General features: G+C 39.6%; 62 protein-coding genes and 1 other RNA gene (2 of these 63 running past the window's edge). 60 read left to right on the top strand and 3 right to left on the bottom strand.

What is annotated here, in order from left to right:
• The 43 genes from ACW0TQ_RS05360 to ACW0TQ_RS05150 all read left to right on the top strand — a co-directional run.
• Positions 1-185 carry the 3' portion of a RecQ family ATP-dependent DNA helicase gene (locus ACW0TQ_RS05360; protein ID WP_042534196.1) on the top strand. It extends 1,354 nt beyond the left edge of the window, so only the last 185 of its 1,539 coding nucleotides appear in the window; its start codon lies off the left edge, out of view; it ends in the stop codon at positions 183-185.
• Position 186: 1 nt separating this feature from the next.
• Positions 187-753: a CPBP family intramembrane glutamic endopeptidase gene (locus ACW0TQ_RS05355; protein ID WP_193062190.1), complete on the top strand. Its 567-nt coding sequence runs from the start codon at positions 187-189 to the stop codon at positions 751-753.
• Positions 754-763: 10 nt separating this feature from the next.
• Positions 764-1,042, top strand: coding sequence for a hypothetical protein (locus ACW0TQ_RS05350; RefSeq protein ID WP_042534193.1), 279 nt, complete (start codon positions 764-766; stop codon positions 1,040-1,042).
• Between the two features lie 268 nt (positions 1,043-1,310).
• Positions 1,311-1,898, top strand: a complete 588-nt coding sequence (locus tag ACW0TQ_RS05345) for a genetic competence negative regulator (RefSeq protein WP_042534191.1) — start codon at positions 1,311-1,313, stop codon at positions 1,896-1,898.
• Positions 1,899-2,050: 152 nt separating this feature from the next.
• Complete coding sequence (locus ACW0TQ_RS05340; RefSeq protein WP_042534190.1) at positions 2,051-3,334, top strand: Glu/Leu/Phe/Val family dehydrogenase; 1,284 nt, start codon at positions 2,051-2,053, stop codon at positions 3,332-3,334.
• A gap of 210 nt (positions 3,335-3,544) precedes the next feature.
• Complete coding sequence (locus ACW0TQ_RS05335; protein ID WP_042534188.1) at positions 3,545-4,519, top strand: YpdA family putative bacillithiol disulfide reductase; 975 nt, start codon at positions 3,545-3,547, stop codon at positions 4,517-4,519.
• 140 nt (positions 4,520-4,659) lie between these two features.
• Positions 4,660-5,625 carry an asparaginase gene (locus tag ACW0TQ_RS05330; RefSeq protein WP_193062188.1) on the top strand — a complete coding sequence of 322 codons (966 nt, stop codon included), beginning with the start codon at positions 4,660-4,662 and terminating at the stop codon, positions 5,623-5,625.
• Positions 5,626-5,659: 34 nt separating this feature from the next.
• Positions 5,660-6,337, top strand: a complete 678-nt coding sequence (gene prsW / locus ACW0TQ_RS05325) for a glutamic-type intramembrane protease PrsW (RefSeq protein WP_042534185.1) — start codon at positions 5,660-5,662, stop codon at positions 6,335-6,337.
• A 426-nt stretch (positions 6,338-6,763) separates the two neighbouring features.
• Positions 6,764-7,522, top strand: a complete 759-nt coding sequence (sleB, locus tag ACW0TQ_RS05320) for a spore cortex-lytic enzyme (protein WP_042536275.1) — start codon at positions 6,764-6,766, stop codon at positions 7,520-7,522.
• A gap of 16 nt (positions 7,523-7,538) precedes the next feature.
• Positions 7,539-8,882, top strand: a complete 1,344-nt coding sequence (gene ypeB, locus ACW0TQ_RS05315; protein ID WP_212928178.1) for a germination protein YpeB — start codon at positions 7,539-7,541, stop codon at positions 8,880-8,882.
• A 257-nt stretch (positions 8,883-9,139) separates the two neighbouring features.
• Positions 9,140-9,826, top strand: coding sequence for a (d)CMP kinase (cmk, locus tag ACW0TQ_RS05310; protein ID WP_042534179.1), 687 nt, complete (start codon positions 9,140-9,142; stop codon positions 9,824-9,826).
• Between the two features lie 143 nt (positions 9,827-9,969).
• On the top strand, positions 9,970-10,449 hold the full coding sequence (locus ACW0TQ_RS05305; RefSeq protein WP_212928223.1) for a lysophospholipid acyltransferase family protein: 480 nt from the start codon (positions 9,970-9,972) through the stop codon (positions 10,447-10,449).
• A 114-nt stretch (positions 10,450-10,563) separates the two neighbouring features.
• Positions 10,564-11,697, top strand: a complete 1,134-nt coding sequence (rpsA, locus tag ACW0TQ_RS05300; RefSeq protein ID WP_212928179.1) for a 30S ribosomal protein S1 — start codon at positions 10,564-10,566, stop codon at positions 11,695-11,697.
• A gap of 211 nt (positions 11,698-11,908) precedes the next feature.
• Positions 11,909-12,805 carry a YIEGIA family protein gene (locus tag ACW0TQ_RS05295; protein ID WP_042534175.1) on the top strand — a complete coding sequence of 299 codons (897 nt, stop codon included), beginning with the start codon at positions 11,909-11,911 and terminating at the stop codon, positions 12,803-12,805.
• Positions 12,806-12,991, top strand: a complete 186-nt coding sequence (locus ACW0TQ_RS05290) for a capping complex subunit for YIEGIA (protein ID WP_042534173.1) — start codon at positions 12,806-12,808, stop codon at positions 12,989-12,991. It begins immediately after the preceding gene.
• 177 nt (positions 12,992-13,168) lie between these two features.
• Positions 13,169-14,479 (top strand): ribosome biogenesis GTPase Der, encoded by a 1,311-nt coding sequence (gene der / locus ACW0TQ_RS05285; RefSeq protein WP_042534171.1) that lies wholly within the window; start codon positions 13,169-13,171, stop codon positions 14,477-14,479.
• 14 nt (positions 14,480-14,493) lie between these two features.
• Complete coding sequence (locus ACW0TQ_RS05280; protein WP_212928180.1) at positions 14,494-15,534, top strand: NAD(P)H-dependent glycerol-3-phosphate dehydrogenase; 1,041 nt, start codon at positions 14,494-14,496, stop codon at positions 15,532-15,534.
• A 57-nt stretch (positions 15,535-15,591) separates the two neighbouring features.
• Positions 15,592-15,852 (top strand): stage VI sporulation protein F, encoded by a 261-nt coding sequence (locus ACW0TQ_RS05275; RefSeq protein WP_042534167.1) that lies wholly within the window; start codon positions 15,592-15,594, stop codon positions 15,850-15,852.
• A 463-nt stretch (positions 15,853-16,315) separates the two neighbouring features.
• Entirely contained in the window at positions 16,316-16,513 is a 198-nt protein-coding gene (locus tag ACW0TQ_RS05270) for a DUF2768 family protein (RefSeq protein WP_042534163.1), read from the top strand.
• 13 nt (positions 16,514-16,526) lie between these two features.
• On the top strand, positions 16,527-17,249 hold the full coding sequence (locus ACW0TQ_RS05265; protein ID WP_084612976.1) for a hypothetical protein: 723 nt from the start codon (positions 16,527-16,529) through the stop codon (positions 17,247-17,249).
• 755 nt (positions 17,250-18,004) lie between these two features.
• The gene (gene spoIVA / locus ACW0TQ_RS05260) at positions 18,005-19,483 is read left to right on the top strand and encodes a stage IV sporulation protein A (RefSeq protein ID WP_042534158.1); all 1,479 of its coding nucleotides are present in this window, start codon (positions 18,005-18,007) and stop codon (positions 19,481-19,483) included.
• A gap of 344 nt (positions 19,484-19,827) precedes the next feature.
• The gene (locus ACW0TQ_RS05255; RefSeq protein WP_040981409.1) at positions 19,828-20,100 is read left to right on the top strand and encodes an HU family DNA-binding protein; all 273 of its coding nucleotides are present in this window, start codon (positions 19,828-19,830) and stop codon (positions 20,098-20,100) included.
• A 175-nt stretch (positions 20,101-20,275) separates the two neighbouring features.
• Positions 20,276-20,497, top strand: a complete 222-nt coding sequence (gene mtrB / locus ACW0TQ_RS05250; RefSeq protein WP_040981406.1) for a trp RNA-binding attenuation protein MtrB — start codon at positions 20,276-20,278, stop codon at positions 20,495-20,497.
• Between the two features lie 397 nt (positions 20,498-20,894).
• On the top strand, positions 20,895-21,662 hold the full coding sequence (locus ACW0TQ_RS05245) for a heptaprenyl diphosphate synthase component 1 (RefSeq protein ID WP_042534156.1): 768 nt from the start codon (positions 20,895-20,897) through the stop codon (positions 21,660-21,662).
• Between the two features lie 18 nt (positions 21,663-21,680).
• On the top strand, positions 21,681-22,388 hold the full coding sequence (gene menG / locus ACW0TQ_RS05240; protein ID WP_212928181.1) for a demethylmenaquinone methyltransferase: 708 nt from the start codon (positions 21,681-21,683) through the stop codon (positions 22,386-22,388).
• Between the two features lie 39 nt (positions 22,389-22,427).
• Positions 22,428-23,399 (top strand): heptaprenyl diphosphate synthase component II, encoded by a 972-nt coding sequence (hepT, locus tag ACW0TQ_RS05235; RefSeq protein WP_042534152.1) that lies wholly within the window; start codon positions 22,428-22,430, stop codon positions 23,397-23,399.
• Between the two features lie 96 nt (positions 23,400-23,495).
• On the top strand, positions 23,496-23,942 hold the full coding sequence (ndk, locus tag ACW0TQ_RS05230; RefSeq protein ID WP_042534150.1) for a nucleoside-diphosphate kinase: 447 nt from the start codon (positions 23,496-23,498) through the stop codon (positions 23,940-23,942).
• Positions 23,943-24,012: 70 nt separating this feature from the next.
• A complete protein-coding gene (locus tag ACW0TQ_RS05225; protein ID WP_042534148.1) occupies positions 24,013-24,786 on the top strand; it encodes a CheR family methyltransferase in 774 nt (257 codons plus the stop codon).
• 188 nt (positions 24,787-24,974) lie between these two features.
• The gene (gene aroC, locus ACW0TQ_RS05220) at positions 24,975-26,144 is read left to right on the top strand and encodes a chorismate synthase (protein WP_455725404.1); all 1,170 of its coding nucleotides are present in this window, start codon (positions 24,975-24,977) and stop codon (positions 26,142-26,144) included.
• The gene (aroB, locus tag ACW0TQ_RS05215) at positions 26,145-27,221 is read left to right on the top strand and encodes a 3-dehydroquinate synthase (RefSeq protein ID WP_256704717.1); all 1,077 of its coding nucleotides are present in this window, start codon (positions 26,145-26,147) and stop codon (positions 27,219-27,221) included.
• Positions 27,218-27,592 (top strand): chorismate mutase, encoded by a 375-nt coding sequence (gene aroH / locus ACW0TQ_RS05210; RefSeq protein ID WP_042534142.1) that lies wholly within the window; start codon positions 27,218-27,220, stop codon positions 27,590-27,592. Before aroB ends, aroH begins: the two co-directional genes overlap by 4 nt.
• A 3-nt stretch (positions 27,593-27,595) precedes the next feature.
• The gene (gene hisC, locus ACW0TQ_RS05205) at positions 27,596-28,690 is read left to right on the top strand and encodes a histidinol-phosphate transaminase (RefSeq protein WP_042534140.1); all 1,095 of its coding nucleotides are present in this window, start codon (positions 27,596-27,598) and stop codon (positions 28,688-28,690) included.
• Positions 28,691-28,703: 13 nt separating this feature from the next.
• Positions 28,704-29,807, top strand: coding sequence for a prephenate dehydrogenase (locus ACW0TQ_RS05200; RefSeq protein WP_042534138.1), 1,104 nt, complete (start codon positions 28,704-28,706; stop codon positions 29,805-29,807).
• 19 nt (positions 29,808-29,826) lie between these two features.
• The gene (aroA, locus tag ACW0TQ_RS05195) at positions 29,827-31,116 is read left to right on the top strand and encodes a 3-phosphoshikimate 1-carboxyvinyltransferase (protein ID WP_193062178.1); all 1,290 of its coding nucleotides are present in this window, start codon (positions 29,827-29,829) and stop codon (positions 31,114-31,116) included.
• Between the two features lie 113 nt (positions 31,117-31,229).
• Positions 31,230-32,489: a tetratricopeptide repeat protein gene (locus ACW0TQ_RS05190; protein WP_042534134.1), complete on the top strand. Its 1,260-nt coding sequence runs from the start codon at positions 31,230-31,232 to the stop codon at positions 32,487-32,489.
• 42 nt (positions 32,490-32,531) lie between these two features.
• Positions 32,532-33,080, top strand: coding sequence for a ReoY family proteolytic degradation factor (locus ACW0TQ_RS05185; RefSeq protein WP_042534132.1), 549 nt, complete (start codon positions 32,532-32,534; stop codon positions 33,078-33,080).
• Positions 33,081-33,637: 557 nt separating this feature from the next.
• Positions 33,638-34,096, top strand: coding sequence for a DUF2487 family protein (locus tag ACW0TQ_RS05180; RefSeq protein WP_042534130.1), 459 nt, complete (start codon positions 33,638-33,640; stop codon positions 34,094-34,096).
• Positions 34,097-34,244: 148 nt separating this feature from the next.
• Positions 34,245-34,757, top strand: coding sequence for a QcrA and Rieske domain-containing protein (locus ACW0TQ_RS05175; RefSeq protein WP_042534127.1), 513 nt, complete (start codon positions 34,245-34,247; stop codon positions 34,755-34,757).
• Positions 34,758-34,763: 6 nt separating this feature from the next.
• A complete protein-coding gene (gene qcrB / locus ACW0TQ_RS05170) occupies positions 34,764-35,438 on the top strand; it encodes a menaquinol-cytochrome c reductase cytochrome b subunit (protein WP_040981375.1) in 675 nt (224 codons plus the stop codon).
• A gap of 15 nt (positions 35,439-35,453) precedes the next feature.
• The gene (locus tag ACW0TQ_RS05165; RefSeq protein WP_042534122.1) at positions 35,454-36,233 is read left to right on the top strand and encodes a menaquinol-cytochrome c reductase cytochrome b/c subunit; all 780 of its coding nucleotides are present in this window, start codon (positions 35,454-35,456) and stop codon (positions 36,231-36,233) included.
• 88 nt (positions 36,234-36,321) lie between these two features.
• Positions 36,322-36,900, top strand: a complete 579-nt coding sequence (lhaT, locus tag ACW0TQ_RS05160; protein WP_042536273.1) for a lipoprotein heptaprenylglyceryl N-acetyltransferase LhaT — start codon at positions 36,322-36,324, stop codon at positions 36,898-36,900.
• A 171-nt stretch (positions 36,901-37,071) separates the two neighbouring features.
• Entirely contained in the window at positions 37,072-37,326 is a 255-nt protein-coding gene (locus ACW0TQ_RS05155) for a sporulation protein YpjB (RefSeq protein ID WP_042534119.1), read from the top strand.
• Between the two features lie 55 nt (positions 37,327-37,381).
• Entirely contained in the window at positions 37,382-38,056 is a 675-nt protein-coding gene (locus ACW0TQ_RS05150; RefSeq protein WP_042534117.1) for a zinc metallopeptidase, read from the top strand.
• A gap of 549 nt (positions 38,057-38,605) precedes the next feature.
• Here the strand turns inward: ACW0TQ_RS05150 and ACW0TQ_RS05145 are convergent.
• Positions 38,606-39,472 carry a YitT family protein gene (locus ACW0TQ_RS05145; protein ID WP_042534115.1) on the bottom strand — a complete coding sequence of 289 codons (867 nt, stop codon included), beginning with the start codon at positions 39,470-39,472 and terminating at the stop codon, positions 38,606-38,608.
• A 223-nt stretch (positions 39,473-39,695) separates the two neighbouring features.
• Here ACW0TQ_RS05145 and ACW0TQ_RS05140 point away from each other — a divergent pair, with 223 nt between their 5' ends.
• The 11 genes from ACW0TQ_RS05140 (at position 39,696) to nth (ending at position 50,967) form a co-directional block, all read left to right on the top strand.
• On the top strand, positions 39,696-40,049 hold the full coding sequence (locus ACW0TQ_RS05140) for a nucleotide pyrophosphohydrolase (protein WP_042534113.1): 354 nt from the start codon (positions 39,696-39,698) through the stop codon (positions 40,047-40,049).
• Positions 40,039-40,836 (top strand): 4-hydroxy-tetrahydrodipicolinate reductase, encoded by a 798-nt coding sequence (gene dapB / locus ACW0TQ_RS05135; RefSeq protein WP_193062176.1) that lies wholly within the window; start codon positions 40,039-40,041, stop codon positions 40,834-40,836. Before ACW0TQ_RS05140 ends, dapB begins: the two co-directional genes overlap by 11 nt.
• Before the next feature lie 33 nt (positions 40,837-40,869).
• Positions 40,870-41,271 carry a methylglyoxal synthase gene (locus tag ACW0TQ_RS05130; protein WP_042534109.1) on the top strand — a complete coding sequence of 134 codons (402 nt, stop codon included), beginning with the start codon at positions 40,870-40,872 and terminating at the stop codon, positions 41,269-41,271.
• 15 nt (positions 41,272-41,286) lie between these two features.
• Entirely contained in the window at positions 41,287-42,423 is a 1,137-nt protein-coding gene (gene bshA / locus ACW0TQ_RS05125; protein ID WP_455725403.1) for an N-acetyl-alpha-D-glucosaminyl L-malate synthase BshA, read from the top strand.
• 4 nt (positions 42,424-42,427) lie between these two features.
• Positions 42,428-43,615: a CCA tRNA nucleotidyltransferase gene (locus ACW0TQ_RS05120; RefSeq protein WP_042534106.1), complete on the top strand. Its 1,188-nt coding sequence runs from the start codon at positions 42,428-42,430 to the stop codon at positions 43,613-43,615.
• Entirely contained in the window at positions 43,591-44,571 is a 981-nt protein-coding gene (locus ACW0TQ_RS05115) for a biotin--[acetyl-CoA-carboxylase] ligase (protein ID WP_256704714.1), read from the top strand. Before ACW0TQ_RS05120 ends, ACW0TQ_RS05115 begins: the two co-directional genes overlap by 25 nt.
• Before the next feature lie 31 nt (positions 44,572-44,602).
• Positions 44,603-47,407 (top strand): ATP-dependent DNA helicase DinG, encoded by a 2,805-nt coding sequence (dinG, locus tag ACW0TQ_RS05110; RefSeq protein ID WP_455725402.1) that lies wholly within the window; start codon positions 44,603-44,605, stop codon positions 47,405-47,407.
• A 141-nt stretch (positions 47,408-47,548) separates the two neighbouring features.
• The gene (locus ACW0TQ_RS05105) at positions 47,549-48,064 is read left to right on the top strand and encodes a hypothetical protein (RefSeq protein ID WP_042534101.1); all 516 of its coding nucleotides are present in this window, start codon (positions 47,549-47,551) and stop codon (positions 48,062-48,064) included.
• A 98-nt stretch (positions 48,065-48,162) separates the two neighbouring features.
• Positions 48,163-49,455, top strand: coding sequence for an asparagine--tRNA ligase (gene asnS, locus ACW0TQ_RS05100; RefSeq protein ID WP_042534100.1), 1,293 nt, complete (start codon positions 48,163-48,165; stop codon positions 49,453-49,455).
• Between the two features lie 161 nt (positions 49,456-49,616).
• Positions 49,617-50,309, top strand: a complete 693-nt coding sequence (locus tag ACW0TQ_RS05095) for a DnaD domain protein (protein WP_455725401.1) — start codon at positions 49,617-49,619, stop codon at positions 50,307-50,309.
• Between the two features lie 4 nt (positions 50,310-50,313).
• Positions 50,314-50,967 (top strand): endonuclease III, encoded by a 654-nt coding sequence (nth, locus tag ACW0TQ_RS05090; protein WP_042534096.1) that lies wholly within the window; start codon positions 50,314-50,316, stop codon positions 50,965-50,967.
• Between the two features lie 62 nt (positions 50,968-51,029).
• Here nth and ACW0TQ_RS05085 read toward each other — a convergent pair whose 3' ends face one another.
• On the bottom strand, positions 51,030-53,987 hold the full coding sequence (locus tag ACW0TQ_RS05085) for a transglycosylase domain-containing protein (protein ID WP_455725400.1): 2,958 nt from the start codon (positions 53,985-53,987) through the stop codon (positions 51,030-51,032).
• Positions 53,988-54,004: 17 nt separating this feature from the next.
• The gene (recU, locus tag ACW0TQ_RS05080; protein WP_193062172.1) at positions 54,005-54,583 is read right to left on the bottom strand and encodes a Holliday junction resolvase RecU; all 579 of its coding nucleotides are present in this window, start codon (positions 54,581-54,583) and stop codon (positions 54,005-54,007) included.
• Positions 54,584-55,298: 715 nt separating this feature from the next.
• Here recU and ACW0TQ_RS05075 point away from each other — a divergent pair.
• From ACW0TQ_RS05075 to ACW0TQ_RS05050, 6 genes are all read left to right on the top strand, one after another.
• Positions 55,299-55,514, top strand: coding sequence for a hypothetical protein (locus ACW0TQ_RS05075; protein WP_042534092.1), 216 nt, complete (start codon positions 55,299-55,301; stop codon positions 55,512-55,514).
• Between the two features lie 117 nt (positions 55,515-55,631).
• The gene (locus ACW0TQ_RS05070) at positions 55,632-55,994 is read left to right on the top strand and encodes a DUF1798 family protein (RefSeq protein ID WP_042534091.1); all 363 of its coding nucleotides are present in this window, start codon (positions 55,632-55,634) and stop codon (positions 55,992-55,994) included.
• A gap of 34 nt (positions 55,995-56,028) precedes the next feature.
• Positions 56,029-56,421: a cytidine deaminase gene (locus ACW0TQ_RS05065; RefSeq protein ID WP_042534089.1), complete on the top strand. Its 393-nt coding sequence runs from the start codon at positions 56,029-56,031 to the stop codon at positions 56,419-56,421.
• Between the two features lie 212 nt (positions 56,422-56,633).
• Entirely contained in the window at positions 56,634-56,948 is a 315-nt protein-coding gene (gpsB, locus tag ACW0TQ_RS05060) for a cell division regulator GpsB (protein ID WP_042534087.1), read from the top strand.
• A 57-nt stretch (positions 56,949-57,005) separates the two neighbouring features.
• Positions 57,006-57,391: RNase P RNA component class B (gene rnpB / locus ACW0TQ_RS05055), an RNA gene on the top strand.
• A 121-nt stretch (positions 57,392-57,512) separates the two neighbouring features.
• Positions 57,513-57,671, top strand: partial view of a THUMP domain-containing class I SAM-dependent RNA methyltransferase gene (locus ACW0TQ_RS05050; protein WP_193062171.1) — the 5' portion only. It continues 972 nt past the right edge of the window; only the first 159 of its 1,131 coding nucleotides appear in the window; it begins with the start codon at positions 57,513-57,515; its stop codon lies beyond the right edge, outside the window.

Below are 57,671 nucleotides of genomic sequence, written 5' to 3'. Positions count from 1 at the left end.
TGCGGAAAACACTTTACCATCCTTTTCAAAATGGATTTGAGAAGCCGTCTGATCAATGCTGCAGCAATTGCGGATTTGATTGGAGTAAGTGGATGCCTTCATCGTCTTTCAAAACTGCAGAAGCCTCTTATCCTGTGAACTGGCGTAAAAAACTTCAGCGAATTTTACATTTGGAAGAGGTATAAGATGAAACAATATGACCTGTTAAAGCAAATGTCCGTCAAAGAGCGAAGGATTCAATTATTTTTTTCACAAGGTTTATTATTCCTGATAGCGATAATTATGAGTTTTTTCCTTTTTGATTCCTTTTTCGATTGGATGCATCTTTTCAAATGGGATACAAAAGAAATTTTCATCTTTGGTTTTTTATCTGCTGTTATAATTGTTTTAATTGAAATTGCTATCGTGTATACAATGCCAAAAAAGTGGTGGGATGATGGCGGAATCAATGAACTTATATTTAAAAATCAGCCGATTGGTTTTATTTTTATATTTACGCTGACGGTGGCCATTTGCGAGGAACTTCTATTTAGAGGTGTTGTCCAGACAACTTTTGGGTATGTATTTGCAAGTATTCTTTTTGCTGCTGTTCACATACGATATATTAAGAAGCCTGTTCTATTTTCCGCTGTATTAGCCTTAAGTTTTTATATCGGCTGGGTTTATGAACATACAGCTAATTTAATTGTACCTATTGTCATGCATTTTTTTATTGACTTTCTACTTGGTTTAGTTATACGGTTAAACAAATGAGGTGATGGCATTGAGTTCCAAACAAAATGATCAGGCAGAAGCATTAAGACAAGCTATTCAAGATATAACAGAACATAAACCGGAAGAAACCAGACAAGCAGGCTCAGATGAGGAAGAACAATTGGAACAGGCATCTGTTGAAATAGATATATTGAATCTTCCTCCAAGAAATGAAGTACATAAAGGCAACCATAAAATGCGCTGGAAACTGAATCTTCCATTACTGCGTTTTATTTTCATGGTTGTGGTTCTTCTGGCACTTGCCGGTGTCTTTCTTTGGTTTACTTAAATTAAGACAAGCATCATATCATTCAATAATCACATAAAATGTTATAATAAATGTACAAGCATAGGAAGAATATATATAATGAAACTTCATTCACCAGAAGTTTTTGCTTATCTCTGTGATAAACAGGTTTATATAATAAATAAACGCTATGCTCATTTATAACCCATTTTCAAAACGATACAAGCAGGTTATGTTCATCATTTGAAAATAGTGCATATATTAATATAAATACTTGTTGCAAAAGTGAAGAAGATAAGGGGGATGCAGTATGCGGATCGAACGAATTTCAACAGACCAGTTTAAAATTTTTCTCACGTTCGATGATCTAATAGAAAGAGGATTTACCCGTGAGGACTTGTGGCATGATGCATCTAATGTTCGTACGCTGTTTAGTGATATGATGTACGAAGCAAGCAGTGAACTGGGAATGGAGTTTGAAGGAATGTTACTTGTACAGGTGCATCTCATGCAAGCTCAGGGAATGCATATTTTTGTTACCCATCAATACGACGATGCCGATATTGAAATAGATGATGAATATATTGAAATGAAAGTGACACTTGATGAAAGCAAAGAGCTTATATTTTCATTTGATGACTTTGAAGATGTAATTGCTGTGGCCGGTTATTTACCGAATATGCATATCAAAGAATCGAATGTGTATTTTATGGAGAACCGTTATTTTATGATGCTGGATCCTTATGTGCAAACAGCCCGGCATAAGGAAAATATTATAGGACTGATGTCAGAATTTGCTCATCCAAGTATCTTAACTTCCCATCGTTTACAGGAATACGGCAAGATTATTTTTGAAAGCGACGCAATAGCTAAAATCAATCATTATTTTGCTTCCTAAAAGGATGGACAAATGGGGAAGCAGAAAGCCCCTTGTTTGATTAAAAACTTCTCATCCAGCCGGTCACCTCTTTCATTGCATATTTTGTATGAAAGTGTATACTAAACCATGAGTGAGTAAAACATTGATATAATGGTAGGGGGTAAATATTAATGGCAGGCGATAAAGCAGGAGATGCTTCCCAAGCTAAAAAACAAGAAAATACGGATGTGTTAAATTCAACGTTATCTATTGTGGAAACCGCATTAAATAAACTTGGTTACCCTGAAGAAGTTTTTGATTTATTAAAAGAACCTTTGCGTATGCTTACTGTTCGTATTCCAGTCCGTATGGACGATGGTAAGGTGAAAGTCTTTACCGGTTATAGAGCCCAGCATAATGATGCGATTGGTCCGACAAAAGGCGGCATTCGTTTCCATCCGGATGTTACGGAAACAGAAGTGAAAGCACTTTCGATATGGATGAGTTTAAAAGCCGGGATTGTAGATTTGCCTTATGGCGGAGCAAAAGGCGGTATCATTTGTGACCCGAGGGAAATGTCTTTTAGAGAACTGGAAGCTTTAAGCCGCGGGTATGTTCGGGCGGTAAGTCAGATTGTCGGTCCGACAAAAGATATTCCGGCTCCAGATGTATTTACAAATTCACAAATCATGGCATGGATGATGGATGAATATAGTAAAATCGATAAATTGAATAATCCTGGTTTTATTACCGGAAAACCAATTGTTCTCGGCGGGTCTCACGGCAGAGAATCGGCAACAGCTAAAGGGGTAACGATTGCTTTAAATGAAGCGGCGAAAAAGAAAGGCATCGATATCAAGGGAGCCCGGGTCGTTATTCAGGGATTTGGGAACGCAGGAAGCTTTCTATCAAAATTTCTGCATGATGCCGGAGCAAAAGTTGTCGCAATCTCAGATGCTTATGGGGCATTACATGACCCGAATGGTTTAGATATTGATTATCTGCTGGATCGCCGTGACAGTTTTGGAACCGTAACTAAACTATTTGATAAAACGATTACAAACAAAGAATTATTTGAGCTGGACTGTGATATTATTGTTCCGGCAGCGGTACAAAACCAAATTACAAGAGATAATGCACATAATATTAAAGCCTCAATTATTGTAGAAGCAGCCAATGGCCCGACGACAATGGAAGCAACGAAGATCCTTACCGACAGGGATGTCCTTATCGTTCCGGATGTTCTGGCATCAGCCGGGGGAGTTACAGTATCCTACTTTGAATGGGTACAGAATAACCAGGGCTTTTACTGGACAGAGGAAGAAATCGACAGACGATTACATGAAATCATGATTAATTCTTTTAACAATATATATCATATGGCAAAAACAAGAAAAATTGATATGCGGCTGGCAGCTTATATGATAGGTGTAAGGAAAATGGCTGAAGCTTCCCGTTTTAGAGGCTGGGTTTAATTCATAAGGAAATAAATAAAAAACTCTTCCATGATAAGAGTTTTTTATTTGTGTAGAAGAAAAGCTTTTGTATTGCGATGCAGTCTGCTTCGTTGTACGATAGTAAATGAAAAATTTTTACGTGATAATATAGAATAAATCAGCGATTGGTTCTCTGATTAATAGCGGATGAATCGTTTTTCTAAGTGATGGATGAAGGAAGGATAAGAAATGCTAGACGAAAAAATTATTATTATTGGAGCTGGACCATGCGGAATGGCGTGTGCTTTAGAGCTTCAGCAAAAAGGCGAAAACCCTTTATTAATTGAAAAAGGAAATGTTGTTCAGACAATCAGCAACTTCCCGACTCACCAAACGTTTTTTAGCTCAAGTGACCGTTTAGAAATTGGCGGTGTCCCATTTATCTCTGAAAATAAAAAGCCGGTGCGCAATCAGGCAATGGTCTATTATCGGGAAGTTGCCGAACGAAATGAACTGCGTATAAATGCGTTTGAAACATTAGTGTCTATTGAAAAAGATGAAGAGCATTTTTGCTTAAAAACTGTTAAAAATAATGGAAGTGAGAATGAATATCGTGCGGAAAAAGTAATTATGGCTACTGGATATTATAACCAGCCTAACTACTTAGATGTCCCAGGAGAATCATTGCCTAAAGTAACCCATTATTTTAAAGAGGCACATGAATTTTTTAATCAAAAAGTTGCTGTTATCGGCGGTAAAAACTCTTCTGTAGATGCAACGCTGGAACTGCATAAAGCCGGGGCAGATGTCACCGTCATTTATCGTGGAGATATCTATTCGGAAAGTATTAAGCCATGGATTTTGCCAGAGTTTGAATCACTTGCCAGAAATGGGAAAGTGGATATGGTTTTCGGCGCATCTGTAACAGAAATAACCGATACGCATTTAACTTATGAAAAAGAGGGGCAGGAAGTAACGATCGAGAATGACTTTGTCTTTGCTATGACAGGCTATCGTCCGGATTATAGCTTGTTAAAGCAAGCTGGTGTGGAGATTAATCTGGAGAATGGCAAGCCTGTTCATGATGAGAACACGATGGAAACAAATGTGAAAAATTTATATATTGCCGGCGTAGTAGCTGCAGGATATGATAATAACAAAGTATTTATTGAAAATGGACGTTTCCATGGAGAGCAAATTGCTGCATCTATCTGCTCCAGATAATGACATGCTTTGGAACAGATAAAGCGGGAGGCCTGTTCTTCCTCTCGCTGCCGCATGCAGCTTGAACTTTATTTCAGTAAAAATTATTGTGATATACTAATAGATGATGCAGATAACTAACCAATAAAGAAGGTAATAACATGAAAAAAGTGTTGATGATTGCAACAGGAGGCACCATTGCAAGTGATAAAAACGAGGAGAGCGGTAAACTGGCTTCTGGTGTATTAACTGGAGAAGATATTATTGAAAAATGTGATGTTCCCTCCGATATTCAGGTGAAGGTGGATTCTTTCTTTCAAAAAGCTAGTATGCATTTAAACTTTTCTGATTTAATAAAAATCAAAGAAAAGTTAGACGAGTACTTAAATGAAGAAGCTTTCGACGGGATTGTAATCACACAGGGAACAGATACACTGGAAGAAGCTTCTTATTTTATGCACCTTATTTCAAACTACCATATTCCAATTGTATACACCGGATCGCAGCGTTCACCTAAAGAGGTGGGGACAGATTCCTTTATAAATATTAAAAATGCAATTTTGGCAGCCTGCAGTGAAGATTTAAAGGATGTCGGTGTGACGGTTGTATTCAATGAGCGTATTTTCCATTCCCGTTATGTCCGAAAAGAGCATGCTTCGAATATCCAAGGTTTTAATGCTTTTGGCTACGGCTATTTAGGAATTATTGATAACAACACGGTTCGAGTATTCCAAAAGCCGACGTACCGGGAGCATTTAGAGTTAAAAAAAGAGCTCCCGACGGTAGATATTATTAAAGTATATATGGAAACTGACGGAAAATATATCCAAGCAGCGATAGACAATGAAGTAGATGGACTGGTTCTGGAAGGTGTCGGCAGAGGACAAGTATCTCAGGCTATGATGCCTGCGATTAAAGAATGTATCCGAAAAGGGATAAAAGTAGTAATTACGACCTCTGCTGTGGAAGGAGAAGTTTATCCTACCTATGATTATGAAGGAAGTACCTATGATCTTATGGAGAATGGAGTACTTTTGGGAAGAGATTATGATAGTAAAAAAGCAAGAATTAAACTTCTTGTGGGAATGGCAAGTAACGCGGAACTGGAACATTTATTTGATATATAATTGTTTACCGACTAAAGAAGAGGAGTAAGAATCAATGATAGCTGCTCTATCTGCTGGTATAGCCCCTGCTGTAGCTTTTATGACGTTTATTTATTTGCGTGACCGTATCACAGAGCCGCTTTGGCTGATAGTACGTATGTTTATCGCCGGCGCATTGATTGTGTTGCCGATTATGTTTATTCAGTATGGTATTCATGCGGAGCTGGACAATATCCCGATTGTTGCAGAAGCTTTTCTATTTAGTGCGTTTCTGGAAGAGTTCTTCAAATGGTTTATGTTCATGTTCTTAATTTATCAGCATGATGAATTTGATAACCATTACGATGGAATTGTGTATGCCAGTGCAATCAGTTTAGGATTTGCTTCCTTGGAAAATGTATTTTATTTATTATCAAATGGAGTTGAATTTGCATGGATGCGTGCACTGTATCCTGTTTCTTCACACGCTCTGTTTGGAATTATTATGGGATATTATTTAGGAAAAGCAAAAATGAAACCAAAAAACAAACACAAATACTTGACGATTGCCTTTGTACTTCCATTTCTGCTGCATGGAATATATAACTACATATTACTCGGATTAAATCAATTTATTATTATCCTGTCGATATTTTTAGCTGGTGTATGGTTTTTTGCGATTTATCGTTTAAAGCATGCCAGAATGTATGATATCCGTTTCCTCCCAGACAAAATGTATAAAAGTAATAGATAAGAAGCTGACGAAATAGTTGTTCGTCAGCTTTTTTTGTGGCAAAAAGACGATTAAAACCGGCATGAAACAGGACAGAAAATGTATCCGCGAGAAAGCAATTAATTCGATTTTCATTGTTTATGAATAAAAAGAGGAATTGCACAAAAAATAGACGTAGATAAAACGAAACTTCATTCAGCTTAAGATTATCTGCTGGATGTTAGTTGAGTGGTTCAGGGAGTTAGCGCCTGTTATCTCCAACCTCAATAAATATATTTTCACTCTCTATTTCGAGGCAGGAGTTTTACGGGCGGTTCTCCGTGAGAAAATTTCTCATTTGCCAATCTTTTGCCGGCTATCCCTTTAAATATTAGAAGCAGCTGGTATGAAAAGAAAGGTTTATAGGAAGAAAATGGAGGCATCAATATGAAAAGACATCGCAAGCCTATGATTTTTAGCTTTACCCTTTTTATATTTCTATCTGCATTTATTTTTGCAAAACCAGAACAGACAAGTGCATTTAGTGATCAAGTGATTCAACAAGGAGCAGTTGGAGATGACGTTATTGAATTACAAGCCAGATTAAAACATATCGGTTTTTATAATGGCAAAATAGACGGTGTTTTTGGCTGGGGAACTTACTGGGCTTTAAGAAATTTTCAATATGAATTTGGAATGGAAATCGATGGGCTGGCCGGGCAGGCAGCAAAGGATAAGCTGACGCAGGCGACAGAATTCGATAAAGAGAAGGTGAAGCAAGAAATGTATGGGACTGGCTCTGCTCCATCCGGAGGGAATAATGGAGGAGAAGAAAGTACCCCTACCAGCTCGGTAAATGTCCCGCAAGGATATTCTAATAATGATATCCAGCTAATGGCAAACGCAGTATATGGAGAAGCAAGGGGAGAGCCTTATGAAGGCCAAGTGGCAGTTGCAGCAGTTATCCTCAATCGGGTAAACAGTGAGCTGTTTCCTGATACAGTATCCGGAGTTATCTTTGAACCGAGAGCATTTACAGCAGTGGCGGATGGACAAATATGGCTGGAGCCGAATGATCAGGCCCGAGAAGCAGTGCTGGATGCGATTAATGGTTGGGACCCCTCTGGTAATGCACTCTATTATTTCAATCCAGATACCGCAACTTCAGGATGGATTTGGACCAGACCACAGATTAAGACAATTGGAAAACATATATTCTGCAGTTAGAAAGGTGTGAAATGAAATGTATCGTTGGATTACCATCACATTGTTAACCGTAGCTCTTATTTCTGTTTCCATTTGGGGCTACCAGACAAATAAACAAAAAAATGATTTATACGTTCAAGCAGAAAATGAATATCAAAGATCCTTCCATGAACTCACCTACAATATGGATGTGTTAAACGACCAGATTGGGACCTCACTGGCAATGAATTCGCCAGATAAATTATCACCGCAGTTTGTCGATATTTGGCGAATCAGTTCCAATGCACATGCCAATACCGGGCACTTGCCAATGGGATTGTTGCCAATTCATAAAACAGAGCAATTTCTCTCAGAGTTAGGAGATTTCACTTATCAGACGGCTGTTCGTGACTTGGATAACGACCCATTAACAGAGGAAGAAACAGCGCAGCTGGAAGAATTCTATCAACAATCTGGAGAAATACGGGATGAACTCAGGGAAGCGCAGCATCACTCCTTAAGTGATGGTTCAAAATGGATGGATGTAGAACAAGCATTATTAAATACAAATGACGAAAAAGATAATGATATGGTCAATAGCTTCCAAGCGGTAGAAGACTCTTTTGATACCTCTACGGAGGAAACGCCTGAAAACAGTACAACCAGTACAGAAACGGAAGAACATTCTTATAAAAATATAACAGGTGACGATCTTTCAGAAGAAGAAGCCATGAAGGAAGCCGAAAAGATATTTGGCAAGGAAGATGGGACTGATTGGACGGTTACAAAATCTGGGGACGGGGCATTAACGCCAATGTATAGTGTCTCCTATGATGAAAATGGGGAAAGAGGCTACGCAGATTTGACTGTGCAGGGCGGCCATCCGCTTAACTTATTAGTTTCAAGAGAAATAGGCGGCAAGCAATTAAGCTTGAATGAAGGGTTTGAAATAGCAACGGATTACCTTTCAGAGCTGGGATTTGATGAAATGGAGCTTTTCCAGAGCAGTGAATATGATCAAGTCGGTATATATTCTTTTGTCTATGAAGATGATGGAGTTCGAGTTTTTTCGGATGCTGTCGAAGTGAAGGTAGCTTTAGATAATGGAGATATTACCGGTCTGACGGCAAATAATTACTTTAAAAATCATACAGAACGGGATATACCAGAACCGGCTATTTCAGAAGAAGAAGCACGTGATGCAGTAAATCAGGGCGTGAAAATTCAAGAAAATCATCTAGCGATTATTGATGATAATCAGGGTGAAGAGATTCTCACCTATGAATTTTTAGGAACCAGAGATGACGCGACGTATCGCATATTTATTAATGCTGAGACAGGGGAAGAAGAAAAAATTGAGAAAATGACAGATGCGGAAATTAATTACAATTCTGTAATATAAGTAAAAACATTCTTATATAGTAACTGCCTTCGAGAATTTATTTTATACATTTTCGAAGGCAATTTTCTTTGTTATTCTTACAAATAAGAAGTCTTATGGAGCGTCTGACTTTAGAATCCTGAAAGCAGAGATATAGAAATGTTCAAGAAAAATTGCAGGTGTTCTCGACTGTTTAATAAATTGGGAATATGTTATGATAGAGTAGTGTAGAACTCGCTTGGCAATTGTCAGGCTTTTTAATGGCAGGAGTGAAGAGAATGGAGCTTATTTCAATTGCAATTGACGGTCCGGCAGCAGCTGGAAAGAGTACGGTTGCTAAACAGATTGCAAAAAAGCTGGGTATTATTTATGTGGATACTGGAGCGATGTATAGGGCGCTTACTTATCAGACCCTGCAAGAGAATATTGATCTGGAAGATGAAAAAGCGGTCATGGAAATTTTAAATAAGATTGATATCAGGCTTGCACAGGATAAAGAAGGACAGCGTGTATTTATCAATGAGAAGGATGTCACGGAGGCAGTACGCTATCCGGATGTTACAGCGTCCGTTTCGGTTATTGCGAAGCATCCATTGGTTCGAAAAAAAATGGTGGCTGCTCAGCAAGAGCTTGCACAGGATAATAGTGTTGTCATGGACGGACGCGATATAGGATCGCATGTTTTGCCGGATGCGGATGTGAAAATATTTCTTATCGCTTCTGTAACAGAACGAGCCAAGCGCCGCTTCGAGGAAAACAGGCAAAAAGGCATCCCCGCTGATTTACATACACTGGAAAAAGAAATAGAAAAGCGGGATGAACTCGACTCTACCCGCGAGGCATCCCCGCTGGTCAAAGCGGAAGATGCGGTTGAATTGGATACTACTTCCTTATCCATTGATGATGTGACAAATAAAATTCTCGAGATATGCCAGCCATTTATTGAAAAACTTGGCATTCGCTAACGTGTTGTTTTTCTGGAATACCTTGGACTCTGAAGTGTAAGCTTGTTAACGAATACCTTCGTTGTTAATTGTATGTAACAAGGGAATAACCTTCCCCTGTTACATGCAAAAGTTTAAAAACAGGAGGCGGGCCTCCATGCTTTATTATTTGTTCCAATCATACTTCTAACCTTGACCCGCCTGTGGTAGGAATGACAGCATCTAGAACAATCCATTTTATGGCAAAGGAAGAGCTTTTCAGCGGAAAAATCTTAGGTGGTATCTTAAAGAGGGTCCACGCTTTTCCGGTCAAACGGGGTCTGGCTGACCGGAATGCTTTAAGAGGCGGCCTGAAAATTTTAGAAGAGGGAGGAACGCTCGGCTTGTTTCCAGAGGGGACAAGAAGTAAGGATGGCAAACCGGGAAACGCATTGCCTGGAGTCGGCTTTTTTGCACTCCGATCACAAGCGGAAGTCGTTCCCTGTGTCATTATGAGTGATTATAAATTATTTCGTCGGACGAAGGTTGTTTATGGAAAACCAATGGATGCAGAAGCTTTTCGGAAAAATAAATCTTCTGCAAAAGAAATGTCAGAGGGAATTATGGAAGAAATCAGAAATTTATACGAAATTCATAAAAATTAATTGACTTTACTTGACAAATAAAACTAATTATTAGAAGTTATAGGTAGAACATATGAATAATCTTTTTCTATTCGAATGTGTGAATAGGCGAACTGTAACTAGGAGGCTAAGGATATGAGTGAAGAAAATAAAGACCTTCAAGAATTAGAAGTTGGTGCTACGGTGACGGGAACAGTTGTAAAATTAGAAGAAAAACAAGTTCTTGTTGATATCGGATATAAAACAGAAGGTATTTTACCGATAAGCGAACTTTCCACGCTCCATGTAGAGTCTACAACTGATGTGTTAGCTGAAGGGGAAGAAGTCACTTTAAAAGTAAAGAAAATCGATGATGATGAAGTTGTATTATCAAAAAAAGCTGTAGATGCAGAACAATCCTGGGAAGAGCTTGAAAGAAAATATGAACAGGGTGAGACTTTTGAGACAACAGTGAAGGAAGTTGTTAAAGGCGGACTTGTTGTGGATGTAGGAGTACGCGGCTTTATTCCGGCCTCTTTAGTTGAAACCTATTACGTGGAAGATTTCAGTGATTATTTAGATCGTACGTTAAAGGTGAAAATTACGGATATGGACCGGACCCAAAACCGGGTTATCTTATCCCATCGTGCGATTGTAGAGGAAGAAGAAAAAGACAGAAAAGAAAAAGTTCTGCAATCATTAAACCCTGGTGATGTAATTGAGGGTGTCGTACAACGTATTACCAATTTTGGTGTATTTGTTGATTTAGGAGGAGTTGATGGGCTTGTCCATATCTCCCAATTAGCGCATGAGCATGTTGAAAAAGCTTCAGATGTTGTTTCTGAAGGAGATAAAATCAAAGTAGAAGTTATTTCTGTCGATTTAGACAGTGAACGTATCTCTTTATCTCATAAAAATACGCTCCCTGGACCTTGGGCAGAAGTAAGTGAAAAAATTAAACCTGGTTCCACTGCAGAAGGTGTTGTCAAGAGACTGGTCAGCTTTGGAGCATTTGTTGAACTATTGCCTGGCGTTGAAGGCCTTGTTCATATTTCTCAAATTGCCAACCGTCATATCGGCACACCACAGGAAGTCCTTGAAATTGGACAGCCTGTTACAGTGAAGGTATTAGATGTGAATGAAGAAGAACAGCGCATTTCTTTAAGCATCAAAGAATTGGAGCAGGAACAAGAAGAAAAAGAATACAAGCAATATGAAAAATCCGATGATCAGCCCGGCTTTCAGCTTGGTGATGTGATTGGAAATAAATTGGATAAATACAAAAAATAATAACAATGATTATTAGAAAAAGAAGATTGTCTCGAAGTATCAAGGGACAATCTTCTTTTTTTATGCAGTAAAAGACGTTTATGCTTTTTTGTTGCCCAAAAACTGTGCCTATCGATGAACAGTTTTTTTCAGGCAATAAGACCGGGTAAATTTATAAATAATCCGTTTAAAAAATAGCCATACTAACACATAAGAAAAAGAGGTGGTTTGTATGGAAATTGAATATTACGCACAAGCAATTTTATTTGGAGTGGTTGCAGGGACACTGGCCAGATTAATCACATTACGTAGTGATTATAGGCAGTATCCTACCTATCTGCATGGCCGGATTATTCACTTATCATTAGGATTTATAGCTGCGTCACTTGGTGCATTGGCTATTCCTGCTTTATTGGAAATGGAATTTACTGCTGTAACCTTCTTAACGGTAGCCGCAACTCAATTTAGAGATGTCCGGAATATGGAGCGAAATACGTTAACAGAATTGGATCAATTCGAACTGGTCTCCAGAGGCAGCACGTACATTGAAGGAATTGCTATTTCTTTTGAAGGAAGAAATTATCTTGTTATGTTTGCAGCCTTTTTAACAACGTTTGCTTATATAAATTGGGGGTGGTTTCCTTCCACCGTTGTTGGTGTATTAACCATCGTTGCAGCGCTTAGCTTTATGAGCGGGTCTTCGTTAAGAGACATTGTCGAAATCGAAGAATCAGATATCTCCTTTGACGGGGCCGGCTTGTATGTTGATAATATTTATATTATGAATATCGGGATAGAAGAAAGACAGGAAGAGATTTTAAAATATGGAATGGGGTTTATCCTCACACCAAAAAATATAAATGTTATCACTACGATCAGCAACCTGGGTCAGCGGCAGGCCATATTACATGATGTTTCTGCTACTTTAGGAATTTATAAAGATTCGGGAACCCCTGCTTTAGCCCCTTTGATAAAACGTGATCTTGATGACGGTAGGCTGGGTGTTTTTATTTTACCGCTTGTCCGGGATGCAGATCTGGCTAAAAAAGTAATCGGCTCGGTTCCTGTATTAGAAAATGCGATTAAAATGCCTTCAGAAGCTACATTTTTAAAAGGGGGTAAAAAGTAAATGATTGTCGAAAAAGCGATTTTAGCTGTCATCACTACTAAAGAAGAGCAAGTTGGAGGAGGAGCTCCTATCTTTATCTGTGCCTCGAATGAGGAGCTTCAGTTATTTTCAACCAATCTGGAAGCGATTATGGACGGCATTGCACATCGTTTGAGTGATGAGGTCTATATTATTGTAAAACACTAAAAGTAAGAGGCTGCTTTAAATAAAATCATTTTGAACAAGCGTTAATATATTTCGTTGTGGAACTTTCCTACTTTTGCTAGAATAAAGACTGAGATGCAGTGAGATTGTGTATTACTGGGTCGTATAACCTGCTGATATTTTAGAAGGAATTTTGAAAAAAGAGAGGATGTTCCTTACGTGAGGAAATCTGTAGTAGCAATTGTTGGTAGACCAAATGTTGGTAAATCAACGATATTTAATCGATTAGTTGGAGAAAGAATTTCTATCGTGGAAGATACACCTGGTGTAACCCGCGATCGTATTTATTCGGAAGCAGAATGGTTAAATCAAACATTTAACATAATAGATACTGGCGGTATTGAAATGGTCGATGAGCCATTATTAAATCAAATGAGACAGCAGGCTGAAATTGCCATTGATGAAGCAGATGTTATTATTTTTATGCTTAACGGCAGAGAAGGTATTACTGCGGCCGATGAAGAGGTTGCAAAGCTTTTATTCAAATCCAATAAGCCGGTTGTTTTAGCCGTGAATAAGATGGACAACCCCGAAATGCGTGAAATGGTGTATGAGTTTTATGCCTTGGGATTTGGACAGCCGTTTCCTATTTCCGGAACACATGGCCTCGGGCTGGGAGATATGCTGGATGAAGTAGTGGCTCATTTTCCGGAAAATGAGGAAACAGAAAAAGAGGATGATACGATTTACTTCAGTTTAATCGGTCGACCAAATGTAGGAAAGTCCTCCCTGGTAAATGCTTTACTAAATGAAAATCGCGTGATTGTAAGTGAAATAGAAGGCACAACCAGAGATGCTATCGATACGAAATTACGTAAAGATGATCAAGATTTTGTGATTATTGATACAGCTGGAATGCGTAAACGCGGTAAGGTTTATGAAAGCACAGAGAAATACAGCGTTTTAAGGGCGCTGCGGGCGATTGAACGCTCTGATGTGGTCTTGGTATTAATAGACGCAGAAACGGGCATCAGAGAGCAGGATAAGAAGATTGCGGGTTATGCACACGAGGCAGGCCGGGCAATTGTTATCGTTGTAAATAAGTGGGATACGGTGGACAGTGACGAAAAAGCAATGAAGGATTTTGAAACAAAAATTCGGGCGCATTTTCAGTATTTAGATTATGCACCAATTGTATTTTTGTCTGCAAAAACAAAAAAACGGCTTCATACGCTGATCCCAATGGTTCAATTAGCAAGCGAAAATCATTCGAAGCGTGTTCAGACAAATGTTCTCAATGACGTGATTATGGATGCCATTGCAATGAATCCGACGCCAACATTGAAGGGGAGAAGGCTGAAAGTGTTATATGCGACACAGGTAGCTGTGAAACCGCCTAGCTTTGTCGTGTTTGTGAATGACCCGGAACTCATGCATTTTTCTTATGAACGATTTTTAGAGAATAAAATTAGAGATGCTTTTGATTTTGCAGGAACTCCGATAAAAATATTTGCACGACGGAGACAGTAAAGGGGAGAGATACGATGCGTAAGGTTGCAGTACTTGGAGCAGGCAGCTGGGGAACAGCACTTGCAATAGTTTTAGCTGATAATGGGCATGAGGTGCGATTGTGGGCACATCGACAGGAGCATGTAGACGAAATCAACCAAACTCACCGGAATAATAAATACCTGGACGTTGATATTCCCGACGCTATAACTGCATTTCATGACATGAAGGAAGCTGTAAAAGATGCAGATGCAGTTGTTATCGTTGTTCCGACAAAAGCAATTCGTGAGGTTTGTCAGCAGTTAAAAGATGACATTCATTCAAGCACACAGATTATCCATGCGACAAAAGGGATTGAGCCCGGTTCGTTGAAACGTGTATCTGAAATGATTTCGGAGGAGATACCTGATTTCCCTTATGAGAACATTGTGGTGTTATCCGGACCGAGTCATGCAGAAGAGGTAGCATTGCGTCATCCAACGACAGTATCTGTATCAGCAGTCAATCTGGACAGGGCACGTCAAGCGCAAGATTTATTCAACAGTGAAAATTTACGTGTTTATACAAGCGATGATATTTTGGGGATCGAAGTCGGAGGAGCTCTCAAAAATATTATTGCATTAGGAGCCGGTATTTCAGATGGTCTCGGCTATGGAGATAATGCAAAAGCAGCTTTGATTACACGCGGTTTAGCCGAAATTGCCCGCCTCGGTACATCCCTGGGAGCTAATCCATTAAGCTTCCTTGGTCTGTCAGGTGTAGGAGATTTGATTGTTACCTGTACAAGTGTCCACAGCAGAAACTGGAGAGCTGGAAACCTGTTAGGTAAGGGGATGAATCTCGACCAGGTTTTAGAAGAAATGGGCATGGTGGTAGAAGGTGTCCGGACAGTGCAGGCAGCACACCAATTTGCGAAAGAGCAGGGTGTTGAGATGCCGATTACCCAAGGAATCTTCCAAGTGCTTTTTGAGGATAAAAAACCAAAGGACGTTGTAGACGAATTAATGAGCCGGAATAAGCGTCAGGAAATGGATGATATAAGCAATCTTTTAAAAGAACGTTATTCGGATAAGTAACACATAACTTTCCTTCTTGCATATACTGTGACGAATGAACTGCAAGGAGGAAATCATGTGAATAATTTTCAAAAAGGTATGTTTGATAAGATACAAAAGAACACAAACATTCGTCCTGAGGAAGTCTATAAAGTAGCTGATTCGGTAAAGCATGCAAATTTTTCGGATGAAAAAACCGTTCGAAATCTTGTGAAACAGCTTTCACAGATGGCAGGTAAACCCCTTTCAAAAGAAAAAGAAGACAAAATTGTACAATCCATTGTCAAAAATAAAATGCCTGGGGATGTCAATTCGTTAAATAATTTATTTAAGAAATAGGTTTTTATCACAGTATAACTGGCTGTGAAATTCCCGTGTCACGAAAATGAGAGAACTCGAAAATTCTATGCGGGAATTGGCGCCCAAGATAACATTTTACGATGGGGCGAGTAACCGCGGTCCCAGCCTTTGTTCTTTATTCAGCGGGGATAAAAAAATCTCCGCTGAATAAAGTTTCACTTTATAGGCAGTTGAGTATACAGATTTTCAAAATACTGCATAAGATAAATCGCACCAGCATTCAAGGAATAGAGTTGCTGAGGATATTATTTAGTCAACCTGTGGTGAAGATACCCCCTTTGCCGCAGGTTTTTATATGAAGAAAAGACAATTTCAACTGAATGCGAAAGAAAGCGTTTAAAATGTTCAATGTTTCGTCAGTTATCTTAGAGTACATCGCCCAGAAGTTATGTTATAATAGCATCTGGTAAAATGTATTTTGATTGAAATAGAGGTGAACGCTTTGTCAGTATCCATGTTAATGATGTATATATCCTTTGTCGGGATGTTTTTATTAATCTTAGCTACAGGCTTGATTGTCTGGAGCAGAACAAAGCTGCGAGGCTGGTTTGGCAGTATTATTACATTTTTAGCTTATATAAGTCTCGTCAGCGGTGCTTTGATTATTTTATATGTTACATTTAGTGGACCAACAAGATAGGAAAAGGAGTTTCATGATGAAATATACATATTTATTGACGATACCCTTTATGTTCTTGCTTTTAAGCGGCTGTATGTATCCTCAAAGCGAGCGGTCGGAAAATCAGATTCCGAATGAAGAACAGTTAGCTGTTGTCCAGCAGGCAGTTGAAACCTATAGAGAAGAGGAAGATGGTTTAGTGCCGATTCAGACGAAAGACAGCGACACACATATCTTTGAAAAGTATTTGATTGATTTTAAGCAGATGCTGGAGAAAGGTTATTTGTCTGAACTGCCTGGAAACTCTTTTGAAGAGGGCGGCGTCTATCAGTATACGATTATTGACCCGGAAGACGATTTGCAAGTCCGCCTTATTGATTTACAAACCACGGAGCAATTGCGAAGCGTCAATGTACGATTAGACGTTTACAGGCAAGAGCACACATATCCAGCTTACGGACAGCAGATCACAGATCAAATATATACGGTGGATTATGAAAAGCTCGGATTAAGTGAACCGCCGACTGCGAAAAGTCCTTATTCGCAGGCTGATTTGCCGATTGTGATGGATTTAGACGGCAAATTATATATTGATTATTCTTATGATTTGAATCAGGCGCTGGAAGAGGATAATCATGGCTATGAAGAGGGCGATGATATCCGTTATCTTTTAGTGGATAATTATCCGTTTGTTCCAGCATATTCCCTGCCTTATACCGTAGAAGATGGACAAGCCGTATTTATGGAAGAAGACTAAATAGAAAAGCCATGCAGTTTCAATAATTGAACTGTATGGCTTTTTTTGAAGAATAAGAATGTTTATAAAAATAGCCGCTCCGGAAAAACACTACGCTTTCCATGGGCTTGCGCTCAGCTTCCTCGAAAAAAAGAAGTTCACTTTTTTTCTGCGGTGTCTTCACACTGGGACTGGGACTGCGATTACTCGTCCCATCGAAGAGCTTTTGCGATTACTTGCCCCCCCGAAGACCATTGCGCTTTCCCATAGGAGTCTCCGTGTTTTTCCACCGCTAGAATCAGCTTCATTTCTTTGAAAGAAAGCAAATAAAACATATTTCTTCAAAGATGGGAGCGGAGGGAAGTCGACTCCTGCGGGAAAAGCAACAGGTGAAGACCCCGCAGGAAGCGGTTTTCTTCCGAGGAGGCTGAACGTTGCCCGCGAAAAGCGACTTCCCGCAGCGGACATCGCTTCGGCGAGGACACCGGTGATTTAAAGACCAACCAATATTCTTGGTTTTCTTTGTCGTCTTCAAACAAAACAGAATAAATAGATTCATGCTGCATATACATGAGATATAAAGTTTGTTTATAAACACCTGTGTTTTATTTGTAGCTTGCTTAGAGGACCTTTTAAAGTCAAATATGACGTCTGATGGACGTGTGATAAAAATGTGTAAAACTTAGTCATAATCTAATAGGACAACGTCATAGACTGTTAGTGTCCAACTATTACGGGTGATGTATATCAAAGTACGGAGATCGGGAGGGGATCTTTTGGAAAAAACAGATATTTTTAAGGATATATCGAAACGTACAAATGGCGACATATATCTTGGAATCGTCGGAGCAGTCCGTACGGGAAAGTCCACCTTTATTAAGAAATTCATGGAGTTGGTTGTACTTCCTAATATTGAAAGTGAAAGTGAAAGAGCAAGAGCACATGATGAATTACCGCAGAGCGCAGCAGGAAAAACCATTATGACAACAGAACCAAAGTTTGTTCCGAATCAGGCTGTTCAAGTAAATGTGGAAGATGGATTAGATGTAAATGTCCGTCTTGTTGATTGTGTTGGATACGCTGTAGAAGGGGCGAAAGGGTTTGAGGACGAAAATGGCCCGCGTATGATTCATACACCGTGGTACGAGGACCCTATCCCGTTTCATGATGCAGCAGAAATAGGAACCCGTAAAGTAATTCAGGAGCATTCTACCATTGGCGTTGTCGTGACAACAGACGGTACTATCGGTGAAATAGATAGAGAAGACTATATTGAAGCTGAGACAAGAGTGATTGAAGAGTTAAAAGAGGTTGGCAAGCCATTTATTATGGTAATCAATTCTACAGAACCGCACAGTCAAAAAACAACTTTGCTTCGGGAAGAGCTGACGGAGCAGCATGATATTCCGGTATTAGCGATGAGCGTAGAAACAATGACAGAACATGATGTCTATAGTGTACTGCGTGAAGCATTATTCGAATTTCCGGTACTTGAGGTAAATGTAAACCTGCCTAGCTGGGTAATGGTTTTAAAAGAAGATCACTGGCTTCGTCAAAATTATCAGGAGGCCATTCAAGATACCGTAAAGGATATAAAACGCTTGCGTGATGTCGACCATATCGTTGGCCATTTCAGAGATTATGAACATATTGAAGGTGCCAATTTAGCAGGGATGGAGATGGGCGAGGGTATTGCCGAAATCGACTTGCATGCCCCTGATCAGTTATATGACCATGTTCTGAAGGAGATTGTCGGGGAGGAGATTCGAGGTAAAGACCATTTATTAGAGCTAATGCAGGATTTTGCCTATGCGAAAAGAGAGTATGATCAAGTTTCAGGTGCTCTGCAAATGGTAAAACAAACCGGCTATGGTATTGCTGCTCCCAGTTTAGAGGATATGCAGCTGGATGAACCGGAAATCATCCGTCAGGGCTCCAGGTTCGGTGTCCGTCTGAAAGCTGTTGCCCCGTCTATTCATATGATTCGGGTCGAAGTAGAATCTGAATTCTCTCCTATTATCGGAACCGAAAAACAAAGTGAAGAGCTGGTCCGTTATCTGATGCAGGATTTTGAAGAAGATCCGCTGTCTATCTGGGAATCAGATATTTTTGGCAGATCGCTCAGTTCGATTGTCAGAGAAGGTATTCAAGCTAAAATCTCGTTAATGCCAGAGAATGCAAGATATAAATTAAAAGATACCCTAGAGAGAATTATTAACGAAGGGTCAGGCGGTTTAATCGCTATTATTTTATAAAAAAACACTTCTCGATAAGCAGCTAAATTGATAGCTGTTTATTTTTTTTATAATTTTTTTGTCAGAACGGCTAAAAAATCTGCAAAACACCGTATAGATTTATGGAAAGGTGACAATGCTTGTTGCATAAGAGTTTAGCCTGTTTCTCTTAAGAAAAAGGAATTTTTATGTAAAATCTCAATAAATTCTAGAGAAATCGATAGTTTTTGTTGAATTTTATTCCAAACTCGTTTATTATAAGCCTTGTCATCACATATTAGGGTGACTTTGATGAAACAGACCATGGGATAGGCAGACTAACTAGCCTATTTGTCTAAAGAACATCCTGGGAGGAGGTGAATGTCATGAATAAAACAGATTTAGTAAATGCTGTGGCTGAGAAGAGCGATCTTTCAAAAAAGGATGCAACAAAAGCTGTGGATGCAGTATTTGATGCAGTCATGGATTCACTGAAGAATGGTGAAAAAGTACAACTAATCGGTTTTGGTAACTTTGAAGTTCGTGAACGTTCTGCACGTAAAGGACGCAATCCACAAACAGGAGAAGAAATCGAAATTCCTGCAAGCAAAGTTCCTGCTTTCAAACCAGGTAAAGCTCTTAAGGATAGTGTAAAATAATATTTTACATATCCGGACAGGAGTGTACAAAAGGGAGGGATACGTTGATAAACGTGTCCCTTTCCTTATTTCTGCATGAGAAAAGCATCAAGGGGCTGAACAGCCTATTAAAGCAAAGATGTTATTTAAATAGATTTATTTTACATAAAGAATTCCATTTAAGGAGGAGTAATGTATGAATGATCAGAACGCAAAAGCAGATTATTTCGTTATTAAAGCATTAGAAGACGGTGTTCATGTTATTGGCCTGACGCGTGGAAGCAATACAAAATTCCATCATTCTGAAAAACTGGACCAAGGCGAAATTATGATTGCTCAATTCACAGAACATACTTCTGCTATTAAAGTTCGCGGTAAAGCACTTATTCAAACAAGTCATGGCGAAATAGAAAATTAATATAATAACATCCCCTTATTAGTATTTTACGAAGTAATCCATAGCCTCGCTCAAAAACAACTCCACCTGAAGAAAGTTAGGAAACAGCTGGAAGGTTATTTGTTTTCCAGTCCATGTGAGATAAAGACTTGTTCATTTCTGTGAGCAGCGGCGATGTTTCGATGCCGAAAAATATTCTGGATATTGTTTCTCTGACAGAAGCAGTTGGAATAGGGGTTTTTATTTTTTTGCACGATAGGACAGGATAAGAAAGGCTGTGGATTCGCTGAAAAACAAGCGAATGCGAGGTTTTCTAAGACCAAGCCTATAATAGAATAAGTTCTTTCGTTTTTATAACATTTAAAATGTGCTATAATAGCTAGAGCAAAGAAAGGCTGAAAGGGTCCGGGTGATAGTGTTGACTACATTTATTACAACAGATAGAGGTTATAGAAAAATACTGGAAAATAAATTATATGATTCTTACATTCATAAGCATATACGTTATCCAGTGATCGATGAAGAAAAGTGGAATTTATTGCTATTTCTTGTTGAACAACATAAATCATTAACTCCTTTGCAGCGTGAAAAGTATATTATTTCAACCATGCTTGTTCAAATCGCCCTGGATACACATGATTTTGTTCCGGTCAAACAACATGCTGATACAGAAAATGAAATGATTGAGAAGCAGCTTCAGGTCCTCTCAGGAGATTACTATAGCGGACTGTATTATTTATTGCTTGCAGAAGCGGGGGAAATTCAGTTTATCCAGATACTCGCGAATGCGATTCGTGAAATAAATGAACTAAAAGTTACTTTATACTATGAAGAACAATTACCGCTTGAAACCTGGTTAAATATCAAAATGAAATTAAATGCATCCGTGCTGGTACATGTTGCTAAATATCTGCATGATCCTGAATTAGAATCGATTATTCAAAACTGGCTGATGTATCGCCGTTTAGATACAGAAGAAGCAGATAACGGATATACTTTACTGCGCAAAGAGTGGGAAGCACGTAATAATAAAGCAACTTCGATTCCGCTGATTGACGGGAAATTGATTCGGGATTTTGAAAAAGCTGTTTACCGTGATGTTTCGGAATTATCCAGCTCTAGTTTATTTATGGAGCAATTTATTTATTCCCGGGAAACGAAAGAAATAAGAACGTCAAGACTTTAAAAGGAAGTGTAATGAATTATGGGTTTTTCATCCAAGGAAGAACGTGTCCATCACGTCTTTGAGAAAATATATGAAAACTACGATTCCATGAACTCGGTAATTTCGTTTAAACAGCATACGCTATGGCGTAAAGATGTTATGAAACGAATGCACGTATCGCCGGGAGACAGTGCATTGGACGTATGCTGCGGTACAGGAGACTGGGCTATTTCCTTAGCGAAAGCTGTCGGAGCTGAAGGAAAGGTCATAGGGCTTGATTTCAGTGAGAACATGCTGTCTATTGCCAGAGAAAAAGGAAAGCAGGAACAGCTGGATGAGATTGAATGGATGCATGGCAATGCGATGGAGCTTCCTTTTGATGACAATCAGTTTGATTACGTAACAATTGGCTTTGGCTTACGAAATGTTCCTGACTATATGGCGGTTTTAAAAGAAATGTACCGGGTGGTTAAGCCGGGAGGAATGGTGGTTTGTCTGGAAACCTCTCAGCCTACACTGATTGGCTACAGGCAGTTATATTATTTTTATTTCCGTTTTATTATGCCGCTTTTTGGAAAAGTATTTGCGAAAAGCTATCAAGAATATTCCTGGCTGCAGGAATCCGCAAAGGATTTTCCAGGGAAGGACAAATTGAAGCAAATGTTCTTTGATGCAGGCTTCAAGCATGTCGATGTCAAAATGTATGCCGGTGGCGGTGCTGCGATGCATATGGGGCATAAATCTTAAAATAAAGAATGAATTTACTAGTAAAATAAGGTGACGTACATGAGACTACCAAAGATTTATGGATTTTTAACAAAAGATATGGACACTATTGAAAAAACATTACAGAAGAGCATTCAGGCTGAACATCCCGTACTTCGAGACGCTTCTACAGCATTATTGAAAGCAGGAGGGAAACGCATTCGTCCTGTTTTTGTTTTGCTTTCATGTCAAATAGGGGATTATGACTTTGAAAAAATACAAAAAGTTGCTGTAACGCTAGAGCTTATTCATATGGCAACGCTTGTTCATGATGACGTGATTGATGAAGCTGAGCTGCGTCGCGGGAAACCGACAACCGCTTCTCAATATGGAAACCGGATTGCAATGTACACAGGCGATTTCATTCTTGCAAGAGCTCTGGAAGAAATAACAAAAATAGATGATCCGAGAATACATACTTTATTATCCAAAACACTTGTTGAAGTATCCATTGGGGAAATTGAACAAATTCAATTTAAATACCAATGGAATCAAAATTTTCGGGACTATCTGCGCCGGATAAAACGGAAAACGGCATTACTGATAGCGTGCAGCTGCAAACTGGGTGCGCTCGTCGGCGGGTTAAGTGAACAGGATGCAAATAAAATGTATCGTTACGGCTATAATGTCGGCATGTCTTATCAAATTATTGACGATATCCTAGATTTTACATCTACTGCAAAAGAACTTGGGAAACCGGCAGGAAATGATTTATTACAGGGTAATATCACGCTCCCTGTTCTATATGCAATGGAGGATCAGGAATTAAGAAATCAATTGGTGACATTGATCAACAGCAATCAGGACATTGATGAAAAAACAATGCAGAAGCTGATTGCCTGCTTAAAAAATACAGATGCTATTCAAAGAAGTTATGCAGTCAGCGACCTTTATCTGCAAAAAGCGTTGAAATCTTTAGATGGCCTGAAATCGTCCAGGGCAAAGAAAAGTTTACAAGATATTGCTACTTTTATTGGAAAAAGGCGTTCCTGATTAAATAAAGATATTGTTATTTGTCTGATAATTTGTTACTATTTTAGAGGCTACATTTTTCATTTATTATAATTACATAGGGGCAGGGTGATTTTAATGGAAAGAACTTTTTTAATGGTAAAACCAGATGGTGTGCAGCGTAACTTAATTGGAGATATTGTTGCACGATTTGAACAAAAGGGGTTTAAATTAGCCGGAGCTAAATTAATGACAATATCTACAGATTTAGCTGAAACACATTATGGCGAGCATAAGGAGCGCCCATTCTTTGGGGAACTGGTTGATTTCATTACTTCCGGACCAGTTTTTGCCATGGTATGGGAAGGCGAAAATGTCGTTGCTTCTGCTCGTACCATGATGGGGAAAACGAATCCATCAGAAGCACTCCCGGGAACAATCCGGGGCGACTACGGCATTAATGTTGGCAAGAATATCATTCATGGTTCGGACTCTTTAGAAAGCGCTTCAAGAGAGATTGACCTCTTTTTTGACGAGAAGGAATTGAATTCTTATAACAAACAACAGGATGCGTGGATTTATTAAACTGAAAGCGTTGTCGAAACCTCCGTTAAATATACGGGGGTTTTTGCGTACAAGCAGAGGAGGTTAACGAATGAAAGATGATTATGATTTAATGAAGCAGAAGGTGCATCAATCACTTAAACTGAATTTGAGCTTATATAAAGAAGCGCAGATGAAACGAAGAATCACGACTTTAAGAGATAAACATGGTTTTAGAAGCTACATAGATTATTTTTCAGCCTGTCAAAAGGATACCAAGTTATTGGAAGAATTCACAGAGAAATTAACTATAAACGTATCGGAATTTTACCGGAATCCAAATCGATGGGATGTTCTGCAAAAAAAGATTATTCCAGAATTAACAAAAAATAAAAGAAAAATTACGATTTGGAGCGCTGCCTGTTCTACTGGGGAAGAGCCATATAGTCTCGCAATGATGCTGGAAGAATACTTTCCGGGTTTACGTTACCAGATTCGTGCTACAGATTTTGATCAGGCTGTTTTAAGCGCAGCAAAACAAGGAAACTATCAAGAGCGTTCTTTAAAAGAACTCCCGGCTGCTCTGAAGAAAAAGTATTTTACATCACAGGGGACCATTTTTCAAGTTGATCCGTCTTTAAGAAAGCATATTCGTTTTGAACGCCATAATCTATTAGAAGATACTTACCCTAGAGATGTAGATCTTATCGTCTGTCGAAATGTATTGATTTATTTTACCGATGAAGCAAAAAATAATATATTCCATCATTTTAATAAAGCATTAACGAAAGGAGGCTGCTTATTCGTCGGCAGTACAGAACAGATATTTAATGCAGAACAGTTTGGTTTTTATTTAGAAGACAGCTTTTTTTATCGGAAACAATAATTTATACTACCCGAAACGGGCTTTTATATGGTATAGTAATTAGAAAACTTTCAACTATTTAAATGGGTAAAGTATATTCGATATTATCTAAAAAATATGACATGTTCATATTGCAAAATGTATGGATAATAACAACGTTTATACGTATCTTATTTTAATAGCTTTATAAAGATAAAGGAGAATGTGTAGTGCGCTACTTAACAGCTGGAGAATCACATGGAAAACAATTAACGACAATTATCGAGGGCCTGCCTTCACAGATGGAATTAAAGGCAGAAGATATTAATGAGAGCCTGCGCAGAAGACAAGGCGGGCATGGCAGAGGCAAGAGAATGCAAATTGAAAAAGATACGGTAGATATTACAAGCGGAGTACGTCACGGATATACATTGGGATCTCCTGTGTCACTGGTGATACATAATGATGATTTTAAGCATTGGACAGATATTATGGGAGCAGATCCGCTGGAGGACGGAGCCAAACTGCGCAGAGTCGTAACAAAACCTCGTCCGGGACATGCAGATTTAAATGGCGGTCTGAAATATGGGCATCGTGATATGCGTAATGTATTAGAACGCTCTTCTGCAAGAGAAACGGGCGCTCGAGTTGCTGCAGGTGCAGTGGCAAAATCACTTTTAGAGCAATTGGGTATCTATGTTACTGGATATGTGAAAGAAATCGCAGGGATTCGGGCAGAAGAAAAAAATGATTTAACAGCGAAAGAACGCGCTGAAATTTCTGGGGATTCTCCTGTAATGGTATTAGATTCTAATGTGGAACAGCCAATGATGGATGCAATAGATGAAGCGAAAAAAGTTGGCGACTCTATCGGCGGTATCTGTGAGGTTTATGTAGAGGGCCTGCCTGCCGGAATCGGTTCTTATGTGCATTATGATCGAAAGCTGGATAGCAAAATTGCAGCGAGTGTTGTCAGCATTAATGCTTTTAAAGGTGTGGAATTTGGAATCGGTTTTGAAGCAGCCCGCTTAAACGGCAGCGAAGTACATGATGAAATCGCATGGAATGAAGAAGATGGATATCATCGGACAACGAATCGTCTTGGCGGTTTGGAAGGCGGAATGAGTACAGGGATGCCAATCATTGTTCGCGGGGTAATGAAGCCTATACCTACATTGATGAAGCGCCCATTACAAAGTGTGGATATTGAATCCAAAGAACCATTTAAAGCAACAGTGGAAAGGTCCGATGCTTGTGCAGTACCGGCAGCTTCTGTGGTGATGGAGCATGTTGTCGCGTTTGAAATTGCAAAAGCCGTCACAGAACAATTTTCAAGTGACCGATTCCCGCAATTAAAACAGGTAATTGATCAGTACAGAGAAGAAATCAGGTGCTTCTAAATGAAACAATTAACAATCCAGTCCAGCCAGCGTAGCTATCCTATTGTGATGGAAGCTGGATTACGGTTTCATGTAAAGAAGTGGTTAAAGAAGGAATACAGCTCTATTTTGGTGATAACAGACGATAAAATAGCTGATAAATATTTACAGGATGTTGTAAGCAGCCTGGAGGGACAACACGTTTATTCTTACATTGTTCCAGCCGGGGAAGCTTCTAAAAACATGGATCAATATTACAAATTGCAGACAAAGGCAATCGAGAGCGGTTTAGATCGTAAATCGCTCATCATTGCTTTGGGCGGCGGTGTTATAGGTGATTTAGGCGGATTTGTTGCTGCAACCTTTATGCGTGGAATCGATTATATTCAAATGCCGACGACTATTTTAGCACATGACAGCAGTGTGGGCGGCAAAGTAGCTATCAATCATGAATCCGGTAAAAATCTGATTGGCTGTTTCTATCCTCCGGCAGCTGTTTTATATGACACAGAAACACTGGCATCTTTACCATACCGTGAAATTCGGAGTGGCTATGCTGAAATTTTAAAAGAAGGATTTATTTCTGATATTCATCTGACAGAAGAATTATTGTCGCTGTCTTTACAGCAGGTTACCACTGCGCAGCTGGAAAATCATTTAGAGGCTGGTATAAAAGTAAAAGCAGCTATCGTAGAAGATGATGAAAGAGAATCTGGTGTCCGGAAATATTTAAACCTCGGTCATACATTGGGACATGCGTTAGAAGCTAGATTGGGGTATGGAACGGTAACTCATGGAGAGGCCGTTGCGAATGGAATGCTATTTGCGCTTCATGTAAGCGAGGATATGTCAGGGGAAGAGCTCCCTTTTCATGAACTGCACCATTGGATGAAAATAAATGAATATCCTGTTATCGACATAGAAGAAAAGCGTATCGCCGAGCTCGTCAAAAGCATGAAGGCAGATAAAAAGTCCGTTTCCGGACATATTCAGATGGTATTACTGAACCAAGTGGGCGAGCCGACTGTCGCAAACTTAGATGATTCCTCTGTGGAGGCTTATATCAGAACATATATAGAGAGGATGAACAAGCTATGACAAGAGGCGTGCGCGGTGCTACAACCGTAGAAAATAACGAAGCAAATGAAATTATTGAACATACCAGGGCACTGGTTCAGGAAATGGCAGAGAAAAATAATATTCAGGCAGAGGACGTTTCCCATGCTTTTATTTCAGTGACAAAGGACGTGAACGCAGCATTCCCTGCGAAAGCCTTACGTGACATTGAGGGATGGAAATATGTCCCAGTTATGTGTATGCAGGAAATCGATGTCCCCGGCAGCCTGCCCAAATGTATTCGAATTATGATGATTGTCAATACCGATAAACAGCAAAAAGAGGTTGAGCATACATTTCAAAGAGAGGCTGTAAAGCTGCGTCCGGATCTTTTAGAAAGAAAGGATAGTTAAGTAATGAGAAGCAAAGAAGTATTAAAACAGCTTAGTCCATATAAACAAGGGAAGCAGACAAAGGATATTCAAGAAGAATTCGGTCTTGATTATATCGTTAAATTGGCTTCTAATGAGAATCCTTATGGATTTTCAGATAAAGTGAAGGAAGTCTTCCAGATAAATGAGCCTGTATTTAATATCTATCCGGACGGCTATACATCTGAACTCCGCTATCTGATCAGCGAAAAATTAAATGTAAGACCGGAATCGCTTATTTTCGGAAGCGGTTCGGAGGAAATTATTCAGATGCTTTGCCGTTCTTATCTTACTGTAGGGGATCAGGTTATTATGGCAACACCGACATTCCCGCAATATAAGCATTATGCTTTAATCGAAGGTGCAGAAATCATAGAGCATCCTGTAAATGAGGATGGAAGTCATCCGCTTGATAAGATGCTTGACTCGGTTCAGGATAATACAAAAATTATCTGGATTTGTACACCGAACAATCCAACAGGCACTGCGCTTTCCAAAGAAGAGCTGGAGGACTTTTTAAATAAATGCCCTTCAGATGTACTTATTGCTTTAGATGAGGCATATGTTGAATTTTTGCAGCCTGAGAAGGATTTAAATGCTCTGAAACTGTTGGATAAATATCCAAACCTGATTGTTTTACGTACATTTTCAAAAGCTTATGGACTGGCAGGACTGCGTATTGGCTATGGAATCGCCGATCCATTGATTGTGGAAACCTTAGATAAGGTCCGTGGTCCGTTTAATACAACGTCTGCAGCACAGCAGGCTGCTGTTATTGCCTTTTCAGACCAGGATTTTATTCAGCATACGTATCAGAAAAATAAAAAAGTATTAAAGCAATTTCAATCCTTTTTAACTTCCATCGGCTGGGATTATTATGAATCAGAAGCGAATTTCTTACTTGTGAAAACACCGGAAAGCGGAATGGATGCTTTTGATTATTTAATCAAGCATGGTTTTATTGTCCGACCTGGAGAATTATTAGGTATTCCAAATACCATTCGTGTTACGATTGGAAAAGAAGAGGATATGAAGGTATTGGAGAACGTACTAAGAGATTATCAAGAACAATTAAATTAGGTAAGGTGAATGTATGAAAAAGCAGCAGGTATTGATAGCTGGACTCGGCCTCATAGGCGGGTCCATTGCTAAAGCGATTAGAAAAGAGTCCGAACATTACATAATCGGTTTTGATGTAAACGAAAATACACTCCATTTTGCTTCGAATCATGGTATCATTGATGAAGCTTTTACCACTTTTGAAGAAGCTGCATTAAAGGCGGATATTATTATTATTTCTGCACCTATTTCAGAGACGATTCAGCTTGTTTCCAGACTGGATGACATTCCTTTCGAAAAAGATGTGATTGTCTCTGATACAGCGTCTGTAAAAGGTTCTGTACTTATTGCTGCAAATGGTTTAAGCAATAAAGCCATCCGTTTTATCGGCGGGCATCCAATGGCGGGCTCCCATAAGAAAGGGATTGAAGCGGCGAAGGAACATTTATTTGAGAATGCCATTTATGTTTTATCCCCTCTTGATAATGCAACTGAGGAGAATGTAGATACATTAAGAGACGTTTTATCTGCAACCAAAAGCAACTTTGTTGTATTGCAATCTGATGAACATGACGAAATGACAGGAGTTATTTCTCACTTTCCGCATCTTATAGCATCATCACTTGTCCATCAGGCGAGAAAATGGGAGAAAAAACACTCCTACCTTCCGAAGCTTGCAGCAGGCGGATTTCGGGATATTACCCGGATTGCCTCCAGTAACCCGGTGATGTGGCAGGATATTTTTTATCACAATCAATCGAAAATGTCTGCCATGCTGGATGATTGGATTGTTGAAATGGAGCAGCTGAAAAAGCTGATTGAAGATAATGAAAAAGAAGAGGTTATTACGTATTTAGACAGCGCCAAAAATTACCGTGATGGATTAAATGAAGGCGGACGCGGTGCAATTCCGGCGTTCTACGATGTTATCGTTGATATTGCAGACCAGCCGGGTGCCATAGCTGAAGTGGCGCTTATTCTGGCAAATGCATCATTAAGTATTAAAAACATTGAAATCCTTGAAGTACGGGAAGGAATTACTGGTGCACTGCGCTTGAGCTTTTACACAAAAGAAGCGCAAGAAGCCGGTCAGAAGATATTAAAACAACGTGGATTTGAAACGATGATCCAATCTTAACGGCAAGGAGGAGAACGTATTGTCGCATGTTCAATTTGAATACACCTCACCAAGATTAGAAGGTGAAGTTATCGTTCCTGGAGATAAGTCGATATCACATCGTTCTATTATTTTCGGGAGTATTTCACATGGAATTACAAAAATATCAAATTTCCTTGACGGGGAGGATTGTCACAGAACGATTGATGCTTTTCGGGAGATGGGAGTACAGATTGAAAAAGAAGGAAGCTCCGTACTCGTTCATGGGAATGGGTTAGAAGGATTAAAAAAGCCTGCTGGAGCATTCGATTTTGGTAATTCAGGAACCACGACCAGATTAATGCTGGGTCTATTATCTGGACTGCCATTTGAAACGAAGATTTTTGGGGATGCTTCTCTTACAAAGCGTCCGATGGATCGTGTGGTTACGCCATTAAGAGAAATGGGTGCTGCAATTCATGGGCAGGAAGATGGAAAATATCTCCCGATTACCGTTCATGGAGGCGCCTTAAAAGGAATTACCTACCGCCTTCCGGTGAAAAGCGCTCAAGTAAAATCAGCTGTTTTATTGGCAGGCTTGGTTGCAGAAGGAGAAACTGTCGTACAAGAAGACACTGAAACAAGAAACCATACAGAAGTTATGCTTCAAGCCTTTGGTGCTGATTTAAAGCAGAAGGAAGAAGGAATTGTCGTTACAAACAAAGGGAAGCTGACAGCTTGTGACGTGGAAGTCCCCGGCGACATTTCCTCAGCTGCTTTCTTTTTAGCTGCCGGAGCAATTGTGCCCGGAAGTACAGTTACGTTAAAGAACGTCGGTTTAAATGCGTCCCGGACGGGCATTTTAGATGTAGTCAAGCAAATGGGGGCAGCTATTACTGTTTCTAATGAGCGCACTACAGGCGGTGAAAAAATTGGTGATTTAACCATTAAATATACTGCCTTAAAAGGGACGACAGTAGAAGGGGAAGTCATCCCCCGCCTGATTGATGAAATTCCAATACTTGCCTTGCTGGCAACACAGGCAGAAGGAAAAACGGTAATCAAGGACGCCGAAGAACTGAAGGTAAAAGAAACAGACCGCATTGAAGCAGTGTGTCAAAATTTAACAACACTGGGAGCAAATATCACACCGACCGAGGACGGAATGATTATTGAAGGACCAACCCGTCTAACAGGCGGCACCATTTCCTCCTATATGGATCACCGGATTGCCATGATGGGTGTTATCGCAGCGCTCGTATCAGAAAGCCCGGTAAAAATGGATGAAAAAGACAGTATCAATATATCGTATCCGACATTTTTTGATGACCTGGAAGCAATTTTGCAATAACATTTTCGTATATTTAAATTCTGGCTACAGTTCTAGTTATTTGAACTGTAGCTATCTTTTTTGTATGATAAATTGGAAGCAAAAGAAACACAAAAAGAGAGGGGTTCTTTTAAATGAACACCATTCAACAAGCAATCGAACTGGCTGAAAAAAATGAAACAGAAAAGGCGTTAGCATTATTAAGTGATTACCAAAAAAACGCAGATGATGATTCTCTGTTTCAAATAGCTGAACTATACCTGCAGTGGGGATTTCTAATTGAATCTAGAACCATCCTCGAACAATTGATTGAAAAATATCCTGAAGAAACGTCGCTGAAGCTTACCTTATCTGATATTTTTATTGAATCCGAAGAAGATGAGCTGGCGATTACGATATTAAATGAAATTCCGGAAGAAGATGAAGGATATGTTCAGGCGTTGATCCAGCTTGCGGATTTATATCAGGCTCAGGGATTATTTGAAGTTTCGGAGCAAAAGCTGTTGGAAGCAAAACATATCGACCCTCAAGAGAGCGTTATTGACTTTGCGCTCGGAGAATTATTCTTTTCTATCGGCGAATACCTAAAGGCTATCAACTACTATGAGCGCGTCTATGCGAAAGCAAAAGAAATAGGGAATGTTGCTATAGAAGACCGGCTTGGAGAAGCATATGCTGCTGCTGGTGAATATGAGAAAGCACTTGAATTTTACAAAGAAGAGGAAGACCCGGAACCGGATAATTTATTTAAATATGGAATCACCGCCCATCAGGCTGATCGTAATGACATCGCTATAAAAGCTTGGGAGCATGTGTTGGAAATCGATCAAGACTATTATGCGGCGTATACCCAGCTTGCCAATGTATATAAGGAACAAGGGACGCTGGAAGAAGCTTATAAAGTTGCGGAACAAGGTTTGGAAAGAGACTCCTATCAAAAAGAACTCTATTTCCTGGCTGGAGATATTGCTCACCAATTAGGGAGAAATGCGGAAAGTGAAGAGTATGTCAGGCAGGCTATCGCTTTAGAGCCGGATTATAAGGAAGCTGTCTTATTTTTGATTGAACTGCTTAAAGCAAGAGAAGCATTTGATGAGATTGTTGAATTAATCCAAAGTATTAAAAACTCTGGTGCAGAGGATGCACTCTATGATTGGGAATTGGCCAAAGCTTATGTTGAAATAGAATCGTTTGGTGATGCATTAAATAGCTACCAGGAAGCATATACTAGTTTACAGCATGACAGCGACTTTTTAAAAGAGTATGGCTATTTCCTGACCGAGGAAGGAAGACTGCAAGAAGCCATTCCAGTCCTGAAAGCATATCTCGGCCAGCAGCCTATTGATGAAGATGTGCGTGAGCATGTGGAACGCTTGGAACAAGATTTATTGTAGGTGACATGTCTAGCTTTTAGAGAGGAGAGAGGGGAGAGCGGAATGCTATCATCTGTAACTGCAAAAGATAAGAAGGACTTCATCCAGTGGTTTTTAAACCATTACCGCTTAAAAAAACGGGAAAGTGTATGGATACTTAATTACTTAGTAAACCATATGGATATTTTAGAACATGTGCATTTTGTTAGAGATGTAAAGTATTGTCCTAGAGGCGTAATGATTTCCAGTCGCTGTTCAGAGAAAATACCATTTCGATTTTACAAAAATCATCTGGTAACAACGGACGCAGAGAAAACTTTTCATGACATCCGGTTAAACAAACAGGAAGCGTTATTTATCCAATTAAATTTTCATCAGGCAAACCAAAGCGCTTATTATGCTGCTGTATTAGAAGAAAACCCATTCTTGCCGGATGATTACTATTTAACAAAAGATGACAAACAGACCACATCTGAATTATTGGATCAGCTCCTGATTAATCAAAAACAGGAACGTTTGCGGGAAGCGATTGATGAGGCTTTAGATTCGGGAAATCATACGAAATTTTTAGAGCTGACAAAAGAGTTAGAGAAACTGCTGAATAAATCATAAAGAGCAAGCTTAAAAACGTATAAATCAAATGATAATGTTTAAAAGCAACCTATATTTTTATGGGTTGTTTTTTTTCGTAACTCAAGTTTCATACATTAAAAAGTAACTTCATTTCCATAGAAACAGGAGTTACGGCGTTCCGTTTTGCTTTCCGACGTCCTGGGGCTGCGATTACTCGTCCCATCGAAAACATTTGTATGTCGGAAAGCGGAGTGGTTGGTTGCAGGAGCTATGGACCATCACCAATTCCAAAAAGGCCGGATATTTAATCAAAAAGTAAGCATGTAATGGAGAACATATTCATCCGGGAATAGCAAGATATATATGCTTATTCTTAGGTGTGAAAATTGAATTTGTAACAAATAGATTAAATATTATTCATCATGGATAGAATAAGAAAGATTGGCAAATAAGCTTGGAATCGCGAAAAAGAGACCGTGTTTGTCATGGCCTGGGCCTGTCTGTCTATCAGTTGTATTTGCTGACAATTTATCCTTTCCTATATGTGTGAAAAATTGTTACAATATAGGCAAGTATTTTGGAAGGGAGGATTGTTTATGAAATGGACAAGGGTTGATTTGCAGAAATATGAACAAGCGAAGGAGTATATTGATACAGTGATTGTACCGTTAGCACCTTTTCAAATTGGTGCTTTAGATGCTACTGCTAAAAATGCAGATCAGTATGAGATTTTAACGCTTTTTGCCAGAGAGCTGGAGAAAGAATTAATGGGCAGAATTATGCTTACTCCGACTTATACATACATCAACTCGGCAGAGAGGTCCGAAGAGGCAGAGCGATTAAATCAGTGGACAGCTCATTTTAACGAACAGCCTTTTAAACAGGTGCTCTATATCAGCTTTGATCCGTCTTGGCGAAAAATAGCCAATGATTTAGAAGGAGAATTTATTTGGCTTCCAACTATTCCTTTAAAAGATGCCGAACCAGCTGCAATAAAAGACATGATAAGAGACCAGACTATGCAAACAGCAGAATTAGTCAAGTCCTTTTGGTAGAGTAAAACAAAATTATCAAAACATTTACAGTTAACCTAGGATATATATTGACCGAACCAATAGTTTACGCTATCATTATTAGTGTCCTAGTAATCTGATTTTATCTTAAAAATGTCCGTGACTATTTGAACACAGAGGGGGGAAAACCATGAGTGATGAAAAACGCGATATATCCCGCAGACAATTTTTAAATTATACGCTTACAGGCGTAGGGGGCTTTATGGCTGCCGGTTTGCTGATATCACCTGTTCGGATGGCAATCGATCCTGTATTGAAGTCCGGTGAAGGCGGAGATTTTGCAAATGTTGGACTAGAAGTTTCTGAAATCACTTCTGATCCACAGCGTGTCGATTGGACTGTCGATCAGGTAGATGGCTGGTATGAATCAGAAGTAAATCAAACAGCCTGGGTATATCGAAATGATGATGACGAAATTGTTGCCTTTTCCCCAGTTTGTAAACATTTAGGTTGTTTTGTTTCTTGGGAAGGAAATGACGACTATCCAGAGGAGTACTTCTGTCCTTGCCACAATGGCCGTTATTACAAGAATGGGGTGAATGTTCCTGGAACACCGCCATTGCAACCGCTTGATGTTTATGAACAGGAAGAAAGGGATGGCATGCTGTTCCTAGGTAATATTAGACCACATGAGGAGGCGTAATAAACAATGTTACAGAAGATTTATGATTGGATCGATGATCGCATTGATATTACGCCAATATGGCGAGATATTGCCGATCACGAGGTTCCAGAGCACGTTAATCCAGCGCATCACTTTTCCGCATTTGTATACTGTTTTGGCGGATTAACATTCTTTGTAGTAGTAATCCAAATTCTTTCCGGTATGTTTTTAACAATGTATTATGTGCCGGATATTGAAAACGCATGGCAATCTGTTTACTACCTGCAGACAGAAGTAGCACATGCTCAAATTGTCCGCGGTATGCATCACTGGGGCGCTAGTGTCGTTGTCGTAATGCTATTATTACATACTTTACGGGTATTTTTCCAAGGGGCATATAAAAAACCTCGTGAGCTTAACTGGATGGTAGGAGTTCTTATCTTCTTTGTTATTCTGGGACTAGGCTTTACAGGCTACCTGCTTCCTTGGGACAACAAAGCGTACTTTGCGACTCAAGTGGGGCTAGAAATCGCGGAACAAGTACCATTTATTGGAGAAGCTCTTAAAACGCTTCTAGCTGGGGATGCTACTATTGTTGGTGCACAAACCCTGACACGTTTCTTTGCAATCCATGTCTTCTTTTTACCGGGAGCATTGTTTGCATTATTAGCAATTCACTTTATCTTAATCCGTAGACAAGGTATTTCCGGACCACTATAAAAAGGAGGGCAACCAATGCATAAGGGTAAAGGTATGAAATTCGTTGGTGATTCTCGGATCACAGCGGAAAGAACATCAAAAGTACCAAAAGATTATTCCGAGTATCCTGGTAGAACAGAAGCTTTTTGGCCCAACTTTTTATTAAAAGAATGGTTGGCCGGAGCAGTTTTCCTTGTAGGGTTTTTATGCTTGGTGTTGGCACACCCATCTCCGCTTGAAGGAATGGCTGATCCGACAGATGCAGCATATATCCCGCTGCCAGACTGGTATTTCTTATTCTTGTATGAATTATTAAAGTATCAATTTGCAAGTGGTAATTGGATTATTCTTGGAATTCTTGTTATTCCGGGAATTGGGTTTGGAGCGCTATTCCTTGCTCCATTCTTGGACAACGGTCCTGGGCGCCGTCCGCGTCACCGTCCAATTGCTGTTGGGATGATGCTTTTAGGACTAGCGTCCGTTATTTGGTTAACGTATACTTCTGCAGCACCAGTTGACTGGGAAGAGCGTGCCGAGCAAAACAAACCAATTCCTCCAGGCGAATCTATTGTTGATGAGAGTCACCCTGGATTTGCAGCGTATGAAACAAGCTGTCTAAGCTGTCATGGCGGAGAATTGGAAGGTGGAGCAGGTCCTGCGTTAGTCGGAGGAAATGAGCACACCAAAGAAGAAATTATGGATATTGCTGTCAATGGTATTGGTTCCATGCCTGCCGATCAGTTCCAAGGAACGGATGAAGAACTGGAACAATTAGCAGATTTTATCATTGAAACCAATGAAGCAGCAGCAGAATAAAGAATAGTCAGAAGCACCTTTGTCCACAATAAGGCAAAGGTGCTTTCTCTATTGATGATAATGACAGAAGGGAGAAATTGAATTGAAAATGCTGTCATACATATTATTAGATAAAAAATTTTTGATCCTGCTTTTCATGATAAATTTCCTGGGGACCATCTATGGTTATTACTGGTATGGATCACAATTAGAAATAACTCCGCCGATATTTATTCCGTTTGTCCCGGACAGTCCGACAGCCAGTCTGTTCTTTACGATTTTCCTGTTGTTTTTTATTTTTGGGAAAAACATACCCTACATCGAGGCATTAGCAATTGTTTCTTTATTTAAATACGGCGTCTGGGCCGTCGTTATGAATTTATTAACCGTGGCAACTGGTGGAAATATTGGCGAAGCAGGCTACATGCTGATTGCATCCCATTTAGGAATGGCTATTCAAGGATTGCTTTATGCACCGTATTACAAAATAAAGCTGCGGCATTTAACACTTGCCGGGATTGTTGTGTTACATAATGATATTATTGATTATGTCTTTGGCCAAATGCCTATTTATTCCGATTTAACAGAGTATATGAATGAAATTGGTTATTTTACATTTTGGTTAAGCGTGGTGTCTGTTCTGCTTGCTTATTACCTGACGGTTCACAAGAAACAACGGCATATATAAGAAGCTTCCTGAAGTTAGAGCCCTCAGAATTTCGGGCAAGATATAGCTATTTCCAAAGTATTTATGTTACTATTTCATCTATTCTTACTAATCAGAAAAACCTGACCGTCATACCAAGTCGCCTCTCATCATAAACTTAGAATATACATCAAAAGATCAGAGGTGATCTCTATGGCAGAGAAACTGCTTCGTGTGATGACAATCGGATTCATAGGGATGTTTTACCATGCAAACGATGTTCATGCTGCCTCTATTCCATCAGGAAACATTTACTATAACAGCTTAGCGCCGTCTCCGTTTATTTTAGGTGTCATAATTGTAGGCGGTTGCATTATTGTTACATTATCTTATGTAAGTTGGAAAAAATACAAAGGGGAAAATGCAGGGAATAAGCCGGTCCGCAAAAACGACAAATCAGTTGACTAAAATAGAGATACTGACTAAAATTGACCTTATGATACAGTAATGGGGGTATTAAGAAATGGTCGCTTATTTGATTTATTTTGTCTTATTAATGATTGTACCGATGCTTGCATCAGGAAAAGTAAAAAGCACGTATACAAAGTACTCTAAAAAACCAACATCTTCCGGAATGACGGGCGCAGACGTTGCCAGGAAAATTTTAGATGATAATGGTTTGCATGATGTACAGATTGGAATGGTTAAAGGGGAATTAACAGATCATTATGATCCACGTAAAAAGCAAGTAAACCTTTCTGAAAATAATTACAACGGCAGATCGATGGCTTCTTCTGCTATCGCAGCACATGAAGTAGGCCACGCGATCCAGGATCAAGAAGAGTATGCATTTTTACGCTTTCGAAGTGCTTTAGTTCCAGTAGCAAACTTCGGCTCTAATATTTCTATGTTCTTAATCATTGCGGGTATGCTTATGCAAGCAAGTAATATGCTGCTTCTTGGAATTATCTTCTTCGCAGCTGCAGTGCTTTTCCAATTAGTGACACTGCCAGTTGAGTTTGATGCTTCAAATCGGGCGATGACCCAGATGGTTTCAGCGGGTATTATCCGTAACAATGAAGAACGGGAAACAAAAAAAGTATTAAATGCCGCCGCAATGACCTATGTTGCTGCAGCATTGGTTGCCGTTGCTGAGCTTATCCGCTTTATTCTTATCTTTGCGGCAAATAGAGACTGATATGTAAAAAAAGATGATCCGAAAGGGGTCATCTTTTTTTAGCTAAGGAATAAATATAAATAAAACCAAAAAAATCACTAGTTCTTTAAAATATTGGTATTCTTGCCGGGCAGATGTCCGCTCCGGGAAGCCGCTTTTCGCTGGCAACGTTCAGCCTTCTCGAAAGAAGCCCACTTTCTGCGGGGGCTTCACCTGCTGCTTTTCCCGCAGGAGTCGACAACATCCGCTCCCATCTATGTGGAATTACATTTTTATTTGCTTTTTTACAAAGAAATAACACAAATTCTAGCGATGGTTTTGATGGGGCAAGTAATCGCAATCCCAGTGTGAAGACCCCGCAGAAAAAAGCGAACTCCTTTTTTCTACCCACAGGGCATAAGTGTGACTTTACTTCTGTCTATGCCTATAGGCTTGCCAATCAGCAGGTCTTCTTTGAAGGAGATGAGCTCGGGGCCCACGGAAAGCGTAGTGTATTTCTTATTAGCCAATCATTCAGCTATGTAAGAGAAAGGAGCTAAGGATAATTTCCTAAGCTCCTTTTTATCTTGCCTAATCATTTAACGGCTTTTTATTCTCATCCAATGTGAAACCTTCTCCCATCACCTCATGCACGGTTGTCATCGAAACAAAGGCAGAAGGGTCTGTCTGATTAATGATGTTTTTCATCCGGACAATTTCATTTCGTGCGACTACACAGTAGAGCACATTCCTTTTCTCTTTGGAAAAGCTCCCCTGACCATTTAAAATTGTCACGCCCCGTTCCATTTTTTCCATAATCTGTTCTGCGATTTCTTCACTTTGATTTGAGATGATAAATGCTCCTTTTGCAGCGTATGCGCCTTCCTGAATAAAATCAATCACCCGCGCGCCAACAAATACAGCCAGCAGAGTGTACATTCCTTCAGACAGCTCAAGGAATGTCAGAATAGAAGTGATAATCACAAGAAAGTCAAAGACAAACATCGCTTTTCCGATACTCCAAGAAGTGAATTTGTTAATGATGCGGGCGATAATATCCACTCCGCCGGTTGTCCCGCCAAAGCGGAAAATAATTCCTAATCCAATACCGATAAACACACCTGCAAATAAAGCGACAAGTGTCATATCATCCTCTAATCCAATTTGAATCTGATAGATTTGAAAAATCCAGAGAAAAAGAGACACGGATAAAGTTCCAACCATGGTATAGACAAACGCATTCCTGCCTAGTATTTTCCATCCAATAAAAAATACCGGAATATTAAGGACAATATTCGAGATTGCCGGGTCGATATCCCATAAGAAGAAAAGCAGCAGGGTGATACCTGTAAAACCGCCTTCTCCTAGATTGTGCTGCATATTAAAATGGACAAGTCCAAAGGAAAAGATGGCTGCTCCTATTAAAATAAATACAATATTTTTTACTCGAACCTTCAACTTATTATGCCTCCTTATGTTCACGTTTCAACCGTAAAGCTGACGATGTGCCTATGTATGCAATTCCTAGTATTTACAGCTTGTTTATAGCCAATATCTATTATAGCCAATATAAAATCAAGTAACAATCCGCATACTGTACCAATTAGTTGTCAAAATCCTTGCTTTTAGCTAACATGAAAGAAGAGAAAAAAAGTATATTTATTTTAAAGAGGTGTCAGAAATGGAGAATACCAGCCATACATTAAAAGATGTCCAAAAACGTGTGGATCAATACATATCTCAATTTAAGGAAGGATATTTCTCTCCGCTTGCTTTGATGGCAAGATTATCTGAGGAGACAGGAGAATTAGCAAGAGAAATTAATCATTACCATGGTGAGAAGCCAAAGAAAGCAGAAGAGAAAGAAAATACAGTGGAGGAAGAAGTCGGCGATATGCTTTTTGTATTGGCCTGTTTAGCTAACTCGCTGGATTTTGATTTGTCGGATTCCTTCGAGAAATCGATGCAAAAATTTGAAACAAGAGATAAAAATCGCTGGACAAGAAAAGAGGAGGAAAATAATCATGGCAATTAAAATAATCGTAGCAGGTCCGAGAGGAAGAATGGGAAAAGAAGCAGTCCATATGATTTATGACACAGCTGATTTTGAATTGACCGCTTGTTTAGACCATAAAAATGACGGAAAGAAATTAAGTGATTTAGAAGGCTTTTCAGGTGATTTTAATGCCCCAATCTACACAGACATCGAAAAATGCTTTTCCGAGCAGCAGGCTGATGTATTTGTTGATTTAACGATACCTGAAGTCGGTTATAAACATACAAAAGCAGCTTTGAATCATGGCATTCGTCCAGTGGTAGGAACTACAGGATATACAAATGAGCAGTTAGAAGAGTTAAAACAGCTGACAAAAGAAAAACAAACCGGGTGTATTATTGCGCCTAATTTTGCTATCGGAGCTGTGTTAATGATGAAATTTGCAAAAATGGCAGCTGCCTATTTTCCGGATGTGGAAATCATTGAAAAGCATCATGATCAAAAATTGGACGCGCCATCCGGTACGGCGAAGAAAACCGCGGAGCTTATTCAGGAATCCAGAAAATCGAAAAAGCAAGGTCATGCCGATGAAGAAGAAACCATTAAAGGTGTCCGCGGGGGAGATTTTGATGGCATGCGTATTCACAGTATGCGTCTCCCTGGTCTGGTAGCTCATCAGGAAGTGGTGTTTGGCGGTGCCGGACAAACGTTAACCATCCAGCATGATTCGATGAACAGAGCCTCCTTTATGGACGGCATCAAAGAATGTGTCCACCAGGTCATGGATTTGGACGAGCTTATTTATGGTTTAGAAAATATTTTATAAGAAATAACAGATATAAATAAAGGGGGAGCCGTCATGAATGTTGCATTAATTGCGCACGATAAGAAAAAAGAAGATATGGTCGAGTTTACAACTGCTTATACACATGTACTAAAGAATCATCACTTATTTGCTACAGGAACAACAGGGACCCGGATTATGGAGTCAACAGGTCTTTCGGTCCATCGTTTTAAATCTGGTCCGCTTGGCGGCGATCAGCAGATAGGCAGTATGATTGCAGAGAATAAAATGGACATGGTTATTTTCTTTCGGGATCCGTTGACTGCCCAGCCGCATGAGCCTGATATCAGCGCGTTAATGCGGTTATGTGATGTGTATCAAATTCCTTTAGCGACCAATATTGCCGGCGGGGAAATTTTCATGCACGGGCTGAATCGGGGCGATTTTCAGTGGAGAGAAATCGTGAAGGAAGATTAAGAAAGAAGGGGAATTGTGAAGAAAATAGGAATTACATGCTATCCAACCATTGGCGGTTCAGGAGTAATCGCTACAGAATTAGGTAAGAAATTAGCGGAAAAGGGTCATGAAATACATTTTATCACCTCCAGTATGCCCTTTCGTTTAGAAAAAGTGTATGTGAATGTGTATTATCATCAGGTAGAGATGAGTCATTACCCTGTATTTCAATATCCGCCTTATGATTTAGCTTTAGCTGCCAAGATGGCAGAGGTGATCGACCGCGAAAAATTGGATATTCTTCATGTTCATTATGCGATGCCGCATGCTATTTGCGGTATTTTAGCAAGAGATATGGCGAAGCACCCTGTAAAAATTGTCACTACCTTACATGGAACAGATATTACTATACTGGGCATAGATAACACGTTAAAGCCTATTATCCGTCATGGTATCGAACAATCCGATGCAGTTACCGTTGTTTCAGAAAGCTTGCGTAAACAAACTGTAGACATGCTGGATATCCAGAAAGAAATGGATGTAATTTATAACTTTATTAATGAAAATGAATACTACCCCCAAAAAGGGGCGGAGCTGCGCAGCCAATTTCAGATAAATACTTCTGACAAAATTATGATTCATATCTCGAACTTTCGGAAGGTAAAACGGGTCCAAGATATCATAGATACCTTTAAAATAGTTAATGAAAGCATTCCTTCCAAATTATTATTAATTGGTGACGGCCCGGAATATTCAGATATGGTTCAGCATGTTAATGAATTAGGGCTGAAAACAGAAGTACATTTTCTGGGGAAACAAAATAATGTCAGTGATATACTGGCAATGGCAGATGTAATGCTGCTTATGTCTGAAAAAGAGAGCTTCGGGCTAGTATTATTAGAAGCGATGGCTTGCGGCGTGGCTGGGATTGGAACCAATGTCGGCGGTATTCCTGAAGTATTGACCCATGATAAAACAGGGTATATTGTAGAGCTTGGAGATATCGAACAGGCTGCATCATACGCTATTGAGCTTTTATCAGATCCGGAGAAGCAACACCAATTTTCAGAAGCAGCTATCGAGCATGTGCGGAATCATTTTGCATCCGCAAAGATTGTTAACCAATATGAAGCTTTATACGACAAGGTTTTAGAAGAAGGGAAAAGAGGCTAGAAGCATGCTACCATCTATTTTCCATAAGGCAGCAAACATAATTTCCATCATAGAAGAGCATCATTACGAAGCATACTTCGTCGGCGGCTGTGTACGCGATTATATTATCGGCCGTCCTATTCATGATGTAGATATTGCATCATCAGCTTTCCCTTCGGAAATACAAGCAATTTTCCCGAAGGTCATCCCGGTGGGAATCGAGCATGGTACTGTGATTGTCCGGTATGAACAGGAATCTTTTGAAGTAACTACTTACCGGACAGAAGGGACCTATACAGATCACCGCCGGCCGGATGAAGTTCATTTTGTCCGCGATATAAAAGAAGACTTAAAACGCAGAGATTTTACCATGAATGCCATTGCCATGGATGCCAATGGCAAGGTATTAGACCCTTTTGGAGGAAGAGAGGACATTGCCGGCAGACGAATCCAGACGGTAGGTGATGCAGCAGACCGGTTCAAAGAGGATGCTTTGCGCATTATCCGTGCGCTGCGTTTTTCCAGCCAACTAGGGTTTTCCATTGAAGTTAATACAAAAGAAGCTATGAAAAGCTGCAGAGCATTAATAGATAAATTAGCAGTGGAACGGTTAACCGTTGAATTAGAAAAATTATGTGCTGGTGCTTATTTTAGCAAAGCAGTGGAGTATATTTTTGAATTAGAGCTCTATCACCACCTGCCTATTTTTAAAGACACTCCGCTGCTGTTAAAGGAAATAGAACCTGTTGCTTCGCTTGCTCCTGTTTTTGCCTTTGTCGAGCTAAATAGTGAGTCTATCACAGCAGCAGACTGTACCAAGGCCTATAAATGTTCCAATCAATTAAAGCAGCAAGCAAACACGCTTGTAGATGCATATCATCGCTATAAAGAGAATGGAATAGATGCCTGGTTTGTCTATCAGCTGCCAAGGAAACAGTGGGACTTTTTCATATACTTAGTAAAACAGACAGATAAGAAAATCATCGATATAGAAGTATTTTATTCTATCCGGAAGAAGCTTCCTATTTTATCTAAAAAAGAGCTTTGCGTGAATGGATATGATTTAATGAAATGGTTTCCTGAACGTCCAAAAGGTAAATGGATAAAGCAGCAATTAGATGCAATAGAATATCAAATTGTTACCTCCAAGCTGGCAAATGAAAAATCGAAAATAAAGGACTGGATACAATGGAATCTACCCGTTCAAGATTAATCAAACTATTATCCGAAAATAAAATGAGCTACATCTCTGGCCAAGCGCTCTCTGAACAATTAGGCATTTCCCGGAATGCAATCTGGAAGCATATGAAGGATTTGGAAAGTGATGGCTATCATATTGATGCGAAAAGAAGTCAGGGCTACCGGATTGTTTCGTTTCCGGATAAAGTCAGCAGTAATACGATCCGCTGGGGTTTGGAAACAAAATGGATGGGGCATCATATTATTCATAAAGAGGCAACACCGTCGACTCAAATCATTGGACACGAAGCAGCACGGGACAATGCTCCGGATGGCACGATCATCATTGCAGAGGAACAGACAGCAGGCAGAGGAAGAATGAAAAAGAATTGGTTTTCGGATAAAGAAGGTTTATGGGCGACCCTCCTGCTCAGACCGCCTATTCCACCAAATAAAGCTTCCGAACTGACGCTGTTAACAGCAGTTGCTTTAAGAAAAGCACTCCATCAGCTGACCGGATTACCCATCGGTATCAAATGGCCGAATGATTTATTGATCGGAGATAAAAAACTCTGCGGTATTTTAACAGAAATGCAGGGAGAGCAAGACCGAATCAATTATGTTTTAATTGGTATCGGCTTAAATGTGAATCAGGATGAAGCGAGCTGGGATGCTTCCATTCGGGATATTGCAACCTCCTTAAAAAGAGAGTCCGGGAACAGCTGGGATAAGATTAAAATCGTTCAGACAATATTAAAGCATTTTGAAAATACATATGAGATGTATTTAAACTATGGTTTTAAAGCTATTAAATCGGAATGGGAAGAACATGCCTTTAAAATAGATAAAAATATTAAAATCAAAACATTTCATGAAGAGTGGACCGGCCGATTTTTAGGGATTACTGACGAAGGAGCCCTGATTGTGGAATCAGCGGAAGGCAGTCCTGTAACGCTCTATTCTGCTGAAATCACATGGTTTGACCGCTAGAAAAAATAAAAATTAGATTGGAGGTGATCTGTTGCGATATGTTGTGATTGACCTGGAAACGACCGGAAATTCTCCGTCAAAGTCGGGAAAAATAATTGAGATAGGCATGGTTGCGATTGAAAATGATGAAATTAAAGAAACAAAGACGACCTTATTAAATCCGAATCAGCCTATCCCTCCATTTATTTCTCATCTGACAGGGATTCATGATGGAGAAGTAAAGGACGCCCCGTTATTTAGCGATGAAGCGGAAGAAATCACCCGGATTTTAAAGGACAGTTATATTGTTGCACATAATGCCGCCTTTGATGTCGGCTTTCTCAATATGGAATTAACGTCGAACGGTTATCCCGAATTAAAAAATCAGGTTCTGGACACAGTGGAGCTGTCGAGAATATTATTCCCGAGTATATCCAGTTATAAATTGAGTCATCTGGCTGCGCATTTCGAGCTGCATCATGACGATCCGCACCGTGCTTTATCAGATGCGTATGTAACGGCAAAGCTATTTATGAAGTTAAAAGAGAAATTAGATCATCTCCCATATGAAACGTTATTTAAACTAAAAAATCTCGAAGAAAAACTGCAATCCGACTTAGCGGCTATCCTGGATAACCGCCTGGAAGAAATAGCATTCCGAGAGCATCCGGATAAACAAATAAAGCATTATCAGGGTCTTGCTTTTCGTATGTCTGAAAAAGAGATGAAATCTGATGCGCAGATAGACATATCGTTCGGAGAATACTTAGATGCCGTTTATGAAGAGCAGGGATCGCTTTCGAGAGCCTTTTCTTCCTATGAGCCAAGGAAAGGGCAGCGGCAAATGTCAGAGACGATTTATGATGCCTTTTCTGCAAAAAAACATGCGTTTATCGAAGCGGGCACCGGCACAGGAAAATCTTTAGCTTATTTATTGCCAGCTGTTTACCAGGCTGTTAACCAACGTGAACGCCTCGTCATCAGCACGTATACAACTCAATTGCAGAGCCAGCTGCTGGAAGAAGAAATTCCTTTATTAAGGAAAATTATCACAAGCCCTTTTAAAGTGGCTTTAATGAAAGGAAAAAATCATTACTTAAATTTAGAAAAGTTTCTTTATGAGCTTGATTACGGTCCAAAGGATAATTATGATTTTGTCCTGACAAAAGCGATATTACTTGTATGGATCACGGAGACAGAAACAGGGGATATTGATGAGATTCAACTGCCGGCAGGGGGCTATATTTTCTTTCAGAAGGTTTCTGCTGATGTAGAGAAAACAATGAACCCAAAATCGCCCTGGTTTCACCATTCCTATTATCAGCTGGCCAGACGAAGGGCACAAAAAGCTGATGTTGTCATTACGAATCACGCCTTGCTTTGTACGGATATGTTTAATGACTATGCTTTTTTACCAAGCTATCAAAAGGCCATTATCGATGAGGCGCATCATTTTGAAGAAACAGCATCCCATCATTACGGGCTAAAATTGGATTACATACAAATGCAATTTACATGTAATTATTTAGGGACAGCTGATGAGGATAAACAATTCAGTTCCGTTCTGAAAGCTTCTGATATAGGACAAAGAGAAGCATTAGCTCATAAATGGAATACAGCTATCAGAGAAGCGAAGTATGATATTGACGAACTTTTTCATCTGATTGAGCGCTTTGTCAGGTCACAGCAGAAGAACGATAAAGCAACCAGTGATTTGGGAAGAGTCCAATATCGTATCAAGCCGGAAACCTATCAGCAGGATTCCTGGCAGCTTGCTCAGGATATGGCGGCACGATTGCGTATGCATTTTCAGAGGCTGTTGGAAGTTTTATCTCAATTAATGGATGCATATTCCGTGGACAATGGAGATGAAAAACAATTTCTGGAAGATATCGGTCAAATGCAGGATGCGTTAGTAAAATATATAGAAGATTTAAAAGTGATGTTCCAGGAACAAAATGAGGTAGCATTGATTAAATGGGCTGAAGTAGATTTAAAAGGAAAGCATCATAGTGTATTCCTTTACAGTGAGCCGGCGGATATCGCGCCGATACTGGCTGAAGAATTTTTCTCCCAAAAAGAGAGTATCATCTTCACCAGTGCGACATTAACAATGGGAAGCTCCTTTACATTTATAAAAGAAAGATTAGGTGTAGCTGAGCAAGATTTATTAACAGAGCAAATTGCTTCCCCGTTTCAGTATGATAAACAGGTGCAATTGTTGATTCCAACTGATTTTCCAGATATTAAATATGGAAACATTGATGATTTTGTTTATGCTGTATGTGAAGCAATCTTGTCGCTGGCAGAGATTACTTCAGGCAGAATGCTTGTCTTGTTTACCTCCTATGACATGCTGAAAAAGGCAAATGATTTGTTAAAGGAAATGATGACAGAGCAGCAATACGTCATTATTGCCCAGGGAGTGACAAGCGGAAGCCGAAGCAGGTTAAAGAAAAATTTTCAATCCTATAATCAGGCAATCCTGCTTGGAACAAGCTCTTTCTGGGAGGGCGTAGATATACCAGGAGAGGATTTATCGGCGCTTGTAATGGCAAGGCTGCCTTTTCAGCCGCCAAACCATCCTGTTTTTGAAGCGAAGTCGCATCAGATGAAAGAAGAAGGAAAAAATCCGTTTATGAACCTGTCCTTGCCACAGGCAGTTATTAAATTTAAACAAGGTTTTGGGCGGTTAATCCGTTCCTCAGAAGACAGAGGAATTGTATTTATTTGCGATGGACGGATTAAAACAGCTAAATACGGGAAATACTTTTTGGAATCCATCCCCTCCGTACCTGTTCATTATGAAGCAACACGGCATTTGATAAGTAATGCCGAAGAATGGTTTCATCAATAAATAAGAACAGCTGCTCATCAGCGGGAATATTTCCTCCCCGCTGATGCAAAGTTATTTTTTAACGGTATTTGTTTACAGAAACCGCACATCTAGGTATAGTAAATGATGAAAGATAATCTTAGAAGAAACGGATGGAATGACATGAGGGAATCAAAAAATAGATGGGTATTATGGACATTGATTATAATCACAGTCCTCTTGCTTATCGGAATAGGCTACAGCATTTATTTATATCAAATAATCAACGATAGCCGGACAGCAGGATTTGATAACACGAAAAATCAAATAGAATCGCAGACCTCTTATCAAAATGTTCATTCGATACAGGGCTACTATGGGGAAAATAATTACCACGTATTTTATGCGAGTAATGAAGACAATGAGGAGCGTCTTGTTTTTCTCCCGTTAGAAGGGGAGGAACGTGAATTAATTGCGATTGATACGGAGGATATGATGAGTGAAGAGGCTATCATAGATGCCTGGTCATCCAGCTGTGATACATGCCGCTTTGCAGATATCAGCCCTGCCTATGAAGATGGTCAGGCTCTGTGGGAAATTACGTATCATGATAAAGATAATCGGTTTGTCATGGATTATTATTCGATTGATGGACAGAGTCTGGAAGAAAGATACACGTACGATAAAATGTTCCCATAAGCGGATGAAGCTGCCGGAAAACAGTAAAAGAATCATCTTTTTTAGCAGAAAGACACAACAAATAAGAAACGTTTAATAACAAGTTGGAGGATTTTAAGATGAAGATAACAATTCAAGAAGCACCGAAACACGTAAACGAGGAGGTAACCATTGGCGGCTGGCTGGCAAATAAACGATCAAGCGGCAAAATTGCTTTCTTACAGCTTCGTGATGGTACCGGATTTATGCAAGGTGTGGTTGTGAAAAGTGATGTTTCGGAGGAAGTATTCTCAGATGCTAAAAATCTGACGCAAGAGACATCTTTATATGTTACCGGAAAGATTGTAGAAGATACGCGCTCTGATTTCGGCTATGAAATGCAGGTAAGTCATCTGGAGGTTATTCATGAAGCAACAGATTACCCGATTACGCCAAAAAATCATGGCACGGAATTCCTGATGGATCATCGTCATTTATGGCTTCGTTCTAAAAAGCAGCACGCCGTTATGAAGATTCGCAACGAGATTATCCGGGCTACCTATGAATTCTTTAATACGAACGGTTTTGTAAAGGTGGACCCGCCTATTTTAACCGGTTCCTCTGCTGAAGGTACAACCGAGCTTTTCCATACGAAATATTTCGATGAAGAAGCCTATTTATCTCAAAGCGGACAGCTTTATATGGAAGCAGCGGCAATGGCATTAGGGAAAGTATTTTCATTTGGGCCGACGTTCCGCGCAGAAAAGTCAAAAACAAGAAGGCATTTGATTGAATTTTGGATGATTGAACCAGAAATGGCATTTATGGACCACGAAGACAGCTTGCAGGTACAGGAAAACTATGTCAGCTTCATTGTACAGTCTGTGTTAGCGAACTGTAATTTAGAACTGAAAATATTAGAAAGAGATACATCTAAACTCGAGAAAATCACAGCTCCATTCCCGCGTATCAGCTATGATGATGCAGTAGAATTCTTAAAGGAAAAAGGCTTCGATGACATCGAATGGGGAGAAGATTTCGGTGCGCCGCATGAAACAGCAATTGCCGAAAGCTATGATAAGCCTGTTTTCATTACAAATTACCCGAAAGACATCAAGGCTTTCTATATGAAGCCGGACCCGGAACGTTCCGATGTTGTGCTATGTGCTGACTTGATTGCTCCGGAAGGCTATGGAGAGATTATCGGCGGATCACAACGTATTGATGACCTGGAATTAATGGAGCGCCGTTATGAAGAGCATGGACTTACTGGACCAGCGTATGCATGGTACTTGGAACTTCGCAAATATGGCAGTGTTCCGCACAGCGGATTCGGCTTAGGCCTGGAAAGAACGGTAGCCTGGTTATCCGGAGTAGAACATGTTCGCGAAACGATTCCATTCCCAAGACTGCTGAATCGTTTATACCCTTAAAAAAGCTTTAAGTGTCATATCAGAGGCGTTGGAACCTCTGTTTTACAAATACGCAATCCCTGGATTACGTTATGATTATCCATAAATCCCTTGCTCGTAAGCGAGGGGTTTTTCCTATCTTCATTATGAAAAAATGCTATACTGTTATCTGAGGTGCTAGAATGAATAAAAAAATAAATTACCAAGAAATTATCCAAGATCAAATGACTGTATCCAAAAAATTGCTGACAACTTATTACGAATTAGGTCTAAATGAAACAGAACTTATTTTACTCATACAGATTACCCGTTTTGCTGATGAAGGAAACCATTTTCCAACCCCTTTTGAATTGGCCCAATCAGGGAGTTTTTCAGAAGAAGAGGCGGCCCGTATGCTGCGAAAATTAGTACAGAAAGGGTTTCTGTCTATTGAAAAAAATGATTCTGAGCAGACGCCTATCAGTGAATCATATTCTCTAGAACCATTAATGGAAAAATTATATGAGGAAGATATCGCTGTAGTTAATCGTGATGAAGAAAACATAGGGAATATCTTTATTTTATTTGAACAGGAATTTGGAAGACCTTTGTCGCCATTTGAAATAGAAACTATTAACAGCTGGCTGGATGAGGACGGAATAGAACCATCATTAATAAAAGCAGGGCTGCGTGAATCGGTACTTATGAGCAAATTAAATTTCAAATACATTGACCGTATTTTAAGAGAATGGAAGAAAAAAGGGATCCACACAGTACAGGACGCCAGAAAATCAAGTCAGCAATTTCATCAGGGCAAATCAGATAATAATCATCAAACCAATACACGTCCTAAAAGAGATACATCCTTTTATTATAATTGGCTGGAAGGAGATTGAGTTTATGCTGAATAATACACAAATTAGAGAATGTTTAGATGCCATGGCAGAAATGTTTCCAGATGCAGAGGGGGAGCTTGTGCATTCTAATCCCTTTGAGTTAGTTATTGCTGTTTTGCTTTCTGCACAATGTACAGATAAATTGGTTAACAAGGTAACAGCAGATTTGTTCCAAAAATATAAAACACCGGAGGATTATCTTGCGGTGCCATTAGAAGAAGTGGAAAATGATATACGTTCTATTGGTTTATACCGGTCCAAGGCAAAAAATATCCAAAAGCTTTGCCGGACATTAATTGATAATTATAATGGGGAAGTCCCGAAAACGAAAGACGAATTGGTTAAACTTGCCGGTGTCGGCAGAAAAACAGCAAATGTCGTTGCTTCTGTTGCTTTTAATGAACCGTCAATTGCCGTGGATACCCATGTGGAACGGGTATCCAAGCGCTTAGGTATCTGCAGATGGAAGGACAGTGTTGTAGAAGTAGAAAACACACTGATGCGCAAGGTCCCAAGAGATGAATGGAGTGTCACACATCATCGGATGATTTTCTTTGGGCGCTATCATTGTAAAGCCAGGAATCCCAATTGTCCCGAGTGTCCATTATTGTATCTCTGCAGAGAGGGAAAAAAGCGGATGAAGAAAATAGAGGTATGAGCTCCTTAGAAAAAACAATAAAAAATAATCCCGGCCCATCAAAAAGGACCGGGATTATTTTTTTATTCCTCTGTGTTTTCTTCATCATTGCCATTGTTGTTGTCTGATTCGTTCTGAGGCGCAGGGTCATCCGTGCTTTCCTCATCGGAATTGCTTTCTTCCTGCGGCGCTTCCTGATTATCTGAATCCCCGTTGCTGTCACCATTATCGGAGGAATCATTATTTTCTTCTTCATTCCCATTATTTGAATCATTATCATCTGTGTTCGTATCTTCGGATGAATCCGATTCAGAGTCAGAGCCCGAATCGGAATCGGATTCGGAGCCAGAATCAGATTCCGATTCTTCCTCGTTCTCATCTTCTGGAGGCTCTTCCTCTTCCGTTTCTTCTTCGTCTTCTTCCTCTTCTGCTTCAGGCACAGTCACGCTTGTAGATGAAGAAGGGCCGCGGAGATCGCTGTTTTCTTCACTTATTGGCGTGACGGAAATATTGTAGTCGCCTGGGGTAACTCCGCTTACGTTGATACTATTTGAGCCTACATTTTCAGTATCTCCATTTACGCTTACTTCAAAGTTAGCGGATGGGCCATCATAGCCCCATGAAACATTAATGGTTTCATTTCCGTCATATTCAGCGGAAAGACCGCTCACTCCTGGTATTTCTTCGTCTTCTTCCTCTTCTTCGTCATCCTCGCCGCCAGGTACTTGAACAGTTGTTGTAGCTGGATCACTGCTTAATGAGCCTCTTTCGGCTATAACCTGTATCGTATACTCTGCGCCTTCTTCCACATCCGAAATTTCCATAGATGTGTCACTGGTAGAAGAGAGGGACTGCATACTGCCGCCATCAATGCTGGCACTTACGTCGAAATTAACATCTTCTTCCGAATCAGTATCATAATCCCAAGAGACTTCAATGGAATTATTGTCTTCATTATAGCTTCCAGACAGCCCGCTTACGGCGTCCAGCTCTTCATAGCGTTCAGAAACCTGACTCGGTTCCGTGCCCTTGACAAATAACTCAGTCACTTTGCTATCACTTGGTGTACTGTCACTTGCCAAGGCAGCCGGATTGGTTCCTTTTTCGATGGCTAACTCAACGACGGAGTCAGGACGGGTAAAGTCAGGCGTATCGATTCCTTCTGATAAATGACTCATTGTCTGTCTGAATATTTGCTGAGACAGGGTAGTATCCTGAAGCGGTACACGGCCGCCGCCTTCTGAATCATAACCGCCAGTCCACGCTGCGATTGTATAGTTTGTTGTATAGCCGACAAACCAGGCGTCCCGGCTTCCTTCTTGGCCATCCATTGTCGTTGTTCCGGTCTTACCGGCAACGTCCAGTCCAGGCACTGCTGCATTTGTACCAGTACCAGAGCTGACCACAGATTTAAGCATATCGGTTACCATATAAGCTGTATAATCTTCCATCACTTGTTCAGACTCCGGTGTTAAATCAATTTCCCGGCCATCTGAGAATTCTACTTTGGTTACAGCGTACGGCTCTGTGTAATTACCTTCATTCCCGAATGCGCTATATGCTCCTGCCATTTGCATCGGGGTAACTTCTGTTTCTGTCCCGCCAATTGCTTCACGGAGATCAAGGTAATCTGAATCAAATTCAAAGCCCAGATTTTCAGCAAATTCCTTAGAATTTTCAGGACCGACTTCTTCCATCAGTTTTACTGCTGGGACATTTAACGATTGCTGCAGTGCATATCTCGCAGTTACCCAGCCGTTATAGGTTCTAGTGGCATTCCTTATTGGATTCGAACCTTCAATTTCATAAGGGCCTTCATCATCTAACTGATGGTACGTTGACATTTGATTATATTCAATCGCCGGTCCATAAGACATAATCGGTTTTGCAGTGGAACCAGCCTGTGTTGTACCTCTTGTAGCATAATTAAAACCGCCTTCGTTATTCAGACTGCCGCCGATTGCTTGGATAGCACCGGATTGTGTATCTAATACAACCATGGCTCCCTGTGTATTATCAGGGTAACTGATTGACGATTCTTCCTCATCAAGCAGGCTTTCAACATATGGCTGTGCATCGGGATCAAGCGTTGTATATACTTTCAACCCATCCGCATCAAGCTCTACATCGTCTAGTTTTTCGTCGATTTCTTGACGAACCTGATCAATAAATGCATCGTATGGTGTCGGATCAGGACGATCTTCTGTTAATAGAGAAGTAACATCGACACTTCTTGCCTCATCTGCCTCTGCTTCTGTAATCTTGCCATGGCGCACCATTAAATTTAATACGGTGTTCATTCGTTCTTCCGTCAATTCCGGATTTTCAAATGGGTTATAGGCTGTCGGCCGCTGCGGCAAACCAGCTAAAATAGCAGCTTCCGGCAAAGTAAGATCATTTAAATCCTCTTTTCCAAAATAGGTTTCTGCTGCCTGAGCAACACCATAGGAATGACTGCCGTAAAAAATACTGTTTAAGTACATTTCCATGATTTCTTCTTTGCTATATTGTCTTTCCAGCTTCATTGCCATCCACATTTCCTGGACTTTAATGCTTATTTTCTTTTCATTACTTAAAAATGCACGTTCTACTACCTGCTGTGTAATGGTACTTGCACCTTGAGAGCCAAATCCGCCGGTAAAGTTCCCGCGAATCGCTCCGCCGATACGTCTGACATCGATTCCGTTATGGTCAAAAAAGCGGACATCCTCTGTAGCTGTGACAGCATCGATAAGTAAATCCGGCAGTTCTTCAAATCTTACTTCCTGCCTTTTTTCATCTGAACTTAAATTGGCAAATTGATCGCCATTTTTATCGTAAAGGGTTGAAGCAAAAGGAACGGTTAACTGCTCTTCATCAATATCCGGTGCGGTTGCAATCCAATAGGCACCGACAGCAGTGCCGCTTAAGAATAAAATCAATAATAATAACAAAGTAATTTTAATGATTTTTTTCCAAATCGGCTGTTTCTTTTTCTTCTTTGTTTTCTTTCCTTGCTGCTTTCTTCTAGCAGCTCTTGTTTGGCTCGTTTGATCTGCCATTTTTTATACCTCCATATCTATAGGTAGAGCTTATCAACAACAGATAAAAAATCAACTTTTTTCTGGTAATGAAAGGGGACAGGGTGTCCCAATTGTTTTACATGATTATAAGAAATTGATTTCTTACCACCATCAAATTGCTCCTGCCAGCAAACAAATAAATCTTTTGCATCGAATAGATAAGTTTCTTCATAAGCTCTAAACCGTAAAATAATAAAGCTGATTCCACCGTGCTTTATTACTTGCTGCATGTGATGAACTTGATGTTCATGGATATTGGCAAGCGGAAAGGATGTTTTATTTTTCGTTTCCTTTGCCTCAAAATCAATATACTTTCCTTTATAAATGCCGTTGTAATCAGTAGTTGATGCTTGTTTAAAGTATGCTTCGGTAATTACTGCAGCACTCCGTCTTGGATAATGGACATTTACAATTTGCACGGGTGTCGGTTTTTTATGAATAACTGCCTGTCCTTGTATTCGATAAAAATCAGTGGTTTCATTTATTTCTTCTTCAAGCGTCATTCCTCTCCTGCTAAAACTTGTTTGCTTTGGTTTTATGGTTAGTGGTTTCCGCTGACCATTTGGATAATTCATTTTGCCAAGCCTCCTAACACTCTATCCTAAATGAAAAACAGCAATATTGAAACATTACTGTTTCGGGCAGGATACATATAAAACCAGTACACCATATATTATAATATAAATTCAAGAAGGAAACGAATTATAGCGTGCGAAATCTGAAAAGATATGGACAAAATATGGAGAAATCAAATCATGTACTTTCCTTTGCCTCAGCCTTACATAGTCTACGCAAAAATGCATCTATTCATAAGGGTTGAAGCTTAAAAAATAACCTAATTATATTTCGCGGGCAGGGTGCACCCGCAAAATAAAATTAGGTTATTTGCTGAAAATACTTTTTAACTTAAGTGGAAGGACGGTCAGGACCTGCTATTTTTTTATCTCTTGTTTTCTCATTGTTATTCTTTTTGTTATTTGCATTCGTTTTTTGCTGTCCTTTTGACGGTTTCATGAATATTAACCTCCTTTTTCCTTGTAAATAGCTGCTTTCGTTTATTTACTGTATTCCTCTTGAAGGAAGAGTTGATGAAACCTCCAGCAGCATAAGGCTTCAATATATAGCTTGTCTAATTTTGTGCAAATCATTACAGTTTTGCACTAGTTTTGTTTTGATTATTCTAGTTTTGTCGAATGGGAAGGAGGTTTCCCTTCTCACGTGGAATAAGTAGCGCATCCACTTTTAGAAACGAACGATTTTATTTTTAAATATATAGGAGGAGAATAAAATATGTTACTTTCAAAATCTGCCCTTCCCGAAGAAAATAAAGGATACAGCAAAAAGGATATGGAAGCACAAATAGAACAAATTCAGGAACAGCTTGCATTAATTCATTTTAAGTTAAAAGCAAAAGTAGATAGTGAAGTATGGGTGCAATTTCAAACAAAAACAAATAGTTTAAAACAAACCGAACTGGAATTTCAAAGACTAAAACAGCTATTATAATCATTTACAGGTGATTTTATGTGTTGTTCATGACTTTTCTATCTATTATATGATAAAATTTATTTAACGATTTTATATAAAAGCATGCAGTTTGAAATTGAAGGATGACTATTTAAAATGAAACTCAGCGAACAAACAGAGAAGTTAAATCACCATTTAGAAACACTTCGGGAGAGGTTTGAGAAAAGCGAAGCTCCCAGTGACCGAAAAGACCGTTCATTTTTTAATATGGTAAAAGCAGAAACAGCTCCTATCTATGATTTATTAGAAAGCTGGGAGAGAGATGCTTCAGCCGCTGTAAAAGAAAGAAAAGCATCCGTTCACCCAAATCAAGTTCAATCAACAAGGGAGAATATGGAATTATTGTTAATGCATAGTTATTATTTGGATGTCAGAAGAAAAAGATATATGGAATTATATACATCCATTCGATATGTTTTTGATTTACTGCTGGATACCTTGGAAGAAGAAGATAAATAAAGAGAGATGCGAAAGCGTCAGGAGGAACATTCACATGAAAGAAAAATTACTCGAAGAAGCAATTCAAATCAGAGCTAGAGCGTATGTACCCTATTCCGAATTTCCGGTAGGTGCCGCACTGTTAACAAGCTCAGGGAAAATCTATACGGGATGCAATATCGAAAATGCTGCCTATCCATCTACCTGCTGTGCAGAACGGGTTGCTATTTTTAAAGCTATTTCGGACGGAGAGACAGAATTTACAGAGATGGCTGTTGCAGCAGATACAAAACGTCCAGTGCCTCCATGCGGGACGTGCAGGCAGGTGATGAGTGAATTTTTTGCTCCTGATATGACCATCCACTTAACTAATTTAAACAAAGATGTACAGACGCTAACTACAGATCAATTATTACCTTTTTCATTCCAAAAGGAAGATATGGATTAAAAAGCCTTTGCGTTTATCAGAAAGCGTCAAACCGGCAATGATAACCTTTTTTTTAATGGAAATATTGGAGAGATTTATAAATTTTAGAAGGAGACTGATATTCAGTTTCCTTTTTTATGTTATAATAGCTTTAATAAATATAGAATAATGTTAAAATAAAAACACATGATGAAAAATGATAAGTAATAGTATATTTCAGAGGTGATTTGGTAATGAGTATTGATCGCGTTCAACTTAATGGAAAGAAAATTTTAGAAAAAGATTTTAAAACAGGAATCAGAGGGTATTCTCAGGAAGAAGTAGATGAATTTTTAGATATCATTATTCAGGATTATGATAATTTCAAACAGGAAATTGATCGTCTAAACGAAGAGATCGAAAAATTGAAAAGCAATCGTCCAGCAGCAGAAACACCTAGAGCACGTTCTACACAGCAAAGCTCACAGGTTAATTATGACGTGTTAAAACGCTTATCCAACCTTGAAAAAGCTGTATTTGGAAAAAGATACGCTGATTCAGAAGAATAACTGAAGAGATGATTGATTTTTTTAAAGAACTTTGCTAAACTGTTTTAGGCTGCTTAAATGTCTATGTAATCGCTATGTCCATTTTTGGATGTAGAGGAAAGTCCATGCTCACACAGGCTGCGATGCCTGTAGTGTTCGCGCTTGATGAAATCATAAGTCAAGGTAGTTTTTAATAAACTAACGGCAGACGAGCTGTACTAAGTCACTTTTTGTGATATGTCAGCTCTCTTGAAAGTGCCACAGTGACGTAGCTGGTTTGGAAACATACCAGGTGGAACGAGGTAAACCCCGCGAGTGAGCAACCCAAATAATGGTAGGGGCATCCTTTAGTAGGGAATGGAACCGAACAAGGGACAGCAACAGCTGTAGATAGATGATTACAACCGGCGTACAAGGCTTGACCACCGTTTGCAGTACAATGGAACAGAACATGGCTTACCGGACATTTAAAGGTCGTGCTGATGAACAAACAGATTCTATTTCCAATTAAATGAAATAGAATCTTTTTTTCTTTTAATGATAAACCTACTAATAATGACTAATGACCGAGAGGAATATTTAAAAATGAAACAAGTAACTTTAATTGCTACAGCAGCGATGGGACTTGAATCAATTGTTGCAAAAGAAGTAAGAGATCTTGGATATGAAGCCACAGTAGAAAACGGAAAAGTTATCTTTGATGCGCCAATTTCCGCTATCCCAAGATGTAATTTATGGTTAAGA

Source organism: Oceanobacillus sp. M60 (assembly GCF_053839645.1).
This window is presented reverse-complemented; position numbering and strand designations above follow the sequence as displayed.

Bases quoted from the DNA above. Each gene is read 5' to 3' on its own strand.
- ACW0TQ_RS05175 (WP_042534127.1), top strand. From the start codon at position 34,245: ATGAGTGATGAAAAACGCGATATATCCCGCAGACAATTTTTAAATTAT.
- qcrB (WP_040981375.1), top strand. From the start codon at position 34,764: ATGTTACAGAAGATTTATGATTGGATCGATGATCGCATTGATATTACG.
- hisC (WP_042534140.1), top strand. From the start codon at position 27,596: ATGAGAAGCAAAGAAGTATTAAAACAGCTTAGTCCATATAAACAAGGG.
- hepT (WP_042534152.1), top strand. From the start codon at position 22,428: ATGAGACTACCAAAGATTTATGGATTTTTAACAAAAGATATGGACACT.
- ACW0TQ_RS05155 (WP_042534119.1), top strand. From the start codon at position 37,072: ATGGCAGAGAAACTGCTTCGTGTGATGACAATCGGATTCATAGGGATG.
- dapB (WP_193062176.1), top strand. From the start codon at position 40,039: ATGGCAATTAAAATAATCGTAGCAGGTCCGAGAGGAAGAATGGGAAAA.
- ACW0TQ_RS05140 (WP_042534113.1), top strand. From the start codon at position 39,696: ATGGAGAATACCAGCCATACATTAAAAGATGTCCAAAAACGTGTGGAT.
- ACW0TQ_RS05225 (WP_042534148.1), top strand. From the start codon at position 24,013: ATGAAAGATGATTATGATTTAATGAAGCAGAAGGTGCATCAATCACTT.
- ACW0TQ_RS05075 (WP_042534092.1), top strand. From the start codon at position 55,299: ATGTTACTTTCAAAATCTGCCCTTCCCGAAGAAAATAAAGGATACAGC.
- ACW0TQ_RS05330 (WP_193062188.1), top strand. From the start codon at position 4,660: ATGAAAAAAGTGTTGATGATTGCAACAGGAGGCACCATTGCAAGTGAT.
- ACW0TQ_RS05280 (WP_212928180.1), top strand. From the start codon at position 14,494: ATGCGTAAGGTTGCAGTACTTGGAGCAGGCAGCTGGGGAACAGCACTT.
- ACW0TQ_RS05095 (WP_455725401.1), top strand. From the start codon at position 49,617: ATGAATAAAAAAATAAATTACCAAGAAATTATCCAAGATCAAATGACT.
- recU (WP_193062172.1), bottom strand. From the start codon at position 54,583: ATGAATTATCCAAATGGTCAGCGGAAACCACTAACCATAAAACCAAAG.
- ACW0TQ_RS05165 (WP_042534122.1), top strand. From the start codon at position 35,454: ATGCATAAGGGTAAAGGTATGAAATTCGTTGGTGATTCTCGGATCACA.
- ACW0TQ_RS05200 (WP_042534138.1), top strand. From the start codon at position 28,704: ATGAAAAAGCAGCAGGTATTGATAGCTGGACTCGGCCTCATAGGCGGG.
- ACW0TQ_RS05105 (WP_042534101.1), top strand. From the start codon at position 47,549: ATGAGGGAATCAAAAAATAGATGGGTATTATGGACATTGATTATAATC.
- ACW0TQ_RS05120 (WP_042534106.1), top strand. From the start codon at position 42,428: ATGCTACCATCTATTTTCCATAAGGCAGCAAACATAATTTCCATCATA.
- ACW0TQ_RS05185 (WP_042534132.1), top strand. From the start codon at position 32,532: ATGCTATCATCTGTAACTGCAAAAGATAAGAAGGACTTCATCCAGTGG.
- aroH (WP_042534142.1), top strand. From the start codon at position 27,218: ATGACAAGAGGCGTGCGCGGTGCTACAACCGTAGAAAATAACGAAGCA.
- asnS (WP_042534100.1), top strand. From the start codon at position 48,163: ATGAAGATAACAATTCAAGAAGCACCGAAACACGTAAACGAGGAGGTA.
- sleB (WP_042536275.1), top strand. From the start codon at position 6,764: ATGATTTTTAGCTTTACCCTTTTTATATTTCTATCTGCATTTATTTTT.
- ACW0TQ_RS05115 (WP_256704714.1), top strand. From the start codon at position 43,591: ATGGAATCTACCCGTTCAAGATTAATCAAACTATTATCCGAAAATAAA.
- ACW0TQ_RS05150 (WP_042534117.1), top strand. From the start codon at position 37,382: ATGGTCGCTTATTTGATTTATTTTGTCTTATTAATGATTGTACCGATG.
- ACW0TQ_RS05180 (WP_042534130.1), top strand. From the start codon at position 33,638: ATGAAATGGACAAGGGTTGATTTGCAGAAATATGAACAAGCGAAGGAG.
- ndk (WP_042534150.1), top strand. From the start codon at position 23,496: ATGGAAAGAACTTTTTTAATGGTAAAACCAGATGGTGTGCAGCGTAAC.
- gpsB (WP_042534087.1), top strand. From the start codon at position 56,634: ATGAGTATTGATCGCGTTCAACTTAATGGAAAGAAAATTTTAGAAAAA.
- ACW0TQ_RS05345 (WP_042534191.1), top strand. From the start codon at position 1,311: ATGCGGATCGAACGAATTTCAACAGACCAGTTTAAAATTTTTCTCACG.
- ACW0TQ_RS05070 (WP_042534091.1), top strand. From the start codon at position 55,632: ATGAAACTCAGCGAACAAACAGAGAAGTTAAATCACCATTTAGAAACA.
- ACW0TQ_RS05130 (WP_042534109.1), top strand. From the start codon at position 40,870: ATGAATGTTGCATTAATTGCGCACGATAAGAAAAAAGAAGATATGGTC.
- mtrB (WP_040981406.1), top strand. From the start codon at position 20,276: ATGAATGATCAGAACGCAAAAGCAGATTATTTCGTTATTAAAGCATTA.
- ACW0TQ_RS05295 (WP_042534175.1), top strand. From the start codon at position 11,909: ATGGAAATTGAATATTACGCACAAGCAATTTTATTTGGAGTGGTTGCA.
- ypeB (WP_212928178.1), top strand. From the start codon at position 7,539: ATGTATCGTTGGATTACCATCACATTGTTAACCGTAGCTCTTATTTCT.
- aroB (WP_256704717.1), top strand. From the start codon at position 26,145: ATGAAACAATTAACAATCCAGTCCAGCCAGCGTAGCTATCCTATTGTG.
- ACW0TQ_RS05065 (WP_042534089.1), top strand. From the start codon at position 56,029: ATGAAAGAAAAATTACTCGAAGAAGCAATTCAAATCAGAGCTAGAGCG.
- ACW0TQ_RS05265 (WP_084612976.1), top strand. From the start codon at position 16,527: ATGATGAAATATACATATTTATTGACGATACCCTTTATGTTCTTGCTT.
- cmk (WP_042534179.1), top strand. From the start codon at position 9,140: ATGGAGCTTATTTCAATTGCAATTGACGGTCCGGCAGCAGCTGGAAAG.
- prsW (WP_042534185.1), top strand. From the start codon at position 5,660: ATGATAGCTGCTCTATCTGCTGGTATAGCCCCTGCTGTAGCTTTTATG.
- ACW0TQ_RS05335 (WP_042534188.1), top strand. From the start codon at position 3,545: ATGCTAGACGAAAAAATTATTATTATTGGAGCTGGACCATGCGGAATG.
- nth (WP_042534096.1), top strand. From the start codon at position 50,314: ATGCTGAATAATACACAAATTAGAGAATGTTTAGATGCCATGGCAGAA.
- ACW0TQ_RS05255 (WP_040981409.1), top strand. From the start codon at position 19,828: ATGAATAAAACAGATTTAGTAAATGCTGTGGCTGAGAAGAGCGATCTT.
- ACW0TQ_RS05290 (WP_042534173.1), top strand. From the start codon at position 12,806: ATGATTGTCGAAAAAGCGATTTTAGCTGTCATCACTACTAAAGAAGAG.
- ACW0TQ_RS05355 (WP_193062190.1), top strand. From the start codon at position 187: ATGAAACAATATGACCTGTTAAAGCAAATGTCCGTCAAAGAGCGAAGG.
- ACW0TQ_RS05340 (WP_042534190.1), top strand. From the start codon at position 2,051: ATGGCAGGCGATAAAGCAGGAGATGCTTCCCAAGCTAAAAAACAAGAA.
- ACW0TQ_RS05190 (WP_042534134.1), top strand. From the start codon at position 31,230: ATGAACACCATTCAACAAGCAATCGAACTGGCTGAAAAAAATGAAACA.
- lhaT (WP_042536273.1), top strand. From the start codon at position 36,322: ATGCTGTCATACATATTATTAGATAAAAAATTTTTGATCCTGCTTTTC.
- ACW0TQ_RS05085 (WP_455725400.1), bottom strand. From the start codon at position 53,987: ATGGCAGATCAAACGAGCCAAACAAGAGCTGCTAGAAGAAAGCAGCAA.
- menG (WP_212928181.1), top strand. From the start codon at position 21,681: ATGGGTTTTTCATCCAAGGAAGAACGTGTCCATCACGTCTTTGAGAAA.
- rpsA (WP_212928179.1), top strand. From the start codon at position 10,564: ATGAGTGAAGAAAATAAAGACCTTCAAGAATTAGAAGTTGGTGCTACG.